We start from the raw sequence: 41,371 nt of genomic DNA, 5'->3' as shown, positions 1-41,371 counted from the left end.
GCTACAAGCAATGTTAAGAGTGTCAATTTTTTCATATTTATAAATATTTTATATTAAAATTTTATTGTTTTAAGTATTAATTAACCATATAGATCCAACAATTAGTAAAGGCTTTTTTTGATAGCCTGTAAAAAATCTTTAGCTATATTTTATCCTTTTTCTTTTGGCAACATTTCGCAATACTTTTAAAAGTCCTTGCATTTTTGCCATCATTTTTACATATTTTATAAAAATAAATTATTAAATTTAAACACGATAACCTACAGTTATCAATAAAGCAACTTTATACTTTATCAATTATATTTAAGCAACAGGTAGCGTATTAATATCCATATAACGTTTTTCAATATTTTTCACTGCCAAAAAGCAGCATGAAGCACAATTTTTATGCTTAAAAATACTATTAAACGCACATCACAATACAAATTAATCAACTGTATATCAATCAATTAACAAGGCAAATATAGATATGTTTTTTAATTTCCAAGAAAAATCCATAAAATAATTATCAACATCTTTTTCTTTAGGATTACTGATATATTTCAGCATAATTTATAACTTTCACTTTAAATACATCGTAACAGCGCTTTAATGAAAAGAACCATCGTATTTCTTTTATATTTTTTTACCGCATTTGCCTTATACGCAAAGGATCTTGATGGGGATGCAAAGGCGGATACCAGCGAAATTATCCGCATAAATAAACAGGCGCTGGCCAATCGCTTAACCGATCCGGAGCAGACGGTTATTGATGCTACAAAGGCTATGGACCTGGCCCGCAAATTAAATTACAACAATGGCATAGCCGAGGCATACCGTGTTTTGGGCCTGGCCAATTATTATCTGGACCAACCTGAAAAATCATTCGAAAATTATTTAAGTGCCGCCACTTTTTTTGCCAAAGCCGGCAACCTGGGCGGTGAAGCCAAGGTGTACAATAACATGGGCAACCTGTACCGCGATCATGACGCCAATAAATCGCTCGATTATTTTTTTAAATCCCTGGCCATTGCCAACAAAATAAACAATGTAGATTTAATTGCTTCATTAAACCTCAATTTAGGTAACGTTTATACCCGCAAAAACAGCTACAGCCAGGCACTAAAATATTACAACAACAGCCAGGCAATTTTCAAGTCGCTGAAAGATTCGGTAAACCTGGTACAATGCGCTCAGAATATTGGCGTGGTTTATTTTAAACTTGGGCAATTTGATAAGGCGCTGGCCATGTTGCTGGAAGCCAATGCAAACGCTAAACGACAGGATTTGAACGAATCAATTGCCAGTATTGATTTAACGCTGGCATCGCTGTACATGAACCAGAAAAAATTTGATGAAGCCGAGAAAATAGTAAACGAGGGCATAAATTATACCCGGCTGGTAAAAGACCCAAAACTGGAGTACGACTACAAACATACCAGTTACGAGTTGGAATATAACCGTAAAGATTACGCCAAGGCCATGTTTTACCTGCGCGAAATATATAAAGTTGATAGCGCCACTTTTAAAACCAATACATCGGTGCAAATGAAACTGATTGAGGCCACCAGAAAGCAGGAGGAACAGGTAAAGGAGAACGAACGGATTGCCGAACGGCAGGCATACGACCGTACAAAATTTTGGGCCGTAACCATTGTTGCCGGCCTTTTACTGGTTGTTATTGGCTTGCTTTTTGGCAACGTAAAACGAAAAGCCAAAACAAATGCCCAACTTACCCTGCTTAACGGCGAAGTATCCCGGCAGAAGGATAACCTGGACCGCATAAATCACCACCTTGAAGAGATTATTGACGAGCGCACGAAAGACCTTCAAATTAAAAACCGAAAGCTCTCCGAACATTCATCTTACCTATCGCACCAGATTCGTGGGCCAATAGCAACCTTGCGCGGATTGATTAACCTGGAAAGAGAAGGCCTTGTTGACGAAAAGGAATGTATAACTATGATGGATAAATGTGTATCGGAAATTGACGAAAAGATCATCGAGATGAGCGATATGCTGCACGGGCCGGCAAGGACCTGATAAGTCAAAATTAAAAATTCAAAAGTCAAAACTAAACCTCGCGCCGGTAAATCGGAGTAAGCTATGTAAAATCAAAACGGAATTTACCTTCAGCCGCATTATAAATGCTACGCTGACGTAGCTTCAAATTGTACCCTCCCCCATCCTCAAATAAAAAGGGCTGCGTTAATTAAAATTAAAAGCCATGGGCAGTGTACTGTGTATCTGGGCTTCAAAAAGCCCCAGGTAAATACAATACCACGATATCATTTGTAGTATAAGCAACTGGCGATGCCTTTTGTAGCCTTGCGTTTCAAAAGCAATGGTATCATTGCCGGCAGTAACAAAAAACCTTACTTCGCCCTTGCTGGGCTTAAAGGTTGACCTTAACATATCAAATGCTTTAACTTTTAGCTTGCTGTTCGGATCATGAATGGTGCCGTCTTTTAAAGCTTCGTTTTTTGAAATGGATATCAGGTAGTTGGACATAACAGTATATTGTTTTTCAGGGTAAAAAACAGGCAACAATTTTTACTCCAAAAACCTAAATAACAAAGCGGTATAAACCTTTTATGTTTATACCGCTTATAAATTTTACAAAAGTTTCCTTTAGTTAAATATAATTAATCAATATTTAACATCTAAAAAACTCTTTATGAGCAAAGTGTAGCAATTACTGTATGATAAACCCAGATGTGTTAGGTTTACAACACATCTATTAAATTATACCGCCACTGCGCTTTTATTGCGCAATTCTTCATAAAGTAAAATTACCTTACGCTGCAGGTTGGCAATTTCCGCTTCACGATCAACAAGTTTTTTCTGAGCTACACTCAGGTTTGATGGAGTCAGGTCAATTTCTTCAGCATCAAGTGCAAGCAGGTTCACCACATTCAGCTCAAATATATTTGCAATTTGTTCAAGTCGCGATAAGTTGATATCCGTGACACCTGTTTCAATTTTTGAAAACGCCGGGATAGAAATACCTAACCGGTTTGCTACATCTTCCTGGCTCCAGCCATGTTGGTGGCGTAGGGTACGAATGTTTTTGCCGACAAACTTATTTGTCTTCTTTTTTGTAATCTCGCTCATTTGTGGGGTATCAATAATAAATTAGTTCAAAAACATAACCAAACGTTATGCCATTGTTAATTTACCTTAAAATATGTGTCCGTCGCACACAATAGATTGGGGACGGGAGCAAGAATGGGGAAACAATTCCACAAAATGTGGGGTTAACTGTTAGTTTATATTGTTAATTATATACAGCTTAGCAAATTTAAGTAATAGTTGTTTTTGGCCAATTTCTTTAAAAAAGATGGTTGCTTTAACATCGGGCTTGTTACCTTCCAGGCTAAGCACTTTACCAAATCCAAAACGCTCGTGTTCAACCTCCATACCTACCTGCAGGTTTGTTGTATCGGATGGTTTAAAACCAGCCGACACCACATGGGCCTTTGCCAGTATCGATGTTGTTTTTATTGGTGCCGATGTTGCCGGCTTGGGTTTCGAAAATGCGTCGGCCTGCTTATTGCCACCGCCTGTCCAGGCCTTGCGCTCGTCGTCAAAAAACGGGTTATTACTGGTGGTGGTTTTGGCACTATAATCAAGTTCCAGGTATTTGGCATCTATTTCATCTAAAAAGCGGCTTGGTTCGCAGCTAATAAGCGTTCCAAACTTAAAACGAGATGTGGCATAGCTGATGGTGAGCTTTGATTCGGCGCGCGTTACAGCCACATAAAACAGGCGGCGTTCTTCCTCCAGATCACTGCGCGAGTTGAGCGACATTTGCGATGGAAAAAGGTTTTCCTCGAGCCCGACCACGTTCACCTGCGAAAACTCAAGTCCTTTTGATGAGTGTATAGTCATCAATGACACCGTGTCGGCATCCTTATCTTTATCCTTATCATCATTGGTAAGCAGGGCAATATCCTGCATGAAAACATCCAGACCTTTCTCCTCGATGTCTTCACGTTCACTAAACTCCTTGATCCCATTCAACAGCTCCTGGATATTTTCGTAACGGTTAAGACCCTCTACGGATTTATCCTCATAGAGGTCTTTTAAAAGCCCTGAGTGCTGCGCAATATACAAAGCCGACTCATAAGCCGATTTGGTTTTAGCCAACACCTGGAAGCTTTGTATCATGGTTGCAAAGGCAGCCAGGGTTGATGGTGGTTTACCATCATAATATTTAGCAGGTTCGGCAATTACCTCCCAGGGAGTTACCTGGTGAGCATCGGCACTTACAATTATCCTATCAACACTGGTATCGCCTATGCCGCGTTTGGGGTAGTTGATAACACGTTTTAGCGCTTCCTCATCATTGGGGTTAAACGTAAGGCGGAAATAGGAAATTAAATCCTTGATCTCTTTTCGCTGATAGAATGACAAGCCCCCATAAATTTTATACGGAATACCCAACTTACGAAGGGCCTCCTCCATCGAACGGGACTGGGCGTTTGTACGATACAGGATGGCAAAGTTATTCCAGTTTTTGCCCAGGCGGCTCCTGTCTTCCATAATCGACTCGGCTACCATCTTGCCCTCTTCATTATCGCTAAAGGCACGCATGATCTTTATTTTATCGCCGGCTTCCTTCTCGCTAAAAACATTCTTTTTAAGCTGCTCCTTGTTATTGCTGATGATACTGTTGGCAACATTAACAATATTCTGGGTCGACCGGTAGTTTTGCTCCAGCTTAAACACCTTCAAATCAGGGTAATCTTTTTCAAAATTCAGGATGTTTTGAATATTTGCCCCACGGAAAGCGTAAATACTTTGCGCATCGTCACCCACAACACATAAATTCTCGTTAACGGCAGCCAGTTTTTTCACAATCAGGTATTGCGAAAAGTTGGTATCCTGGTACTCATCCACCATTAAGTATTTAAACTTATGCTGGTATTTATTCAACACATCCGGGTGCAGTTTGAGTAGTTCGTTGGTTTTGTACAGCAGATCGTCAAAATCCATGGCTCCGGCACGGAAGCACCGGGTAGCATACAGTTCGTAAATTTTACCCAACTGCCCACGCCCAGTAGCTGTATCGTCGGCCTGTATCTGCTCGTTTTTATTATACTCTCTGAAAGATATCAGGTTGTTTTTTGATGCCGAAATACGGTTAAGCACAAAGTTTACCGCGTACAGTTTATCATCAAGGTTAAGTTCCTTGATAATGGCACGCAATACGCTTTTACTATCGTCGGTATCGTAAATGGTAAAGTTGCTGGGGTAGCCGATCTTCCCGGCCTCCACGCGCAAAATTTTGGCAAATACCGAGTGAAAGGTACCCATCCAGATATTTTTGGCTTCGGGGCCAACCACATGCGTAATACGCTCGCGCATTTCGCGGGCAGCTTTGTTGGTAAATGTTAATACTAATATATTAAATGAGTCGACACCCTTACGGATAAGGTGCGCTACCCTGTAAGTGATCACCCTTGTTTTACCCGACCCGGCACCGGCAATAATCATCACCGGTCCGTCGGTTTGTTCTACCGCTGCCCTTTGTTCGGGGTTTAAACCCTGTAAATAATCCAAAATTTTTTCCTCTTTTTCTTAAAGCAGCGAAATTAAGGTTTTGTGCCGAAAGGGGAAAGTAAGATTAGTATAGAAATACTAACAATGAGTTTGGGATGTGCAGATTTCAGATTACAAATGTGCAGATGTTGCCTGATGTGGTCTGAAACCGAAATTTCTAGAATTCATCGAATTGGTTGAATTTTAAAATTCTTTAATTCGTTAAATTCAGGTTCAGACAGCATTTACACATTTGTAATCTACACATCCATAATCAGTTAACTCGATTTTTTTATTTATTCCTCTTCATTATTAACTATATATTTAATACATTCGTGTAATACATCAGCTGAAGCAAAAAAGCAGCTTAATAAATTAAAAACGTTTCTATTTTTGATATTAAAATGACATTATAATATTCAAAAATAAAAACAATTAACMTAAAAGAAACTTATCTTAATAACAATTAAAACACTGCCACTATGGAAACCAGGGAGAAAGAAAAGAACGAAGCCACTAAAGAAATGCGCGACCCTAAAACTATTAAACAGGAAAAAATCGACGCAGCGAAAGTTATTGCCAAAAGGTACAAGAAAAAGCCTTTGCTATAAACGCGCCACGCAAAAAGCCTGTTGCACTTAACCCAACGGGCTTTTTGTGTTTATAATTTAACTTTGCTTACCCCTATTTTGGCGGATGATTATATCGCATAAGTAACCTTGGCAGCGACAATTTAAATTCTTCCCATCCTATTCAGCATCTTGCTAAACTTTATTTCCAGGTGGCACATGTATTCGCACGGGCTCTATCAGCATAAATAAAACAGCCGCACGTAGCAAAGCTGTTACCAATTGAATAACAAACCATTAGCCCGAATTACTAAATTTGAACAAAACCTTTTTTATGAGCCAGATAAACAAAGATGACATTAAACAGGAAGTGTTTGACCTGTACGATGATTATGCGCACAACCGGCTTAACCGACGCGATTTTGTGCAAAGGCTATCGCTTTATGCCGTTGGCGGCTTAACTGTACCCGCGCTGATGAGTTTCCTGATGCCCGATTACCAGGGCAATGTTCAAATTAAGCCTGACGATCCGCGCTTAACGTCGGGATACATCAATTATCCATCGCCAAAAGGTGGCGGAACAATCAAAGGATTGCTATCAAAACCGGCAGACGCTAAGAATAAATTGGGTGGAGTTATCGTAGTCCATGAAAACCGTGGCCTTAACCCTTATATTGAAGATGTAGGCCGAAGAGCCGCCCTGGCAGGCTTTATTTCACTGGCGCCCGATGCACTTACGCCGCTGGGCGGCTATCCGGGTAATGACGATGCCGGCCGTGCCCTGCAAAGCAAACGCGATAAAGGCGAAATGGAAGAAGACTTTATAGCAGCTTACAATTACCTAAAAAACCATAAAGATTGTAATGGCAAAGTTGGCGTGGTAGGTTTTTGTTTCGGCGGCGGCATAGCCAATACCATGGCCGTACGTGTGCCCGATTTGGCAGCTGCCGTGCCTTTTTACGGTGCCCAGCCCGCGGTAACAGATGTACCTAAAATTAATGCACCGCTGATGCTGCATTATGCATCGCTGGATACCAGGATTACCGAAGGCTGGCCCGCCTATGAGACGGCGCTAAAAGAGAATGGTAAAAAGTACCAGGCATTTATTTACCAAAACGTAAACCATGGCTTTCATAACGACACCACACCCCGGTATGATAAAGCCGCCGCCGAACTGGCTTGGAAACGTACGATTGATTTTTTTGGGGAGCAGTTGAAATAATGAAACCGTTTAAAAACTCATCCGCGCCTATCTCCGCTGTTCGGTTTTCGATTATTGCTGCAGCAAATACTTTTAATGACATTAAAGCTTGACGGTACTATATTTTATTACCCGTAAAATCATCAATGCTCCATTTGTAACGGCCTATACCAGATAAAACCAATCCGGCGCCGGTAAAAACAAAAACGGGGTAATTAAACGGAGCTCCGATGCCTAAAAAAACAGCCATAGATAAGCCGAACGCAAGGGTCAGCAGCGCCGCTCCTAACGCTACCTGTTTAGTTTTATAACCTATTATAAGGCAAATGCCAAAAATAATTTCGGCGAGGGTGGCCAATGCTGCCATTACATTGGCCAAAGTACGGTTTAAAAAAGGTGTTAATGTATTGGTGTAATCAACAAAATGCTTCCAATCGCCCCAGGCTACTCCGGTTGATCCCTTTGGGCCCAATACGCCCAGCCTGTCCAACACCGGCAGTATAAATCCCAGTCCGAGCGCTATACGTAAAACTAATTGTGCTATTCCTGATGAGTTTTTCATTGATGATTGTTTGAAGCACCAAAGTTAAAAACTTATCCTTTCATTAACCGTTGGTTTAACTTGTAAAACCGCAAACTATAACCTACAACCATTTACTAAACCAATCCAGCGTCATTTTAAAATGTTCGGGCGTTGATGTATGAAAGAGCTTCGGCGTTACATCGCGACTAATTTTATCTGTAGCTTTTTTGGAGGCATAGGCCTGCATAGCCGATGCATAGGCAATGTTTGCGCCGGGCAATGGGCAATTAGGATCGTTCTCGGTACCAACAACCAACAACGCTCGTGGCGCCATCAGCCGAAGCATGGAAGGGCAGTCAAATTCGCCGGTAATATTGGGCAGCAATTTATCCCATACGGCTTTCACGTTGCGTTTATTTAAAACAGAATCGCCAAGGTCTTTAGCAGCTTGTAAATGCACCGACTGGATAGTCCTGGCACGCCCTTGCCATTTATCATTATCTAACGACCATTTAAAACTCTGTACCGAAATATCCAGCACAATTACCTTTATCCGCTTATCTGCCGATGCCGCAAGCCAGGTTTCCATACCGCCCATAGATATACCACCCATACCAATACGTTTTGCATCAACATCCGGCCTGCTCACCAGGTAATCCGTTACCCGCCACAAATCAAACGCGGTGTCGAATAAAAACGGGTGGGTTTGACGGGTTCTGTCCTTATTTTCCCAGGCGGCGGTGGCAGCTGCTACATACTCTGTTGAGCCATGCGCGCCGCCGGCAATGCGTTCGCCATGAAAACGGGCATCAATGGCCACGCCCATGATCCCGCGTTTGGCCAACTGATACAATATTTTTTTGTTATCCTCTTTGCGGCCGCCCGTGCCATGTAAAAAAATAACCGCCGGGCATGGCCCGGTTCCGGTAACCGGTTTGTAAATAAGCATGGGTACCCTTTCATTTTTTTCGCTGTAAATAAAACCATGCTCTATAATAACCGAATCTGTTTTGGTTACCTCAAACGCAGGATTTAACGGAACCCGCGGCCTTTCGAGCAGCTTTTTAAAATCGGTAGCCACCTTATCGGCAGGCGGATAATTTATTTGCTGTGCAAATGAAGCAAGTGAGCAAAACCACAACGCAACAGTTGGGCAAAGTATCCTGGTTTTAAACAACATAACGGAACAGATTTATGGGTACAATGTATAAAACATAGCGCTTAATATTTGTAACAATCCCATTAGATATTTATTTCAGGTATTGCAATCTTGCTCAAATGCGTTCGGCCCACGGCTGGTATTTCAGCCAGGCGCAGGCCTAACAGTGCATTTATCAATAACCAGCGCGGCAGCCCTTATTACAATACTTTATAAACCTGCCCTGTTTGGCTGCCCAGTACGCTTTTGAGGTAAGCCTGCATTACCCGGTGCATGCTAACCGGAATATGACCATGAAAATATGGGAAATAGGCCGGCGATTCTTCTACCACATCGGGCGCCACAGCATTTATGCGTACGTTGTTTTCAAGCTCGACGGCTGCTCCGCGCACAAAACCGTTTATAGCGCCGTTCATCGCGCTTAAATTGGCCCCCAACACAATCGGATCCTCGGCCAATGAGCCCGATGTTAGCGTGAACGACCCTTTCGGGTTGATGTAGTGCTGGCCTATCAATACCAGGTTAACCTGTCCCATCAGTTTGCTGTTAACTCCTATCCTGAAATCGGCATCCTTCATGCTGCCCAACGGCCCAAAATGGCCATCACCACTTGCGCAAACCAGGGCATCAAACTTGCCTGCTTGTTTGTAAAAGTTTTCTATCGATTCGGGCGAAGAGATATCTACCTGCAGGTCGCCGCTTTTTGATCCGGCCTTTATCACTTCATTGTCCTTTTGTAATGCTTCGGTAATGTGTTTTCCAATTGTGCCGGTGGCACCAACAATAATTATTTTCATAGTTGCTCTCTTTTTTTCAACAATATTAAGCCAATACTCTACTTTTGTCAAGTAATGGCACAATTGTCAAGTATTGACAAATTTGTCACTAATGTTAAATACCAATATGTTAGCAGCAGAAATAAATAAAAAATATATCGACCCGGTTTGCGATTGCCCCATAACGGCAGCCATTGGCATTGTTGGCGGCAAGTGGAAACCCGTTATTATCTGGATTTTGATAACCGGACCCAGGCGCTTTGGCGAGCTACATAAAACAATACCCGGCATAGCGTTGAAAGTTTTATCGAGGCATTTAAAAGAATTGGAAGCCGATGGTATTATAACCCGGAAAGTATATGCTCAGGTACCACCGAAGGTAGAATACACCCTCACCGAAAAAGGACAGTCGCTCAACGATGTTATGCAGCTGCTGGCCGATTGGGGCCGCAAAAACATTGTGGTAGCGGGATAAACCCGGTGATGAAATTCGCACCATATTAAAGCCATATTTGTATAATAGTTGGCAGGATGTTAATGCAGCGAAAACTAAACTTACCTTTGAATCATCTCGCAAATAGCCGTAAAATGGAACAGTTAGCCGCCTTATTTACCCAAAAATTAGGAATGAATATCAATCATTTCGAAACGTTTTGTGCCCGGCTCAAAACAAAAAACTTAAGGAAAAAAGAACATTTGATCAGCGAGGGGGCGGTATGTGATTTTATTGGTTTTGTATCATCCGGAACACTCAGGTCATATGTAAGGAATGATGAAGAGGAATTTAACAATGATTTTTATTTTGATAATGATTTTGTAAGCGCCTATACCAGTTTTTTAACCCAAACAGCCACCAATTGCAATATAGAAGCCCTAACTGACTGCACCATACATTATATCAGTTACCAAAAGCTAAATAACCTTATTGCGCAGGATAGCGCTTTTCTTAAGCTCAGCAAATATATTTCTGATACGTACTTCATCAGGAAATGTAAGCGGGAAACATCGTTTTTAAAGTATTCGGCATCACAGCGGCTTGAAAGCCTGAATTCCCTTTATCCGGGGATAGAGCAGCGGGTTTCGCAATACCATATCGCGTCTTATTTAGGTGTTAAACCCGAATCGCTCAGCCGTATCAAACTCTTAACATATATCAATAAATAAGATATGCTTTAAACTGAACTTCGTACTTCATTAATCAACATTGAAGTATGCCAATAATCAATTTAAAAATAAGCGGCCCCGAAGATCCCGTTTTAGCACAACGGCTTTCAGCCGAGATCAGCAGAATCACAAAAGATGTTTTGAACAAAAAACCTGAAGTTACGGCAGTCGCCGTATCGTTTGTTCCGGATTATCTCTGGTTTATCAATTCTATGTCCCTGGCCGAATTACAGGCAAAAAGCTTTCATCTCGACATCAAAATCACCGACTCATCCAACCTTAAAATTGATAAGGCCAATTATATTGATGCCGTACATACTGCCTTAACTACGCTTCTTGGCAATATCCACCCGGCAAGTTACACCGCCATCCAGGAAATGAAAGCAGATGCATATGGCTACAACGGCACAACTATGGAGTATAACCACATCACTAATCAAACAAAACCTAACATAGTTAGGCCAGGCGTTTAGTGTCGTATTAGTATCCCATTCGCCTGTATTTGTCACCTTTATAAATCTTATAAAATCACCCGAATGAAAATCATAAAACTCATCTCGATAATACTATTGATAACCGTACAGCAATCACATGCTCAACGGGCCACAGCCAATAAAAACGAAATAAGTACCCTTATAAACACCTACATAAAAAGCGTAATTGAAAAGGATTCCACAGCATTTTACAATTTGTTCAACGATGGCCCTGTCACCTGGTGTGCTGCCCTCAAAGACGGTTCGCAGGCCAAAGAAATAGAGCGGGGGGGAGCAAAAAAGACAGGCAGTAATTATTTTTCGGGAAGCTACAAAGGCTTTTTCAGATCATTATTCAGCTATAAAACAACCGAAGACAAGTTTGATAATATTCAAATTATTGACGATGGAACGGTTGCATCGGTAACTATGGATTATAGTTTTTGGGCCGATAATAAAATGACCAACTGGGGCAACAAATACCTGGGCCTGATAAAACGAGATGGAAAATGGAAGATCACCAGCGTTATCTATTCCCTGGAACTCATCGAATACCTTAAGCAGCCAGCACTAAAAGAACGACAAAAACTTACTGTGCCAGGTGCTGCACAATAAATTTTCAGCCGGGATGCTCACAGCATGAAGCTTACAGGTAATATCCCGGTTTGAAATTCAACTTTCACTTGTAGCTGCAACGCCATATTGTATTGCGGCTGCAAGTATATCAAGGTTTATATGTTTTACCGTTTTAAACTTAATGCAATAACCGGTCACGCTGGCCTTGCCCAATGTTTTTCCATACGTTTGGGCTAAGTATGTTTTATCCTTAATGCCGAGGATATAAACAGAGATTCCGGTTGTGTTTGCGCTCAGGCCAATCTGATAAAACTCCCTGGTTTTGCCATCAGCATATTTTATGGTGTAAGATCCATAGCCTATGTTAGGATTTGAAACCGTTTTATTTTCACTGTCTTTACCATCAAGAAACCATAGTTTGCATCCCGGTAATACCTGAAGTATAAACTCATGCAACTCTTGCATTTCGCCACGTTTCTGTTCGGGCTGGCTGCCGATATACGTTTTGATTTGTTCTTGTATGTTCATATCAAATATTGAATTATGGGTTTATTAATTCAGCTTTTTTAAAGCTCGCTTTGTTTTTGGTCATTCACCAATTCGCTTCTTTTACGTTTCTTCGAAAGTAACTTCCGCTTTGCTTTGGTTCACCATTCAAATTTCAAACTGGTAAAAACTACCAGCTTACAAGCCTTATATTTTTTAAAAAACTTTCGCTTATTCAGGCAGACTAAAAAAAGTTAAATAGCTTAAATTGCGTTAACAGATTTCTCAAGCCGCTATAAACCAAATCTAAGCTTAACAGATGAAAAATCCCGAAAAAAATACAGAGTCATTTATTCACACAGTTATCCGCACCATCATTACTGCAACTATAATTGCCATCATTTTGAATTGGTTGCACGTATTCCCATCCGGCGGAAAAAGTAAACTTGTGCTGTTTGAAATGATTTGGGCGGTAGTCTTTCTCATTGTTTTTGGTGGGCATTGGCTGGAGTTATTATTCATCAACCGTATAAAATTCTCCTTACCCCCAAATATGCTATCGCTGTATTTTATAAGAATTGTTTACTGGTTTGTATGCGCTGCCCCCCTATTTTTTGCAGCAAATTTAATTGCTGATTTATTTTCGCCCAAAACAGTGCAGATGGGCCGCTGGTGGATGTTTGGCTTTTTTTATATCGGCATTCAACTGCTGATGCATGCTATTATGCAGGTAAGGTTTAAAAAGAGTTTTTATAACTGTGTTTACTAACGGCTTTTATAATTACTGAACCGCCAACTAGCCTGGGGCGCTATATTCTGGCTAAATCACTAATATAGATACCCCCGGATCTTGAGCCATACAGGCAAGTAAATTGAGCCGTAAAAGACATAGGCCTTAGGATATTAAGCAGATATTTGTATTGTTAAAAGATAAAATATCAGCTATGAAAAACATAACAAAAATAAACCTTGGCAACAATGGGCCGCTTGTTTCTAAACTCGGCTTAGGCTGCATGCGCATGTCGTCAGTTTGGGGCGGACCGGTTAATGACGAAAGCGAAAGTATTGCAACCATTCAAGCGGCATTAGATAACGGGATTAATTTCCTGAACACCGGCGATTTTTACGGCAGCGGCCATAACGAGCTGTTAGTAGGCAAAGCAATAAAAGGTCGAAGGGACGACGCGTTTATCAGTGTTAAATTTGGCGCTATCTTCTATAACGGCCAATGGATAGGGTTAGATCTGCGCCCTGCAGCTATCAAAAACTTCATCAACTATTCGTTAGTGCGTTTAGGTATCGATACCATCGACCTTTATCAGCCTTGCAGGCTTGACAACAGCGTTCCGGTAGAAGATGTGATAGGCACCGTTGCCGACATGATTAAAGAAGGCAAGGTGCGCTACCTTGGCGTTTCGGAAATAACTGCAGATCAGTTGCGCAAAGCCAACAGTGTACACCCGGTAACGGCGCTGGAAATAGGTTATTCATTAGCCGACCGCCAGATAGAAACCGACCTACTGCCCGCAGCCAAAGAACTGGGCATTGGCATAGTAGCCTTTGCCAACACCGCCGAAGGCTTGCTTACCGGCGAAATGAAGGCACCACTTGCCGCCAATGATTACCACAATCACTTCTCGCGTTTCCAGGGAGATAACCTGGTAAAAAACCTGGAGAAGGTGGAGGTATTGAAAACAATGGCCAGGGAAAAAGGGGCCACCCCCACCCAATTGGCTATAGCCTGGGTGAATGTACAAGGCAATCACATTATGCCGTTGGTAAGCATGAGCCGCAGAACCCGCCTGCCAGAGAACATGCAAGCCATGGAGATTGAATTTACTCCGGCAGAAATGGATGCCCTTAATACCCAGTTTTCGCCGGGCGCTATACTTGGCGGTACATACCTGCAACGATAACATGGGCTGCTCATAAAGGAACTATTGAAATATCGAACACTGAATGTCCAATATCGAATAACGAAGAAAACACTTCGGTGTTGGACGTTYGACATTCAGTGTTCGATATTATTTTTTTGCTTAATAAGGTTTGCCATAAGCCCCGCCCGTTTTATATCTTTATATAATGACAAATCCAACCGAAATAATACCAGGCGTTCTCTTTTATTCCTACCTCTCTACCAGGCAAAAGCATCGGGTGGGATTTCTGTCGCACAACACCCTGGTGTTGCAGGTTTCCGGGCAATTTACTTTGGAAACCGCCGGCCAAAAAATCTCGATGAAGCGTGGCGAAATGTTGCTGATAGGCAAAAATCAGCTGGGCCAAATCACCAAAACCCCGCTGCCCGATGAAGATTATGAAACGATAGTGATTTCGCTTCAGGAAGAATTACTGCGAAAGATAGCCATGGAGGAACAGATAGACATACAGCATAAATACACCGGCCCTTCCAACATCCTTATCCCGGCAAACGATTTTCTGCAAGGATATTTTCAATCTGTAATACCCTATGTACGGAACCCGGCAGAAAAGTTGACTACTGAGTTGGGCATTTTAAAAGTAAATGAGGGGGTAAAGCTGCTGCTGCATATTATGCCCGAGCTTAGGAACTTTCTGTTCGACTTCTCAGAACCTTATAAGATCGACCTGCAAAAATTCATGCTCAGCAATTTTCATTTTAACCTTCCTGTCGAAAAATTTGCGCAACTAACCGGGCGAAGTCTCGCCGGGTTCAAGCGCGACTTCCAGAAAACTTTTGGCATGGCGCCCCGGCATTGGCTACAGGAAAAAAGGCTGACGGAAGCCCGTCATCTCATAGAAACAAAAAACAAAAGGCCATCTGCCATTTACCTCGACCTTGGTTTTGAAAGCCTCTCCCACTTCTCGCATTCTTTTAAGAAAATGTTTGGCAAGGCGCCCACCGGGTAGCAGCAGTATCTGTTGCTTTTTATTTGATTACCAGGTTTTGCCCACTATTACTAATCTTTATTTTCAATTAAGGCGGGCCTTATCTCTATTGCAATGGGTGCTACCTCAATCAGCTCCAGCGATTTTACCATTTTCAATGTCCCGTTTTTATATTTCAAAAAATGTGGCGTTTTTAAATGGGCCTGGTAAGCCTCTTCATTCGCGTATATTTCAAAAACGGTAACCTTAGTGGGATTCGCCTTATCATAAACAGCCTGTAAAGCAAGCACTCCGGGCTCAACCCTTACCGCGTTTTTTGCATGCTCGGCAAGCGCCAATTTGTATTCATCCAGGTAGGCGGGATAAATTTCAATCCTGGCAATCCTTACCTTTCTTTCGCCCTGCTGCGCAGCTGCCGAATTTAACCCTACAGTGAGCATAATGCTTAAAATAAATAATACAAAAATTGAATGCGTTGTTTTCATATGATATGATTCTTTCAGGTGATACCTTATTCAGTTTCAGTCTGGCTAAGTTAGCAGGTTGCTCTTACGTAAAGTATATTTAACAGTTTCTTTCAACTAATGTGTTATACGAACACCAATTTGGCTAGGTTATCATGCCTTGCGGTCGCCGGATTCCGAAATTGTACATTATCGACAGCAGGCTTGCAATAATTTTATGCATAACTGTAGCGTTTAGCACGCAAGCTACGTTATATAATAATTAGTAGTTATTTAATAATTACCTTTATATTTATTAATCAATAAACTAAACTTATCATGAAGTTAATTTACAAGTGTATATGTATCATAGCTTGCCTGGCCATAATGAGTTGCCATAAAGATAAAAACACCGGCGACAGCGCCGCTAAGCAACTAACCTCAACTGATTCGGGCAGCACAACCTCGGTTAGTATGGGCCAAACCATTTCTTTAACCTTAGGCAATCCCGGCGATGGTGGCTACCAGTTTAATGACCCTAAATACAATACCGCGGTATTAACATTGGTGAGCCATCAGCAAAATGTAGGTGTACATGCTGGCTTGATTGGCGATTTTGGCAAAGACATCTGGACGTTTACCGCAAAAGGAAGCGGCACAACTACCCTAGAAGTAACCGCCCACCGCGGCAGTACCGAGATTATATCGATGTTCTCAAACCAAATTGTCGTAAAATAAAATCCATTATAACAATAATGGCGGCGCATAATTACTGCCGTTTATAGTTTGTATGAGTCGCCATTATCAGGACTACTGGCTTTACGCAACTATAATTGAAACAGCGGATGCGGCACTAAAGGCCTGCGGTTGAGCATCCTGAATTTCAATGGGGATACCCCAGCTGCCTTGCGAAAAAAACGAATAAAATAGGCATAATCCGAATAACCCAATTCATGGGCTATTTGCTTTACACCGGCGTCGCTGTAAAATAACAGGCGCTTTGCTTCGCTGAATATTTCCTGCCGGATCAAATCGCTTACGGTTGAACCGGTTACTTTTTTAGCTGCTTCATTTAAATAACCCGGCGAAACATTAAGCCTGGACGCATAGGCTGAGGGGCTTTTTATTGTATGACTTTGTGCGCTAAGTAAAATCTTAAATTGACGCACCAGCTCTACAGACCGGGTATGTTTACTCCCCGTAACGTCTACAATATGATAGGTACTGGCCGCCATAGCCAAAAACGATTGGGCCAGGGTGTGGATAACAGGCCGGTAATACAAATCATGCTGCCGCGCAATAAACTCTTCATGTAGCAAGCTCAACAATTTTGAATATTGCTTTAATTCGTAATCCGTTAAGGTAAGCGGGAACTGTACATTTAAAACGTTCTCAAAAACGGCCCTCAAATCCGGCGGAATTATTGAAGTGTCTACTGCCAGGAACCACCCTTCAGCGCCATCGGTTTTTATCCGGTAATGAACCTGCGAGGGTAATATATAGTAAAGCTGCCGGGCCGTTACAACAATTTCGTGCAAATCAACCACCAATGCTCCGGAACCATTGGTAAGCAGAAAAAAAATATAATGATCGTCGCGGTGAGCTATTTCCGTGTTGTTTTGCTGCGTATCCTCGGGGCCAAAAAGTTTGATCTGCAGGCCTGCGCCCGTTTTCTTTTGCAACTGATCTACCGGTATGCTTTTCATCAAACAAAAATACCGTTATATCTTCAAGTTCAGTAGCTTGTCTGCATTCCCGTGAGCTATCTTTGCTTTCTGCTCATCAGGAAGTTCAATTGCATTTAAAAATTCAGTCCCCTGTTCGTTGGTACTGAAGGGGTAATCTACAGAAAACATGATATTATCAATGCCAAAAGTATCTAAAGCAATTTTTAATGGCGGCTGCGAAAAAAAACCACTTGTTGTAATATAAACCTGGTCACGAAAAGTATCGGTTAGCGTTCGTTGATTGGCGCCCCCTGACCCGGGTTTAAATGCCCGCTCTGCCCTTGCCATTATCATTGGCAGCATTTCGCCCATATGGCCAATAATTAATTTTAGCTTAGGGTACTTATCAAAAATCCCCGCAAAAAGCAACCGTAAAACATGTAGTGCCGTTTCCGAGTGCCATCCCCATCCGTAACAAGCTAAAGCTTCAGCTATGCCCGAATAATTTGGTAAGCCACTATAGTATATATCGGCTACACCTTTTGGCGGTAGGCCGGGGTGAAGATAAATTGGAACGTCCAGCCTTTCGGCTCGTTCAAATATCGGTGCAAATTCCGGTTGATCTAAAAATTTATCATGTGTAAGCCCCCTGATCATGGCGCCGCGAAAATGATATTCGTCTACAACGCGTTCTAATTCATCGGCCGCAGCGGCTGGAGCCGTTGTAGGTAGATGGGCGAAAGCCGTAAACCTGTTCCCGAAACCGGCAATCCTCGTGGCAATCAAATCATTATATTGCTTTGCAAAAGCCGGCCCGTCTGCCGGGCTCAACAAATTTGCGCCCGAACTATCAACAGAGAGCACCTGCATCGTAATACCATTGGCATCCATGGATTTTAAACGTTCGCCGGTTATATCGGCTAATTTTGGGGCCAGCCGATGCATAACTTCCGATTTACCAAAACCACCCAATGCTTGTTTGGGGATTTTATCGGCCATTTCCGGTAAAGAAATATGTTCCTCAAGTGTAACTATCCGCATATCAAATTGCTAATTAAATATTACAAAGAAACACACCCGACAGATAAACAACAATGCACCATTGATGGCAGTAACAGGACTATTCAGGGATAATCATAATTATTGGCGATGCCGGGTTGCGTCGCAATTGCGCTAATTGCCATTAACCAGCGGGATAACCTTTTTGCCAATCAATTCAATAGAACTCATTAACTGCGCATGCGTTAACCCGGCATTATCCATCTGGAAGGTAAACCTATCTACCCCGCCTAATGCTTCGCTATGGCGCAGCAGTTTTTCGGCCACCGTTTCCGGGTCGCCTAACACCAATACTCCTTTTGATGCCGATACGCTGTCAAATTGTGCTTTGGTTACAGGCGGCCATCCGCGCTCTTTACCCAGTTTAGTCCAAAGTTCCACATAGCCGGGGTAATAATCGGCAATGGCTTGTTCATTGGTGGCGGCCACATAACCCGGCGAATGAAGGCCCACTTTCAATTGTTCAGGGCTGAACCCTGCCCTGCGGCCGGCCTCGCGGTAATGATCAACCAGGGGCCTAAACCGGTGCGTTTCGCCGCCAATAACGGCAACCATCAATGGCAGCCCCAGGGTACCTGCCCGTGCGAACGATTCGGGCGTACCGCCCACGCCTAACCATACCGGCAGCTTTTGCTGTAAGGCCCTTGGATAAACCGGCAAATCGGCTAATGGTGCGCGAAACCTGCCCGACCAGGTCACAAATTCATTATCTCTGACTTTAAGCAGTAAATCCAGCTTCTCCTTAAATAACGCGTCATAGTCATTCAGGCTAAAACCAAATAAAGGATAGGCTTCAACAGATGAGCCGCGACCAACCACCATTTCGGCACGACCTTTAGAAACCAGATCCAGCGTGGCAAAACTCTGGTACACGCGTACCGGGTCGGCAGCACTTAACACGGTAACTGCGCTTGTAAGTTTAATACGTTTGGTACGCGCGGCGGCGGCGGCAAGGATCACCGCTGTAGCCGAATCCAGGAACTCCTTTTTATGATGTTCGCCAATGCCAAAAACATCCAGCCCCACCTCATCGGCAAATGCAATACGATCAAGCAATTGCTCCATCGCGTCAACACTGCTCAACTCATTACTGCCGTACATCGCCGAGGCGAAACTATCTATTCCAATTTCCATTGTTTACTTTGAATTAAATGTTACAACATTTAATTCAAAGGTCGGAAGTAATTTGATTTTAAGCAAGTGAGCAATAGCTATTAAGTGTCTGATTTATGACATAAGTTTTAAAACGAACAAAGCCTTTAATCTTTCAATCAAAGGCTTTTTTAGTATACCATCTCAGCCCTACGATATTTAACCGTAAAGGGGGCATGTTAAATCTCGGAAACCGTAAATTCTGTTCTTACCGAAGCAGGAAATTGAGTACTAATACTAACATCCTCATCGCATACCAGCGGATTGGTAAAGTCGACGCTTGCACCCCCCCTAACTTCTCCATTCATCTTTATAACCTCCTCGTGATGCCCTGTAACCGTGTAGGTACTTTTGAGCTGCCACCACATATAAGATGCCCGTGGATCACGTGTTTTGGCATTGAAGGTCTTCTTTTTAGTAACCACCTCGGCAAGTGTCACTTCTGCCGAAAGCTCCAGGGTCAGCTTTGCACCTATATCTATAAACGAAGCCACTTTTAAACCAAGCGAAGCCGAAAATTCCTCGCGGGCGCCAACACTTAACGCCACACCAATGCTTACCGACTCTTCCTGTGAGAAAGGCGTATCAGGCGTAATAGTGCAACTGTTTACACGTACCCATTGTTGCTTGAATTCCAATTGCTGCTTGGTAAGCCGCTTTTCTATAACAATCTTAACGCCCGGCATCTGGACTTCCTTTATAATTGTGGTTTGATCGGGCACAGGTATTTTCATAATTACCTTCGCAGGCGGCGGAAGCGGAAAGTCATTAATTCCGTTGGGGGCTGGTGGATCCGGCAATAATTTAATTGTTGGCATTGTCATAATCTAAAGTTTTTAAGTTGCCGCAAAGTAGCGTGTTGCCATTTTTCACAACAGGGTTAAAAACACCTTTTTGTAGGATAGGAAAAGGGTTTTATCAAGGTGCTGTAAACCTTGTGGTAGGTTTTTGTCGGCGTATCTGTTCGGAGTTTTAAAGGGATAAAAAAGAAATACGGTTTAAATTTGAGCTAAAACAAGCGATATTGTTTAAGAAGCCTAACAAACCAGCCAGCGGCACACCAATTAAGCTAAAGATTTTTTTTAGAGCACATTATGGCTGTGTAGTAAAATCTGCCGAAGCCTTCAACTTATCCCAGCTAAAGCTTATGGCCCCGCCGTTGCTACCTGTAGCAACTATTTCAGATGTCAACAGCTCGACAGACTGATTTAAGGTTTGCGTGTGCATCGGGATCTTTAAAAAATCATAATCGGCGTTATGCTCAGTTCCCCATATATTGGCTTGCTTGTTAAACACCAACGTAAAACCGGTTGGAGTTGGTATGGTAAATATGGAGTAGGCACCTGCGGGAAGCTCCTTTCCATTAAAATAAAGCGGCTTGCTTAAATAAATTTTTGTGGCCGCATCAGCCCCTGTTCGCCAAATGCGGTTCCATGGCACAACTTCGCCAAAAATTACCCTGCCCCTTACCGACGGACGGGAATATTCGATTTTAATGTCGCCCCCATTTATCGTTGCTTTTACCGAATCGGGCTTGTTGATAATAGCCAACCGCGGGTGCAGCCGCTGATGGTTAACGTTTGCAGCAATTACAGAATCGATATTTAAATACGCGCCCACCTTACCTTTTATATTAAATGATGTGCCAATGCCGTTTACTGCTTGTATACTGCCATTTTTATCCAGAAGTATAGTAAACATACCCATTACGGCACTGCCCAGCTGGAGCTTTTGGTTGCCCGTTTTCTTGATCATGAACTTCCTGGCACTATTAAACGCAATATGACTGCTCAAAACACTGTCGCCTACCCTTTTTGGTGCAAAATGGGCCAGCAAAGCGGGCATAAAAACAAGCACATCGCCGCCGAAGGCATTGGCTTCCATAATTTTCACAGGATATTTACGTACACCGCTCCTGGTTGAATTTTTTGTTTCAATAAAAGTAGTATCCCTGGTGTAATTTAACGTGTAAGCGTAAATCAATGAATCCTGGCCCTTTGTCGGCTCATAATTAAGGCCATCCAGGTGCAGGAGCTGGCCATCGGATAAAAATGTACCTTTTAGTTTACTCACATTCACGTTCGGGCTCATGGAAACTATCGTCAGCGCAAATTCATTTCCGTTTAGCCAAAAATTGCCTGTTGCCGTGGTATCCGGTCCCAGGGTATAAGTTAAGCTTCCTTTAAACCGGTGTGGTTGCTGGGCACTTGCCAAAATACACAAATGAAGCAATAGCCCCACGAAAAATATTTTTATACGCATAAATTGTTTGAGCGAATTTAATGTTAATATAGAATTTTAATTATAATTTGTGCCATAATAAACCAGCAAGCAATTAAAACTTCATTATTTTTATAGCAACATACTACAGCAACCGGGCCTTTAAAAGAACGATTTTTTGATTGCATGAAAAACAGCTACCTGAAATTTATCCTGATTTTTTTTACGCTCCATGCGGCTACAAGGCTTTATGCCCAAAAGCCGGACATTTATTTCGACCATTTTGATGTAAAAAAAGGTTTGCCCGAAGGGCAAGCCAGGGTGATATTGGAAGATAACCTGGGCTATATTTGGATTGGTACACAAAACGGGCTGGTACGTTATGATGGTTACCGGTCCAAAATTTACTACCTCGGATCGGCCAAGCTGAACAAAGACCCGGTAACCAATATCGAAAGTATAGTTATCGATAAAAATAATACCATCTGGGCAACGGCTGTTAACAATGGCTTATTCCGGTATAACAGGTATTCGGATACTTTTGAACAGTTTATTTTACCGGCTGATAAACACATTTTTAACCTGATAATTGCCGTAGCCGATGATCATGATAACATCTGGGGCAACGCCTTCACGTACGGTGGCCGGTCGATGGTGGTTAAATACGCTGTTAAACAAAACAAATTTGAGTTTTTTGGCGATAAGGAAAAGGGAATACATTATTTAAATGCCTACTATGTTTCACAAATCCTGAAAACCGCCTCGGGAGATGTTTGGTTTGCCACAACCAATGGTTTTTACAAGTACAGTGGCCCCAATAAGCCTTTAAARGGCTACATGACGCAAACAGATACCGCGAAGCAACGCGGCGCCAACCCCATATACGAGGCTCCATCGCAACCCGGAATTTTGTGGATGAATACCTTTCATGGGCATAACATTGATTTGCGCCTGTCGCGTTTTGACATGCGCAATAACTCCCTGAAAGAATATGTACCGTCTAAACTGCCGGATAGCTTGCCAAATGCCTATATAAACGCCATTAAAGAAGATAAGCAACAGCAGCTATGGATTGCCACCGAGCAGGGCTTAATTAAGCTTGACAGAAAAACGGGCAGGTTTAGCAGTTATGTAACGGGCGACGACACAAAAGCGGAAGGTGCAAATAACCTTGTGTCTTTTTACGAAACCAGGAACGGTAATTTTTGGATTTCGTCTCAGGTGGGCATGTTATATTTTGATACTACAACAAAACAGTTTAAAAGATATGCAGCCAACAGTACCAACCCCGGCGCTTTGGCTTCCAATTATGCCATAACGGGCCTGGTTGATCATACGGATGTATTATGGGTTGGTTTCAGATCAGCAGGGGCCGACAGGTTGAATTATGCCCGCAGCGCATTCAAAGTATATAAATATGACCCCGCCAAGCCAAACCAATATCCCGAAAATTTGAGTATCTCGCCGGCAACCAATGAATTTAGCTGGGCAACCGGCGAGCATGGTATCTATAAATGGGACCACATAAAAGATCAGTTTATCAAGCTTTATTCGCCCGATGCCGGCGGCAGCTTTAATCATATAGCCAAAGCCGGCAAAGATGGCTTGTTATATGCCGGCTCAGCCAGTGGTTTAATGATATTTGACACCAAGACAGGCAAACACGAAACGTATGGACATAATCCCGCCGATACAACATCTATTGCAGATAATTACATAACAACCTCTTACCAGGATCATACCGGGCTTATATGGTTAGGTAACAGCTATGATGGTGGCGTAAGTTCGTTTGATCCTAAAACAAAAAAGTTTAAGCATTACCCGTACCGCAAAAGCCAATCGTACGCAACGGGTAACAACGATGGTAAGCTTGATGACGAGCATGTGCTCTCGATATTTGAAGATAGCAAAGGTATTTTGTGGGTGGGTACCAATAATGGTGGGTTAAACAGGTTCGATCGTAAAACGCAAAAATTCACGTCATACTTTAATTCCGGCAACCGGAAGATTTATTGTGTGAATGATATTTTTGAAGATAAGGCCGGGCGGCTTTGGGTTGCCACTTATTTAACCGGCCTTTTTGTATTTGACAGGGATAAAGGTAACTGGACAAAGCATTTTGATGAAAGTTCGGGTTTGTTATTTAACTCCGAAGTGGGTATAAATGAAGATGATAAAGGCCGTATCTGGATGCTGTCAGAAAGGGGCCTTTCGCGCATCGACCCCAAAAATTGGAGCATCAGAAATTTTGATATCAGTAACGTACTGGCCAATAACGATGCAAGCAGAGGCTTATCTATTTTAACCAGGCTGCCGGGTGGTCGTTTTGGTTTCACGCTGCGTAATGGCTACGCGGTTTTTAATCCGAACGACCTGGACGACAGCCCCTACCCGCCAATGGTACACCTGGAAAGCATCACGTATAACGATCCGCTTGCCGACGAAAAAATGGCAACCCAGGTGGTATGTTTTGGGCGTAAAACAATTAAGCTGGCATATAACGAAACCAGGGTACAGTTTAACTATGTGGCCCTGCAGTACGATGATCCAACTAAAAACACCTACGCCTACAAGCTGGATGGGTATGATAAGCAATGGATTTATGCCGGCACCCAACGCAGCGTTACTTACACAAATTTGCCCGCCGGCAATTATACCTTTCATGTAAAAGCCGCTAATAGCGATGGCGTATGGAATAATACGGGTGCCAGTATCGGGATTGTTATTACGCCGCCGTGGTGGTCAACCTGGTGGGCCTGGGTGCTTTATAGTGTAGCGTTGGTGCTTGCAGGTTATAGTTATATCAACTATCGCCAAAAGCATTTAAAAGAAGAGAACCGCTTACTGGAAGAAAAAATAAATGAACGAACCCGCGAATTGAGCCAGGCCAACCAGGCATTAGGCGAACAGAGCGAAGAGATAACAGCCCAGCGCGATCAATTGGCCGATACCGTGACCGAATTAAAAACTACCCAGCAGCAGCTTATCCAGTCGGAAAAGCTTGCTTCGCTGGGCGAACTTACCGCCGGTATAGCCCATGAAATTCAGAACCCGCTCAACTTTGTAAATAATTTTAGTGAGGTAAGTATTGAGCTATCTGCCGAAATGAGAGAGGAACTTGCTGCCGGGAATACAGACGATGCCGCGGCGCTTGCGGGTGATATTGAACAAAACCTGCAAAAAATACTACATCATGGCAAGCGCGCTGATGCTATTGTAAAAAACATGCTGCAACACTCGCGTAATAACTCGGGCGACAAACAGCTCACAGATATCAATGCACTTGCCGATGAATACCTTCGTTTAGCTTACCATGGTTTGCGCGCCAAGGATAAATCATTTAACGCCACCCTGGTAACGAGCTTTGATGAAAATCTGCCTAAAATAACCATTATCCCGCAGGATATTGGGCGCGTGCTGCTTAACATCATCAACAATGCATTTTATGCGCTGCAGCAAAAGCAAAAGAAAGCGGACGCGAATTACAAACCAACGCTTGACTTAATCACCATGAAAAAAGATGGCGCTGTTATAATTATTGTAAAAGATAATGGTGTAGGCATTCCCGAGCAGGTTAAAGACAAAATTATGCAGCCGTTTTTTACTACAAAGCCAACAGGCGAAGGTACCGGCCTGGGTTTATCATTAAGCTATGATATTGTTGTAAAAGGGCATGGCGGCAAAATTAACATACAAACGCAGGAAGGGGAATTTACAGAGTTTATAATTGAGTTGCCCGCGGCCAGCCTATAAAAGCTACCCACGGCTCTGCCGCTTTAAGGCCATTTTCCCGAAATTGTGACTATCCATATAACCAGCCACAGGTCGTATTAGCCGCACCTATTGGCTTTCTTATCTGGCGTTTATTTACCACGAGATTAACCCTTTATAGAAATGGGTGATCACACTACTGCTTTATTACATTTAATTTGATACTCACAACTTTTCCTCGTCCTTCTTCTTTTCATCAACCATTTCAATCAGGATTTCGTTATCATTAAAACGTTCTTCGTTTTTGGCAAGTATCGGGGCTGCACCGGCAATAGAAATACCGGTTATAGCCAATAATAAAAACAGGCCAAGGCAAACAAGCCTGAGCAGCTTTTTTAGCTTTTTCATGCATATAGCAATGTGCTCAACAAACGCTGAGGCGTGTTAAGCGGGTAAGAAATTTTTACTTATTCCATTAAATGGATAAACTGGAAGGCACTAAGCGATAGCAGGATATTCCTGATCGGCAGGATGTAAAAGCGGGATAACTTGAAAATTGGTAATGCTTTTATGCACTAAAAAAAGATGCTTTAAATGCACATATCTACCGACAATGATTTTATTATAAACAGAAATCCGGGCGGCAGGGTTTTCTTTTGCAACTAAATAAACAACAGTTCTGCCACAAAAAGCCATGGAAGCCCTTTTGTAGCTTAAGCCCCGCCGGCCTGCAGTTTCTCTAATGACCAGGGCCTCGCTATTTACCGGCCCTGTTTCCGGCCKGTTATTACTTATGTAACCCGAGATTGCAAAAAAGCTCAACAATAAAGTAAACGCCAGCAAACCATGCCTGGCCTTATTTTTTATGCTGACTATGATCTCGTGGTTGAGCATGCGTAAATATAGTAAATGATTACTTAAATACGTGTAGGGCTAACTAAAAACAGGCCAGTTATACTAACCTGGCGAAATTCAAGATAAACAACCTAATTCAACTAAATCAACCACTCACTCAATCAACCTAATCCAACTTAATCAACCACATTTAACAATAAGTTAATATATTAGCAATAGTTAATTACATAATAATCACCAAGTTTGACACACAGTTAATAAACATATACTTATACATTAATCACCTAAAAAACACACTATGCTAAAACTTACCAATGTAAGGCTGCTTTTTGCTGCCTTGATGGCTGCCGGTGCGCTTATGAGCGGCTGCCAAAAAAACGGCAGTTTGCCCGCTCAAAATGCCTCAGCAACCCAAAACACAACAAAGCTGAAAACCGAAGCGGTGTCACTTACCCAGGGGTTCGAGGTTGGTTCAACAAGCCCAAAAACGGCTTATGATGTATCGCCCACAGGATCGAGCAGTGGCGATAACGTTACACTATCGGKCAACTCATGGAATTTATATGATGCTTTAATTGGCAACCTATCCGGCGATTTAAAAGCAGGCTCATGGGCAGCACGCATCCGCAATACAGGTAAAATTACCATGTTGTTTGATGTTACCACCGGCATTAGCACCGTTACCGTAAAAAGCGGCACCTACGGCACCGATGGCGCAAGCACATGGGGGCTTTTTTATTCGGTAAACGGCGGCAGCAGCTGGACACAAGCCGGATCTACCATCACCTCTACTTCAACCTTAACCTTATCAACTTTTACAATCACCGGTGTAACCGGTACTGCACGTATCGAAATCCGCAAATTAAGCGGTGGCACCAACCGTGTAGATATCGATGACATCACTATAAACGATAATGGCGGCACGGGTGGCGGCGGCACCGTACTTACGGGCAAAAAATTCCTGTTTGATGCCAGCCATCTTGAAAATGCAGGCAGTGCCGATTGGCAGATTGATGCCGATGGCACCGAAAGCGTGCCACTTTATACCGGTGGCACCACCGTTGAAACTAAAGCACAACGCATCCCAACGGCATCATATACAGGCATTACTTCGGGCACTGCCGAAACATATTGGAAAGGCGCTATTTCGTCATGGGCTGTCGAACTGGTAAAACGTGGCGAACTGGTAGAATCATTGCCAAGCGGGACAGCCATTACCTATGGTACCGCAAACGCGCAGGATTTGAGCAATTATGATGTATTTGTGGTTGTTGAGCCCAACCGTTTATTCACTGCTGCAGAGAAAACTGCCTTAATGAACTTTGTTGCCAACGGCGGCGGTTTGTTTATGATAGCCGACCACACCGCAGCTACAACTGCTGGTACCGATGCCAATGGCTACAACCCGTCTGACAGAGACGGAGACGGCTACGACTCGCCCCGTGTATGGAACGATTTGATGACCAACAACAGCATCAATAACAATAATCCTTTTGGCTTCAATATCAATTACGTTGACATCAGCGAAGGCCCTTCAACCAATGTTTATACAGGCACCAATACCAATGCGCAGATAGTATTAAACGGTGCGGCTGGCACGGCTTCAAAACTGGCTTTCTATAACGGCTCGACCGCTACCTTGTACCCTGCAAATAATTCAAGTGTACAGGGTTTATTTTGGCGCAACAGTGCTAGTAATGGCGGTACTGCCAATGCAATGGCACTTTTAGCAACATACGGCAGTGGCAGGGTTGTATTTATTGGTGATAGCTCACCTGCGGATGACGGCACAGGCGATACTAACGACAGCTTATTTAACGGATGGTCGGGCGATGCGCCATCAGGGTACACTTCGCACCCGGCCTTGCATTTAAATGCTTCGCTGTGGCTGGCTAAAGCTCAATAAAATCGCACTACAAACTCTTAAAAAGGATATAATCTCAAATAAACAAAATGTCTCGTTACTTAAATGTAATGAGACATTTTGTTTTAATATAGAATTATTGGGGGCTTATTATTCATTAAATCAAAACAACATCAATAGTTCATTGGTTACACAAATACGCGTATTATCAAACGCTGTTACTTAAACAAAACATCACCACCATGAAAAATTACGAAAGCCTGCTTGATGCCACCAATGATCTTTTCAAACGCGGATATACAGCCAACCTTAGCCTGGAAGGCGACACAATAGATGATAAAGCCCAGGCAATTCATATGGGTGCCGACGATTTTATAATTGACGAGTTTTACCGTTTTGAAGGCGCCAGCAATCCCGATGATATGTCGATAGTATATGCAGTGTCATCGCCAAAATATAACCTTAAAGGTGTACTGGTGAATGCCTATGGCACATACGCTGATGATAGTTCGTCTGCCATACACGCCAAACTACGCCACGGCCAGGTGAGCCACAATTTGCACGGAGAAGATAGACCGCATGCGTAATAGATGTGCAGATATGCGAATTACAGATGTGCAGATGAAGCCTTTCGATTCGATCACCTGCACATTTAAAATTTCCATATTCCGAAGCTCATCCATCTGCACATCTGAAATTTGAAATCTGCACATCTGTAGTTTAAACATCTACAAGCCTTTCAATATTTTTTTCCCACCTGCCTGAATAGCTGCGCTGCCGTTGCGCATTAAAAACTCCATTTGGGCGCTAAGCTCGTCCTTAACCCAGGGGAATGAATCTTTTAAATTATATAGCGCATAAGCTGCAAATACCTTTACGGCAACCTTTACTTTTGGGTTTATCATCCAATCAAAAAGTTGTTCTACAACCGGTTCAAGGTTAATTTTCTCCAGTTTCAATCTTAAAGATGCGGGCACCGTGGCATCTGTTATGTGCATAATTATTTTGGCATAATGCCGCATACAGCCCGAATTCTTCACTTCGCTAATACGCGATATCATGTACTCCAGATCGGGCAGGTAGCTTTCTGGATCTGTCAAAAAAACATTTTCCAATATCCACACCGCCCTAAACGCGACGGCTTTATCCGGGTGAAAGGTAATATCAATCAAATCGCGTAATGCAAATTGCTGTGCCTTCAATATCCGGCTTAGTTCAAGCACTTTTGGTTTGCCTACAATGCTGGTAATGCACTCAATAAGTTCCGATTTGGTCATTTACTTATAAAKATAAAAAGTCTTTATAAATATATTATATCGCCAAAACTCAACCGTATAAAAATTGAACGGTCAGCTACCATAACAATTTGTTAATGAAAGCTTAAAGCAAATACAATCTGAAACTTAATAATATTGGGTATAATTGTAATAAACATAATATACAAACATCATGACCAATTCAATTCTGGAGATCACCGAAAACGAATACCTGATAAAACTAAACAGGAGTAATTTTAACCTGTCGTTCATCAGGAGTTTATTAAAGATGGTTGAAGTGGCCAACCCAAGCGACGAAAGCGAGTTTTCATATAGCGACCGCATAATCCACCCCTATCAAAACCACTCTGCCACAGCCGACTATTTTAGCGCTATTGACGAAAAATAAAAGGGACCCAGTTTTGGGTCCCTTTTATTTTTTATCTTTTTTTCTTTGATTTTATTCTATCTACCCACAATCCGGATTAAAACTGGCGATATCCGCCTCTTACAACCTGTTTATCCATCTGAGCCAGCTGGCCTTTCATCATTTTTATCTGTTCGGTAAGTAGTTTATTCTTATCATCTTTTGACGCTTCGGATAAATACATCTGCGCCTCGCGCTTGTTGCGTTTTGCCATCGAGATACCTGCAAGGCTTAATTTAGCCAATGCTATATTATGCGACATTTTCATGCCCAGTTGCAACGATTTCTTAAAATATTTTTCAGATTTCATTGGCGCCTTGCGCGATTCAATTAAACCTATCAACAGGTTATAATACCCATGTTGATTTTTATGTAATTGTTTCTCGTAGTCGGTAATTTTCAATAACCAGGCTTCCGCTTTTTCAGAATTCTCTTTACGCAAAAAATATTGCGCCAGGATCATGTTTTCGTTAAAAAAGAAGCTTAACAGTAAAATACCACCAAATAACAATACTAAAATCCCCCAGCCCCAAAAGCCAAAAGCACAAAGCGCAACGGCTGCGCCAAAGAATACACACGCTACTACTAACCGAACTATATTTGACATAATTTGCTTTACTATATATTAAGCGCAAATATCTGTTTATTTGTACGCTAAATCAACATCTATTAAAATATTTATGGCTAATTCATTAGACCCATCATGGCAGGCGGTTTTACAACCCGAGTTTGACAAGCCCTACATGATAAAACTGAAACAATTTCTGCTAAAGGAAAAAGAATCGGGACAAATAGTTTACCCCAAAAATGCCGACATTTTTAACGCTTTTAACACCACCCATTTTGATGATGTTAAAGTGGTTATCCTGGGGCAGGATCCTTATCATGGCGCACACCAGGCACACGGGCTATCCTTTTCTGTTCAAAAAGGAATTGCTATACCGCGGTCATTATCCAATATTTACAAGGAATTAAAAACCGATATCCCAGGGTTCACCATCCCAACACACGGAAACCTGGAGGAATGGGCCAAGCAAGGCGTATTGCTATTGAACGCCACATTAACCGTTAGGGCAAGCACACCAGGCTCGCACCAAAAACAGGGCTGGGAAGAATTTACCGACGAGGTTATTAAAACTATATCCGATAAAAAAGAAGGCATCGTATTTATACTCTGGGGAGCCTTTGCCCAATCAAAAGCTGCACTGATTGATGATAAAAAACACTTCATCATTAAAAGCGCCCATCCCTCGCCCTTCTCGGCCGACAGGGGTTTTTTTGGCAGCAAGCCGTTTTCAAAAACAAATGAGATATTGAGAAAAGAAGGAAAGAAAGAGATTGATTGGCAAATTAGCCCCCTAACCCCCTGAAGGGGGAACTTCTGAATTGCATGAACAAGAAAGCCTGTTTCATGGTTAATGAGACAGGCCTTATAACTGTAAACTCCCCCTTTAGGGGGCCGGGGGGCTAATACTCCAGCGGCACTATCGGCTCCTTTTTACTGGTCGACATGATCATCATGGTTTGGAAGGTTTTTACAACCGTGATGCGGCTTATTTTCTCCATGATCAATTGCTCGTATGATTTAATGTCGCGCACGTAACACTTCAGCAAAAAATCGCACTGGCCGGTTACATGGTGGCACTCGGTTACTTCTTTAATATTTTTTATCTCATCTAAAAAAGTTTGGATGGTGTTTTTTTGATGAAAATCTAACGAAATCTGGATAAAGGTTTTGATGCCCAGGCCCAGTTTTTCTTCATCAACCAGGGCATGATAACTTTTAATGTATTCGGCATTTTCCAGCTTACGCACACGCTCAAGCGTTGGTGCCGGCGAAAGGCCAATTTCGTTGGACAATTGAAGGTTGGTTATCCTTCCATTTTCCTGTAATATCTTCAGTATCTGTAAGTCTATTTTATCTAATTCAGCGCCCATAGTGTTGCAAATATAATATATTCCGCATTTCACGAAATTAAATTTCAATTAAAACGAGTAAAACAAAAATATATTTCTCAACTCTTCATATTTTAGATTAGTCTAAATTTTTTATTAGATTTGTATAAATGAACACGTTAGCCGAGGAAAACTATTTAAAATGCATCTACCACCTGGCAACTGATGCCGGAATGGCCAGCACCAATCAAATTGCTGCATCGTTAAATACCAAGGCTTCATCGGTAACAGATATGCTGAAAAAGCTGGCGGATAAAGCGCTTATTAACTATACCCGCTACCAGGGTGTAAGCCTTACGGCTGCCGGCGAAAGGATAGCCATTGGCATTATCCGTAAACACAGGCTTTGGGAATATTTTTTGGTTGAGAAACTGAACTTTAAATGGGACCAGGTACATGATATGGCCGAAGAGATGGAACATATCTCGTCGGAAGAATTGATTGACCGGCTTGACGAATTTATGGGCCACCCAAAACACGATCCGCATGGCGACCCGATACCGGATTGCAACGGCAAATTTAAGTCGGCCGAGCTTAAGCCGGTTTCGGCATTAACAATTAACGATTGCGGGGTAATTTCGGGAGTGCGCGACCATACATCGCCATTTTTACAATACCTGGAAAAGCAGCAGCTCACCATCGGCAAAAAAATAACCATTACCGATATCATCGAATATGATCATTCGGTAGCATTAAAACTCGACACAGATAAAGAAGTACACATTAGCCGCGAGGTTGCCAATAATTTACTGATAGCCCTATGAGCAAAACTCAAACAAACGATAATCATTCTTTAGGTAACGTACACGGTTCGGTTAACCCGGAAAGCCTGACAGGCTGGCGCAAAATAATGGCCTTCCTGGGCCCCGCCTACCTGGTTAGCGTTGGCTACATGGATCCGGGCAACTGGGCAACCGATATTGCCGGAGGAAGCGCCTTTGGCTATAAACTCATCTGGGTTTTGTTCGCTTCAAATCTCATCGCGTTATTACTACAATCGCTGGCCGCCCGGCTGGGCATAGTGCGCGGGCTCGACCTGGCACAGGCGTCCAAAAACGCCTACCCTCGTTTTGTAAATTTCTGGCTGTATATATTGGCCCAAGTTGCCATTATAGCCTGCGATCTGGCCGAGATTATCGGCATGGCCATTGGTTTAAAGCTGCTATTCCATTTACCGCTTATCTGGGGCGTATCGCTTAYCATAACTGATACAGTGCTGATGCTTTATTTGATGAACAAAGGCATGCGCAAGCTGGAGGGTTTTATTATTTCGATGATCTTTATCATCGGTGTTTCGTTCCTGGTAGAGATGTTTATTGTTGGGCCACATGTAATGGATGTTGCCAAAGGATTTATTCCCAGTAACTTGTTTAAAAATGATGCAGTGAGCCAGCAAATGCTATACATAGCCATCGGTATCATTGGCGCTACGGTAATGCCGCATAACCTGTATCTACACTCGTCGTTAGTGCAAACCCGTAAAATTACCCGTACCGAAGAGGGCTTTAAATCGGCCATAAAATTCAACCTGTTTGATACCGTTATAGCGCTAAACCTTGCATTTTTTGTAAATGCTGCCATATTAATCCTGGCAGCTACCGCCTTTTTTAAAAATGGTTATTTCCAGGTAGCCGAAATACAGGATGCCTATAAACTGCTGGAACATATATTTGGCCGGATAGCGCCTGTATTGTTTGCTATCGCCCTTATTGCTTCGGGCCAAAGCTCAACCATTACGGGTACCCTTGCCGGGCAAATTATTATGGAGGGGCATATTAACCTGCGGATTGAGCCCTGGCTGCGCCGCTTACTGACCAGGGTATTGGCTATAGTGCCTGCGGTGTTTACTATTATTTACTTTGGCGAAGATGCTTTGGGCAGCCTGATTATTTTAAGCCAGGTAGTATTAAGTCTTCAGCTTGGTTTCGCGGTTATTCCGTTAATACACTTCACATCCGATAAAAAGCGGATGGGAAATTTTGCTATCAGCCTTAAAGTAAAAATATTAGCCTGGGCAAGTGCTGTACTCATAGTTGGCCTTAATGCCAAGCTGGTATATGACCAAATTGGCGACTGGCTGAAAGGCAACCCACAGGCTGATTTATACATTTATATTTTTGTTGTGCCGATAGTTATCGGCATAGCTTTACTGCTGGTTTATGTATTTTTAAGACCGATGCTTTATAAACATGCCGACACCCCCATCTACGTGCCGCACGGTATTGCAAATGCAATTAATGAGCTGGATGCCGTTGAATACAAACACCTGGCCATCACCATTGATTTTTCGAAAAACGATAACGACTGTATGCGCCATGCCATTATGCAGGGTGGTAAACACGCTACCTATACCCTCATACACGTAGTAGAAACTGCCGGGGCCCGCTATTACGGAGGCCAGGTAATGGACAACGAAACCCAAAGCGATTTTGACAACCTGGATAAATACGTGCAGGCCATGAAAAAATTAGGCTACAAAGCCGAGGGGGAAATTGGCTTTGGTAACCCCGCCGATGCCATTGCCGATATTGTAAATAAAAACGGGATAGATTTTATTGTAATGGGCTCGCACGGGCACAAAGCTTTAAAAGACCTGATATTTGGAACAACCGTAAACTCCGTTCGGCATAAGGTTAATGTACCGGTGTTGATTGTGAAGCCACAAAAAGCATAGACCCACCTTAATCCTCCCCTTCAGGGGAGGATTACAAAAACAATCAAAAGGTTTCGCCATTTAAGTAAGATAGAGAGCGGGTTATTTTTTTGTAAGTTTGCAAGCTTTACATCTGAATACAATGGCCGAGGATAAAATATACATCAAAAACAAAAAAGCTTACTTTGAATACCACGTACTGGATAAATACACGGCCGGCATAAAATTACTGGGTACCGAAATTAAATCCATCCGCGAAGGTAAAGCCAATATTAATGATGCCTTTTGCACATTTATCAGTAATCAGCTATATGTGCGCAACCTGCACATATCCGAATATTCATACGGCTCGTTCTACAACCACGAAGCCAAACGTGATCGTGTGCTGCTGCTCAACAAAAAAGAGCTCAAAAAACTCCTCACCCGCGGTGAAGAAAAAGGCTTAACCATTATCCCTCTTGCACTGTTCATTAGTGAGCGCGGATTTGCCAAATTAGAAATCGGTTTAGCACAAGGTAAAAAAACCTTTGATAAGCGGGATACCATGAAAGAGCGTGATACCAAAATTGAAATGGACAGAGCGATGAAGAGGTAGGAGGCGAAGCCCCCCGGCCCCCTAAAGGGGGAGTAAAAACAAAAAGCGGATGAAGTTTATATACCTCGTCCGCTTTTTTTATAAACATGCAAATCAAAAGTTCCCCCTTCAGGGGGTTAGGGGGCTTCGCCGTTCTACCAGGCCTTATCCCCTACCAGCGGCACAAACCTAAAGGTATCCAGCACAATTTTTTCATAATCATGCTCAGCCACTTTCAGGATGGTTACCATTTTTTGGGTATCTTCATCGCCAACAGGGATTACCAAAATGCCGCCAATTTTCAACTGCTTTAACAATACATCGGGTACTGTGGGGGCACCGGCAGTTACAATAATTTTATCATATGGAGCATGTTGAGCTATGCCAATAGAGCCATCACCGCAGAAGAAATGCGCTTTGTAGCCCATTTTTTCGGGCAATACATATTTTGTTTTTTCGTAAAGTTTTTCCTGTCGTTCGATAGTGTAAACAGTGGCGCCCATCTCTAACAAAACGCAGGTTTGGTAGCCAGATCCTGTTCCAATTTCCAGCACTTTATCGCCCTTGCGGATGTGGAGTAGCTCCGTTTGATAGGCTACGGTATAGGGCTGTGAAATAGTTTGCCCTTCACCTATCGGGAAGGCAATATCTTTGTAAGCCTGGTTCCAGAAAGTTTCGGCAAAAAAATAGTGGCGGGGTACGGTACCAATTGCTTTTAACACCTCCTGATCCTGGATCCCCTTTTTCTCCAACAAATCAACCAGCCGTTTACGGGCACCTTTTTCGCGATAATTATCGATGTACTTTTGAGCCATTACACAGTAAAGTTAGCAGGATTTTGGTGATTTTGGAGCAGGGATTTATGGGTTAAGGGTAATTGGTTAACTGTTAGCAGGAAATCTTTTACACGATTTACAGGATTAAGCAGGATTTACAGGATTTTTTTGATTTGCGAGACGAGGGAGGATTTTTTTCAAATTTTATTAGTTTGGATGGGGTGGTTTTGTTTATTTTGAGTAAAAATATTTAACCTTGTCATGTCTACAAAGTCAACACAGGCAATTAACGAATTGACCCATAAAATCATTGGCTGTGCCATGCAGGTATATAACACACTTGGCAGCGGATTTCAGGAGGCCATTTATCAAAGGTCATTAGCAATTGAAATGAAATTGGGTGGCCTTCGCTTTGAAAGAGAAAAAGAAATATCAATTTTTTACCGGAACGAATTAGTAGGAAACAGAAGGGCCGACTTTTTTGTAGAAGAATGCATAATGTTAGAATTGAAAGCCGTTGACACAATTAATGATCTGTACAAAGCACAAACTATCAATTATCTTGAAGCGTATAGCTTAGCAGATGGATTACTCATAAATTTCGGAGGGCTTAGTTTAGAATTTAAAAGAATGTACAACAAGAAACTAATCAAACCAAAAGCAAGTCAAAAACCAATCTAACCAAATCTACAAATCAAAAAAATCCTGTAAATCCTGCCTAATCCTGTAAATCGTGTTTAGTAGGGATCCACATCCGGCTGCACAATACTTCCCTTACTCAGCTTAGTGGTCTGAAACTGTACAATCATATCCTTCAGTATCGCCTTAGCCTTTACAATGGAAATCCCATCCTTTTCAAACTTTAGCATAATAGATTTGATATAAAAATTACGGATGCGGCTTATCAACGGCGACTCAGGACCGATTACTCTTTCGCCAAAGTGTTTGCGTAACTCATTGGCCAGGTAAACAGACTGGTTATACAGTATTTCGGGATTTTTATGTTTGATGTCTAAATTAATAATGCGGTAGAACGGCGGGTATTTGAAGCTTTTACGCTCGGCCATTTCTGTGTAGTACAAATCGCTGTAATCATTAGCTATCACCTGTTTAATGATGCGATGGAACGGATCATAAGTTTGTATCACCACCTTACCCTGCTTGCCCCTGCGCCCGGCCCGGCCGCTTACCTGAGCCAACATCTGGAAACTGCGCTCGTTAGCGCGGTAATCCGGAAACTTGAGCAAGCTATCTGCATTAATGATCCCGATTAAGGTAACGTCGCTAAAATCGAGCCCTTTGGCTACCATTTGGGTGCCTACCAGTATATCTATCTTTTTTTCTTCCAGATCGTTCAAAATGGTTTGCAGCGAATTGCGTGCACGGGTGGTATCCAGGTCCATACGGGCAATACGTGCATCGGGTAGCAGCAGGCTTAATTCATCCTCAATTTTCTCTGTACCAAAACCCTTGTATTCCAGGTGGGTAGATCCGCAGGCCGGGCAAATAGATGGCGAATCCTCCTTGTAACCGCAGTAATGGCAGTGCAGCTTGCCACTGCTTTTATGATAAGTAAGACTTACATCGCAATTGATACACTTGGGTGTAAAGGCGCAAATTTTGCACATCAGCACCGGTGCATAACCGCGCCGGTTCTGAAACAGGATAACCTGCTCTTTATTAGCCAAAGTTTCGGTTATCCCGGCCATCAATACGCTGGTAAAGTGTGATTGAATGGTCTTTTGCTTCGTCTCGGTGGCTATACTTACAACTTCCACATTAGGCAACTCTACCCCTCCAAAACGTTCTGTAAGTTCTGCAAAGCCATATTTGCCGGTTTTAGCATTATGATAACTTTCAAACGAAGGCGTGGCCGAACCCAGCAAAACTTTGCCATGGTGCATGCCGGCCAAAAATATGGCAGCATCGCGCGCATTGTAGCGGGGAGCAGGATCGAACTGTTTGTATGATGTTTCGTGCTCCTCGTCAACAATGATCAATCCCAGGWCATTAAAGGGCAAAAACAAGGATGACCGTGCACCCAATATCACCTTATAATCGTTATTAAGTACTTTTTGCCAAACCTCTACCCGCTCGTTATCATTAAAACGGGAGTGGTATACCCCAATGTCGGCTCCAAAATAAATGCGCAACCGTTCTATGATGTGGGTGGTAAGCGCAATTTCGGGCAACAGGTAAAGCACCTGCCTGTCGTTGCGCATCATCTCCTCAATCAGCCTAATATAAAGCTGTGTTTTACCAGACGAAGTTACGCCATGCAGCAACGTAACATCTTTTTCGAGGAATTGCCGCCCGATGCTTTCCAGCACTTCTGTTTGCTGCTCGCTTAAGTCAAAGTTGGTGATGGCATCTAAATCTTCCTCAAAATGGAGCCTGCTTACATTCTTTTCAACCGCGAATAAAATTTCTTTTTCTATGAGTGATTTTATACTCGATTCTCCCGCCCCACTCTCCTCAATCAGTTCATTTTTGGTGACAGCCTTTTGGGTGCGCGACAGTTTGATGTATGCCAGTAAGGCATCGGCTTGTTTAGGCGCGCGTTTTTCCAGTATCGGAAATAGCTCGCGCAGGTTATCGGGATTGTTATAAACCGGGTTTAAGGTGATAAACGTACGTTTGCGGGGCTTGTAACGCTCGCTTACCTCTTCACTAATGTGGATGAGATTTTTCTCAAACATCAGCTTCAAAATAGGCATAACTGTTTTTTGGCCCAACAGTTTAGCTATGTCGCTTATGGTTAGCTCCGGTTGGATATCCAGCGCCTCCACAATTAAAAACTCTTTATCGTGCAGTGCGCTCCGGTCAATATCAAATTCTTTATTAAGCTCTATTTTGGTTTCGCTGGCCAGTTTCAGGGCGGCTGGCAGCGCAGCATTCATTACCTCCCCTACGTTGCACATGTAATAATCGGCCACCCATTGCCAAAAGTGCAATTGGTGCGGCGTAACCACCGGCAGGTTATCCAATACTTCAATAATATACTTGGCTTCATACTTCTCGGGGGCCAGCTCGCTTATTTCTTTTATAACGGCTGTATAAAGCTTGCTTTTACCAAATTGCACCACTACTCTTTTGCCTATGGCAATAGCATTGTTCATTTCAAATGGTACACGGTAAGTGTAATTTTTTGAGATAGACAGCGGCAAAATCACCTCTACAAAAAGTGTTTTACGATCGGTATGCTCAAATTCGGTAAACTCCAACATTTTGTTTTAGTAGAGTCAAGAATTAAGAGTCAAGAATCAAGACAACCCTGGTCTATTTCTTGTCTGAATTCTTGATGATAAACTTTAAATTCTTGTTTGTTAATGCTTGTTAAGAATCCCAATCTAAATGGCACCTGTTTCCTCTCTTGATTCTTGACTCTTAATTCTTGACTCTATTTAACTTTATCGCCCAAGGCAGCTATCGCCATCATCAGCCAGCCTAAAATAAACAGCAGGCCGCCCAATGGCGTTACTGGCCCCATGTATATCAGCCAGCTCCAGCCTATGATATCGCGGCAGCTTAACAGATATAATGATCCCGAAAAAAATATTATTCCGAAGGTAAACAGGTAATAAGCAGCTTTAATCAGCTTCCCCTTTGGTTCTTTAAAGGTAGATAGAAAAAGCAGGGCAAATACGTGGTAAAAATTATATTGTACGGCGGTATGCCAAACCTCTAACTGGCCGGGTTGCAAAACTGCTTTAAGCCCGTGTGCCCCAAAAGCCCCGGTTATTACGGCCAGCATTCCTAAAAGCGAAGCGGTGACGATTATTTGTTTGTTCATGCAGATATAAAAAGCTAAGTTAACCAATTGAAAGTATTACTTTAATGCCGCAGGGTAAAATTCTATCTTTGTAAAGCAAACCGCTATGAGACGACTGATAGTAACCACCATAATTTTACTGGCTGCCACTGTATTTATAACGGTTGTATATTTTAAAAATTTAAACCCGCCCGGAGTACGCAACAACCAGGTGATGCAGAGCATCCCCGATAACGCTGTAGCTGTATTTGAATTTAATAACGAGAAAGGTTTTTATGATATTTTTAATGGCAACCACCTGTTGGCTGCCGTTGTTGGCAAACAAAAATTAAGCGACCTGGATACTTTACGTAAGTTGCTGATGTCCTCGGCTTTGTCGGATCAATTTTTTTCGGGCCAAAATGTCTTTATTTCCGTTCATCCTGCCGATAGCGACGATATCGGATTATTGGTAACTACAACTGCATCTGTAGGTTTTGAGCCAAACTCGTTTAACCTGATAGCCGCACAATCAAAAGGAGCCCTTTCAATAGCTGTAAACCACAATGCTTTTGGGCTTGAATATGACGTTTTGGTAAAAGCCATTAACAAGCACTTTTACCTTATTAAAAAAGAGGATAATATTGTTGTGGGTAGTTTTTCAAAAGCTTTAATCAACCAAAGCGCACTATATAAAAGCGATAAAAGCAAAACCATATTTGTACCCCTGCCCGAACAGCAGAACGCCAACTCGCTGGCCAATTTATACATCAATTACGGGCAGCTATCTCCATTGTTTGACGAGTTTTTTAAAAACAAAAACACCGACATTTTTAAAAGCTTCCGTTTATTACCGGCCGTGGCCGCACTCAGTATAAATTACAAAAACGATGCTTTAATGTTTAACGGGCTAACCAGCTTAAACAGCCATACCTACAGCTATTTAAACCTTTTCACCAGGCAACAGCCGGTTATCAACCATTTAAAAGATATGTTCCCGGCAACTACGGCCTATAGCATTTGTTTCGCCGTTTCCGACCCTCAAAAGTTTGAGGCCGACTTATCGCAATGGCACATTAAGGCAGGCGTAAACAGCGAAAAAGGTAAGCTATTTGATAAAATAAGACAAGAAACCGGTTTATTCTTAAAAACAGAATTTGAACCCTTGTTAAGTAACGAATTTGCCGTAGTAACTACCCGCTACCAGGAAAAATTTGCCATTATTACTGTTAAAGACGGATCGAAGCTATTGCCTTTGATGACTAACATCAGCACCATGGTGAGCGACCATATAGGGCAGTTTAATTATGAAAAGTTACCGTTCTTTTTACTGGGCGATGCCTTCAGTATTTTCAGGAAACCCTATTTCATGATTATTGATAACTACCTGGTGCTGGCGGCATCCTCATCAGAACTGATTAGTTATACCGATACCTATATCAACCGTAAATTCATCAGTAAAACCGAACAGTATAACCAGTTTGACAATTTGCTCGCCGAGCGGAGCAACGTGGCTTTTTTTATCAATTTTAAAAACGCCCAACCAATATTAAAGCGYGACCTTAAAAACCCGTTTTATGATGCCTTTGAAAGCAACCATCCTGGCTGGAAAGATTTTTATGGCGCAGCCTATCAATTCACAGCATCCGACAAGAATTTTTACACAAACTTTTGCATAAAAGCGAACAATAT

The 41,371-nt window shown here is 42.5% G+C and carries 42 protein-coding genes; 21 read left to right on the top strand and 21 right to left on the bottom strand.

Annotated elements, in window-relative coordinates:
* The first annotated feature begins 591 nt into the window (after window positions 1-591).
* On the top strand, window positions 592-2,022 hold the full coding sequence (locus AC1DV1_RS27085) for a tetratricopeptide repeat protein (protein ID WP_477366375.1): 1,431 nt from the start codon (window positions 592-594) through the stop codon (window positions 2,020-2,022).
* Window positions 2,023-2,187: 165 nt separating this feature from the next.
* Here the strand turns inward: AC1DV1_RS27085 and AC1DV1_RS27080 are convergent, their stop codons facing one another.
* The 3 genes from AC1DV1_RS27080 to AC1DV1_RS27070 all read right to left on the bottom strand — a co-directional run bounded on the left by AC1DV1_RS27080 (window position 2,188) and on the right by AC1DV1_RS27070 (window position 5,544).
* Entirely contained in the window at window positions 2,188-2,490 is a 303-nt protein-coding gene (locus tag AC1DV1_RS27080; protein WP_147052186.1) for a hypothetical protein, read from the bottom strand.
* Window positions 2,491-2,724: 234 nt separating this feature from the next.
* Window positions 2,725-3,093, bottom strand: coding sequence for a helix-turn-helix domain-containing protein (locus AC1DV1_RS27075; protein ID WP_147052187.1), 369 nt, complete (start codon window positions 3,091-3,093; stop codon window positions 2,725-2,727).
* A gap of 150 nt (window positions 3,094-3,243) precedes the next feature.
* Window positions 3,244-5,544 carry an ATP-dependent helicase gene (locus AC1DV1_RS27070; protein ID WP_477366372.1) on the bottom strand — a complete coding sequence of 767 codons (2,301 nt, stop codon included), beginning with the start codon at window positions 5,542-5,544 and terminating at the stop codon, window positions 3,244-3,246.
* 461 nt (window positions 5,545-6,005) lie between these two features.
* Here AC1DV1_RS27070 and AC1DV1_RS27065 point away from each other — a divergent pair, with 461 nt between their 5' ends.
* Together AC1DV1_RS27065 and AC1DV1_RS27060 are read left to right on the top strand one after the other, a co-directional pair.
* On the top strand, window positions 6,006-6,134 hold the full coding sequence (locus AC1DV1_RS27065; RefSeq protein ID WP_477366369.1) for a hypothetical protein: 129 nt from the start codon (window positions 6,006-6,008) through the stop codon (window positions 6,132-6,134).
* Window positions 6,135-6,426: 292 nt separating this feature from the next.
* The gene (locus tag AC1DV1_RS27060; RefSeq protein WP_477366366.1) at window positions 6,427-7,314 is read left to right on the top strand and encodes a dienelactone hydrolase family protein; all 888 of its coding nucleotides are present in this window, start codon (window positions 6,427-6,429) and stop codon (window positions 7,312-7,314) included.
* A gap of 97 nt (window positions 7,315-7,411) precedes the next feature.
* Here the strand turns inward: AC1DV1_RS27060 and AC1DV1_RS27055 are convergent, their stop codons facing one another.
* From AC1DV1_RS27055 to AC1DV1_RS27045, 3 genes are all read right to left on the bottom strand, one after another.
* Window positions 7,412-7,855, bottom strand: a complete 444-nt coding sequence (locus AC1DV1_RS27055; protein WP_477366363.1) for a DoxX family membrane protein — start codon at window positions 7,853-7,855, stop codon at window positions 7,412-7,414.
* A gap of 82 nt (window positions 7,856-7,937) precedes the next feature.
* On the bottom strand, window positions 7,938-8,996 hold the full coding sequence (locus AC1DV1_RS27050) for an acetylxylan esterase (protein WP_477366360.1): 1,059 nt from the start codon (window positions 8,994-8,996) through the stop codon (window positions 7,938-7,940).
* A gap of 179 nt (window positions 8,997-9,175) precedes the next feature.
* A complete protein-coding gene (locus AC1DV1_RS27045) occupies window positions 9,176-9,772 on the bottom strand; it encodes a short chain dehydrogenase (RefSeq protein ID WP_477366357.1) in 597 nt (198 codons plus the stop codon).
* Window positions 9,773-9,878: 106 nt separating this feature from the next.
* Here AC1DV1_RS27045 and AC1DV1_RS27040 point away from each other — a divergent pair, with 106 nt between their 5' ends.
* The 4 genes from AC1DV1_RS27040 (at window position 9,879) to AC1DV1_RS27025 (ending at window position 12,003) form a co-directional block, all read left to right on the top strand.
* Window positions 9,879-10,226 carry a winged helix-turn-helix transcriptional regulator gene (locus AC1DV1_RS27040; RefSeq protein ID WP_477366354.1) on the top strand — a complete coding sequence of 116 codons (348 nt, stop codon included), beginning with the start codon at window positions 9,879-9,881 and terminating at the stop codon, window positions 10,224-10,226.
* A gap of 86 nt (window positions 10,227-10,312) precedes the next feature.
* Window positions 10,313-10,915, top strand: a complete 603-nt coding sequence (locus AC1DV1_RS27035) for a Crp/Fnr family transcriptional regulator (protein ID WP_477366351.1) — start codon at window positions 10,313-10,315, stop codon at window positions 10,913-10,915.
* 47 nt (window positions 10,916-10,962) lie between these two features.
* Window positions 10,963-11,388, top strand: a complete 426-nt coding sequence (locus AC1DV1_RS27030; protein WP_477366348.1) for a tautomerase family protein — start codon at window positions 10,963-10,965, stop codon at window positions 11,386-11,388.
* 63 nt (window positions 11,389-11,451) lie between these two features.
* Complete coding sequence (locus AC1DV1_RS27025; protein ID WP_477366345.1) at window positions 11,452-12,003, top strand: nuclear transport factor 2 family protein; 552 nt, start codon at window positions 11,452-11,454, stop codon at window positions 12,001-12,003.
* A 57-nt stretch (window positions 12,004-12,060) separates the two neighbouring features.
* Here the strand turns inward: AC1DV1_RS27025 and AC1DV1_RS27020 are convergent, their stop codons facing one another.
* The gene (locus tag AC1DV1_RS27020) at window positions 12,061-12,492 is read right to left on the bottom strand and encodes a DUF1801 domain-containing protein (RefSeq protein ID WP_477366342.1); all 432 of its coding nucleotides are present in this window, start codon (window positions 12,490-12,492) and stop codon (window positions 12,061-12,063) included.
* Window positions 12,493-12,769: 277 nt separating this feature from the next.
* Between AC1DV1_RS27020 and AC1DV1_RS27015 the strand changes: the two genes are divergently transcribed.
* The 3 genes from AC1DV1_RS27015 to AC1DV1_RS27005 all read left to right on the top strand — a co-directional run bounded on the left by AC1DV1_RS27015 (window position 12,770) and on the right by AC1DV1_RS27005 (window position 15,336).
* Window positions 12,770-13,219 carry a hypothetical protein gene (locus tag AC1DV1_RS27015; protein WP_477366339.1) on the top strand — a complete coding sequence of 150 codons (450 nt, stop codon included), beginning with the start codon at window positions 12,770-12,772 and terminating at the stop codon, window positions 13,217-13,219.
* 175 nt (window positions 13,220-13,394) lie between these two features.
* A complete protein-coding gene (locus AC1DV1_RS27010; protein WP_477366336.1) occupies window positions 13,395-14,366 on the top strand; it encodes an aldo/keto reductase in 972 nt (323 codons plus the stop codon).
* Between the two features lie 166 nt (window positions 14,367-14,532).
* Window positions 14,533-15,336 (top strand): helix-turn-helix domain-containing protein, encoded by an 804-nt coding sequence (locus AC1DV1_RS27005; protein ID WP_477366333.1) that lies wholly within the window; start codon window positions 14,533-14,535, stop codon window positions 15,334-15,336.
* Between the two features lie 50 nt (window positions 15,337-15,386).
* Here the strand turns inward: AC1DV1_RS27005 and AC1DV1_RS27000 are convergent, their stop codons facing one another.
* Complete coding sequence (locus AC1DV1_RS27000; protein WP_477366330.1) at window positions 15,387-15,800, bottom strand: putative quinol monooxygenase; 414 nt, start codon at window positions 15,798-15,800, stop codon at window positions 15,387-15,389.
* Window positions 15,801-16,097: 297 nt separating this feature from the next.
* Between AC1DV1_RS27000 and AC1DV1_RS26995 the strand changes: the two genes are divergently transcribed.
* On the top strand, window positions 16,098-16,496 hold the full coding sequence (locus AC1DV1_RS26995) for a protease inhibitor I42 family protein (RefSeq protein WP_477366327.1): 399 nt from the start codon (window positions 16,098-16,100) through the stop codon (window positions 16,494-16,496).
* Window positions 16,497-16,585: 89 nt separating this feature from the next.
* Here the strand turns inward: AC1DV1_RS26995 and AC1DV1_RS26990 are convergent, their stop codons facing one another.
* The 5 genes from AC1DV1_RS26990 to AC1DV1_RS26970 all read right to left on the bottom strand — a co-directional run bounded on the left by AC1DV1_RS26990 (window position 16,586) and on the right by AC1DV1_RS26970 (window position 21,898).
* A complete protein-coding gene (locus tag AC1DV1_RS26990; protein ID WP_477366323.1) occupies window positions 16,586-17,464 on the bottom strand; it encodes a helix-turn-helix domain-containing protein in 879 nt (292 codons plus the stop codon).
* Window positions 17,465-17,479: 15 nt separating this feature from the next.
* Window positions 17,480-18,466 carry an amidohydrolase family protein gene (locus AC1DV1_RS26985; protein ID WP_477366320.1) on the bottom strand — a complete coding sequence of 329 codons (987 nt, stop codon included), beginning with the start codon at window positions 18,464-18,466 and terminating at the stop codon, window positions 17,480-17,482.
* A gap of 132 nt (window positions 18,467-18,598) precedes the next feature.
* Window positions 18,599-19,618 (bottom strand): LLM class flavin-dependent oxidoreductase, encoded by a 1,020-nt coding sequence (locus AC1DV1_RS26980; protein WP_477366317.1) that lies wholly within the window; start codon window positions 19,616-19,618, stop codon window positions 18,599-18,601.
* A 197-nt stretch (window positions 19,619-19,815) separates the two neighbouring features.
* Entirely contained in the window at window positions 19,816-20,460 is a 645-nt protein-coding gene (locus AC1DV1_RS26975) for a hypothetical protein (protein WP_477366314.1), read from the bottom strand.
* Between the two features lie 268 nt (window positions 20,461-20,728).
* Window positions 20,729-21,898, bottom strand: a complete 1,170-nt coding sequence (locus tag AC1DV1_RS26970; protein ID WP_477366311.1) for a DUF2911 domain-containing protein — start codon at window positions 21,896-21,898, stop codon at window positions 20,729-20,731.
* Between the two features lie 144 nt (window positions 21,899-22,042).
* On the opposite strand from AC1DV1_RS26970, the gene AC1DV1_RS26965 reads away from it, so the two are divergent.
* Window positions 22,043-25,609: a two-component regulator propeller domain-containing protein gene (locus tag AC1DV1_RS26965; RefSeq protein ID WP_477366308.1), complete on the top strand. Its 3,567-nt coding sequence runs from the start codon at window positions 22,043-22,045 to the stop codon at window positions 25,607-25,609.
* 183 nt (window positions 25,610-25,792) lie between these two features.
* On the opposite strand, the gene AC1DV1_RS26960 is transcribed toward AC1DV1_RS26965, so the two are convergent.
* Both AC1DV1_RS26960 and AC1DV1_RS26955 read right to left on the bottom strand, forming a co-directional pair.
* Window positions 25,793-25,975 carry a hypothetical protein gene (locus AC1DV1_RS26960; RefSeq protein WP_477366305.1) on the bottom strand — a complete coding sequence of 61 codons (183 nt, stop codon included), beginning with the start codon at window positions 25,973-25,975 and terminating at the stop codon, window positions 25,793-25,795.
* Window positions 25,976-26,065: 90 nt separating this feature from the next.
* Window positions 26,066-26,263, bottom strand: a complete 198-nt coding sequence (locus AC1DV1_RS26955; protein ID WP_477366302.1) for a hypothetical protein — start codon at window positions 26,261-26,263, stop codon at window positions 26,066-26,068.
* A 457-nt stretch (window positions 26,264-26,720) separates the two neighbouring features.
* Here AC1DV1_RS26955 and AC1DV1_RS26950 point away from each other — a divergent pair, with 457 nt between their 5' ends.
* Both AC1DV1_RS26950 and AC1DV1_RS26945 read left to right on the top strand, forming a co-directional pair.
* Complete coding sequence (locus AC1DV1_RS26950; protein WP_477366299.1) at window positions 26,721-28,328, top strand: hypothetical protein; 1,608 nt, start codon at window positions 26,721-26,723, stop codon at window positions 28,326-28,328.
* 200 nt (window positions 28,329-28,528) lie between these two features.
* Window positions 28,529-28,873 carry a phosphoribosylpyrophosphate synthetase gene (locus AC1DV1_RS26945; protein ID WP_477366296.1) on the top strand — a complete coding sequence of 115 codons (345 nt, stop codon included), beginning with the start codon at window positions 28,529-28,531 and terminating at the stop codon, window positions 28,871-28,873.
* Between the two features lie 141 nt (window positions 28,874-29,014).
* On the opposite strand, the gene AC1DV1_RS26940 is transcribed toward AC1DV1_RS26945, so the two are convergent.
* Entirely contained in the window at window positions 29,015-29,563 is a 549-nt protein-coding gene (locus AC1DV1_RS26940; protein WP_477366293.1) for a hypothetical protein, read from the bottom strand.
* Between the two features lie 172 nt (window positions 29,564-29,735).
* Between AC1DV1_RS26940 and AC1DV1_RS26935 the strand changes: the two genes are divergently transcribed.
* Complete coding sequence (locus tag AC1DV1_RS26935; protein ID WP_090649923.1) at window positions 29,736-29,951, top strand: hypothetical protein; 216 nt, start codon at window positions 29,736-29,738, stop codon at window positions 29,949-29,951.
* Window positions 29,952-30,027: 76 nt separating this feature from the next.
* Here the strand turns inward: AC1DV1_RS26935 and AC1DV1_RS26930 are convergent, their stop codons facing one another.
* Complete coding sequence (locus AC1DV1_RS26930) at window positions 30,028-30,576, bottom strand: DUF2892 domain-containing protein (protein WP_477366290.1); 549 nt, start codon at window positions 30,574-30,576, stop codon at window positions 30,028-30,030.
* Between the two features lie 73 nt (window positions 30,577-30,649).
* On the opposite strand from AC1DV1_RS26930, the gene ung reads away from it, so the two are divergent.
* A complete protein-coding gene (ung, locus tag AC1DV1_RS26925; protein WP_477366287.1) occupies window positions 30,650-31,339 on the top strand; it encodes a uracil-DNA glycosylase in 690 nt (229 codons plus the stop codon).
* 97 nt (window positions 31,340-31,436) lie between these two features.
* Here ung and AC1DV1_RS26920 read toward each other — a convergent pair whose 3' ends face one another.
* Window positions 31,437-31,907 carry an Lrp/AsnC family transcriptional regulator gene (locus AC1DV1_RS26920; protein ID WP_090649916.1) on the bottom strand — a complete coding sequence of 157 codons (471 nt, stop codon included), beginning with the start codon at window positions 31,905-31,907 and terminating at the stop codon, window positions 31,437-31,439.
* Window positions 31,908-32,035: 128 nt separating this feature from the next.
* Here AC1DV1_RS26920 and AC1DV1_RS26915 point away from each other — a divergent pair, with 128 nt between their 5' ends.
* The 3 genes from AC1DV1_RS26915 to smpB all read left to right on the top strand — a co-directional run bounded on the left by AC1DV1_RS26915 (window position 32,036) and on the right by smpB (window position 35,173).
* Window positions 32,036-32,689, top strand: coding sequence for a metal-dependent transcriptional regulator (locus AC1DV1_RS26915; RefSeq protein ID WP_477366284.1), 654 nt, complete (start codon window positions 32,036-32,038; stop codon window positions 32,687-32,689).
* On the top strand, window positions 32,686-34,599 hold the full coding sequence (locus tag AC1DV1_RS26910) for an Nramp family divalent metal transporter (protein ID WP_477366281.1): 1,914 nt from the start codon (window positions 32,686-32,688) through the stop codon (window positions 34,597-34,599). The genes AC1DV1_RS26915 and AC1DV1_RS26910 overlap by 4 nt, the downstream gene beginning before the upstream one ends.
* Before the next feature lie 121 nt (window positions 34,600-34,720).
* Entirely contained in the window at window positions 34,721-35,173 is a 453-nt protein-coding gene (smpB, locus tag AC1DV1_RS26905; protein WP_184543504.1) for an SsrA-binding protein SmpB, read from the top strand.
* A gap of 134 nt (window positions 35,174-35,307) precedes the next feature.
* Here smpB and AC1DV1_RS26900 read toward each other — a convergent pair whose 3' ends face one another.
* On the bottom strand, window positions 35,308-35,967 hold the full coding sequence (locus tag AC1DV1_RS26900) for a protein-L-isoaspartate(D-aspartate) O-methyltransferase (protein WP_477366278.1): 660 nt from the start codon (window positions 35,965-35,967) through the stop codon (window positions 35,308-35,310).
* A gap of 222 nt (window positions 35,968-36,189) precedes the next feature.
* Between AC1DV1_RS26900 and AC1DV1_RS26895 the strand changes: the two genes are divergently transcribed.
* Window positions 36,190-36,609, top strand: a complete 420-nt coding sequence (locus AC1DV1_RS26895; RefSeq protein ID WP_477366275.1) for a GxxExxY protein — start codon at window positions 36,190-36,192, stop codon at window positions 36,607-36,609.
* Window positions 36,610-36,665: 56 nt separating this feature from the next.
* Here the strand turns inward: AC1DV1_RS26895 and priA are convergent, their stop codons facing one another.
* Both priA and AC1DV1_RS26885 read right to left on the bottom strand, forming a co-directional pair.
* The gene (gene priA, locus AC1DV1_RS26890) at window positions 36,666-39,155 is read right to left on the bottom strand and encodes a replication restart helicase PriA (protein ID WP_477366271.1); all 2,490 of its coding nucleotides are present in this window, start codon (window positions 39,153-39,155) and stop codon (window positions 36,666-36,668) included.
* 173 nt (window positions 39,156-39,328) lie between these two features.
* Window positions 39,329-39,721 carry a DUF423 domain-containing protein gene (locus tag AC1DV1_RS26885; protein WP_477366268.1) on the bottom strand — a complete coding sequence of 131 codons (393 nt, stop codon included), beginning with the start codon at window positions 39,719-39,721 and terminating at the stop codon, window positions 39,329-39,331.
* An 85-nt stretch (window positions 39,722-39,806) separates the two neighbouring features.
* Here AC1DV1_RS26885 and AC1DV1_RS26880 point away from each other — a divergent pair.
* The coding region (locus AC1DV1_RS26880) for a hypothetical protein (protein WP_477366265.1) at window positions 39,807-41,371 on the top strand (1,565 nt) is incomplete at its 3' end.

This window comes from Mucilaginibacter sp. P4_D1 (genome assembly GCF_056401935.1).
This window is presented reverse-complemented; position numbering and strand designations above follow the sequence as displayed.

Coding starts and splice junctions, on each gene's coding strand:
- AC1DV1_RS27085 (WP_477366375.1), top strand. CDS start 592: ATGAAAAGAACCATCGTATTTCTTTTATATTTTTTTACCGCATTTGCC.
- AC1DV1_RS27080 (WP_147052186.1), bottom strand. CDS start 2,490: ATGTCCAACTACCTGATATCCATTTCAAAAAACGAAGCTTTAAAAGAC.
- AC1DV1_RS27075 (WP_147052187.1), bottom strand. CDS start 3,093: ATGAGCGAGATTACAAAAAAGAAGACAAATAAGTTTGTCGGCAAAAAC.
- AC1DV1_RS27065 (WP_477366369.1), top strand. CDS start 6,006: ATGGAAACCAGGGAGAAAGAAAAGAACGAAGCCACTAAAGAAATGCGC.
- AC1DV1_RS27060 (WP_477366366.1), top strand. CDS start 6,427: ATGAGCCAGATAAACAAAGATGACATTAAACAGGAAGTGTTTGACCTG.
- AC1DV1_RS27055 (WP_477366363.1), bottom strand. CDS start 7,855: ATGAAAAACTCATCAGGAATAGCACAATTAGTTTTACGTATAGCGCTC.
- AC1DV1_RS27050 (WP_477366360.1), bottom strand. CDS start 8,996: ATGTTGTTTAAAACCAGGATACTTTGCCCAACTGTTGCGTTGTGGTTT.
- AC1DV1_RS27045 (WP_477366357.1), bottom strand. CDS start 9,772: ATGAAAATAATTATTGTTGGTGCCACCGGCACAATTGGAAAACACATT.
- AC1DV1_RS27040 (WP_477366354.1), top strand. CDS start 9,879: ATGTTAGCAGCAGAAATAAATAAAAAATATATCGACCCGGTTTGCGAT.
- AC1DV1_RS27030 (WP_477366348.1), top strand. CDS start 10,963: ATGCCAATAATCAATTTAAAAATAAGCGGCCCCGAAGATCCCGTTTTA.
- AC1DV1_RS27025 (WP_477366345.1), top strand. CDS start 11,452: ATGAAAATCATAAAACTCATCTCGATAATACTATTGATAACCGTACAG.
- AC1DV1_RS27020 (WP_477366342.1), bottom strand. CDS start 12,492: ATGAACATACAAGAACAAATCAAAACGTATATCGGCAGCCAGCCCGAA.
- AC1DV1_RS27015 (WP_477366339.1), top strand. CDS start 12,770: ATGAAAAATCCCGAAAAAAATACAGAGTCATTTATTCACACAGTTATC.
- AC1DV1_RS27010 (WP_477366336.1), top strand. CDS start 13,395: ATGAAAAACATAACAAAAATAAACCTTGGCAACAATGGGCCGCTTGTT.
- AC1DV1_RS27005 (WP_477366333.1), top strand. CDS start 14,533: ATGACAAATCCAACCGAAATAATACCAGGCGTTCTCTTTTATTCCTAC.
- AC1DV1_RS27000 (WP_477366330.1), bottom strand. CDS start 15,800: ATGAAAACAACGCATTCAATTTTTGTATTATTTATTTTAAGCATTATG.
- AC1DV1_RS26995 (WP_477366327.1), top strand. CDS start 16,098: ATGAAGTTAATTTACAAGTGTATATGTATCATAGCTTGCCTGGCCATA.
- AC1DV1_RS26990 (WP_477366323.1), bottom strand. CDS start 17,464: ATGAAAAGCATACCGGTAGATCAGTTGCAAAAGAAAACGGGCGCAGGC.
- AC1DV1_RS26985 (WP_477366320.1), bottom strand. CDS start 18,466: ATGCGGATAGTTACACTTGAGGAACATATTTCTTTACCGGAAATGGCC.
- AC1DV1_RS26980 (WP_477366317.1), bottom strand. CDS start 19,618: ATGGAAATTGGAATAGATAGTTTCGCCTCGGCGATGTACGGCAGTAAT.
- AC1DV1_RS26975 (WP_477366314.1), bottom strand. CDS start 20,460: ATGACAATGCCAACAATTAAATTATTGCCGGATCCACCAGCCCCCAAC.
- AC1DV1_RS26970 (WP_477366311.1), bottom strand. CDS start 21,898: ATGCGTATAAAAATATTTTTCGTGGGGCTATTGCTTCATTTGTGTATT.
- AC1DV1_RS26960 (WP_477366305.1), bottom strand. CDS start 25,975: ATGAAAAAGCTAAAAAAGCTGCTCAGGCTTGTTTGCCTTGGCCTGTTT.
- AC1DV1_RS26955 (WP_477366302.1), bottom strand. CDS start 26,263: ATGGCTTTTTGTGGCAGAACTGTTGTTTATTTAGTTGCAAAAGAAAAC.
- AC1DV1_RS26945 (WP_477366296.1), top strand. CDS start 28,529: ATGAAAAATTACGAAAGCCTGCTTGATGCCACCAATGATCTTTTCAAA.
- AC1DV1_RS26940 (WP_477366293.1), bottom strand. CDS start 29,563: ATGACCAAATCGGAACTTATTGAGTGCATTACCAGCATTGTAGGCAAA.
- AC1DV1_RS26935 (WP_090649923.1), top strand. CDS start 29,736: ATGACCAATTCAATTCTGGAGATCACCGAAAACGAATACCTGATAAAA.
- AC1DV1_RS26930 (WP_477366290.1), bottom strand. CDS start 30,576: ATGTCAAATATAGTTCGGTTAGTAGTAGCGTGTGTATTCTTTGGCGCA.
- ung (WP_477366287.1), top strand. CDS start 30,650: ATGGCTAATTCATTAGACCCATCATGGCAGGCGGTTTTACAACCCGAG.
- AC1DV1_RS26920 (WP_090649916.1), bottom strand. CDS start 31,907: ATGGGCGCTGAATTAGATAAAATAGACTTACAGATACTGAAGATATTA.
- AC1DV1_RS26915 (WP_477366284.1), top strand. CDS start 32,036: ATGAACACGTTAGCCGAGGAAAACTATTTAAAATGCATCTACCACCTG.
- smpB (WP_184543504.1), top strand. CDS start 34,721: ATGGCCGAGGATAAAATATACATCAAAAACAAAAAAGCTTACTTTGAA.
- AC1DV1_RS26900 (WP_477366278.1), bottom strand. CDS start 35,967: ATGGCTCAAAAGTACATCGATAATTATCGCGAAAAAGGTGCCCGTAAA.
- AC1DV1_RS26895 (WP_477366275.1), top strand. CDS start 36,190: ATGTCTACAAAGTCAACACAGGCAATTAACGAATTGACCCATAAAATC.
- AC1DV1_RS26885 (WP_477366268.1), bottom strand. CDS start 39,721: ATGAACAAACAAATAATCGTCACCGCTTCGCTTTTAGGAATGCTGGCC.